This window comes from Herbiconiux gentiana, assembly GCF_024978135.1.
Taxonomy (GTDB): domain Bacteria; phylum Actinomycetota; class Actinomycetes; order Actinomycetales; family Microbacteriaceae; genus Herbiconiux; species Herbiconiux gentiana.
In genome coordinates, this window is record NZ_JANTEZ010000002.1 from 508935 (window position 1) to 565303 (window position 56369).

A 56369-nucleotide genomic window follows, 5' to 3' on the forward strand; every position below is an offset into this window, starting at 1 on the left:
GGGCATGACGGCCGTGATCGAGAAGTTCGAAGCCGACCACCCCGGGGTGACCGTGAAGATCCAGGACTCCCCCGAGAGCTACCAGCAGGTCACGGCCACCCAGCTCACCGGCGGCACCGCCCCCGACGTCATCCAAGTGTTCCCGGGAACCGGCAACAACGTCAGCGTCAAGATCGCCGGAGAGAAGGGCTTCTTCACCGATCTGAGCGACGAGAGCTGGGTCTCCGAGCTGCCCGACGCCTCCGTCGACCTGCTCTCGGCTCCCGACGGCGCGGTCGTGGCCGTGCCCATGACCTTCTCGTCGATCGGGGCCATCTACAACACGGCAGCCCTCGCCGAGGTGGGTCTGACCGCCCCGACGACCTGGAGCGAGGTGCTGCAGTTCTGCTCCGACGCCACGGCCAAGGGCAAGGTCGCCTACGGACTCGGCCTCTCCGACACCTGGACCACGCAGCTGATCCCCTACGCGCTGACCGCCACCCTGGTCTACGCCGACGACCCCGACTTCGTCGACCAGCAGGTCGACGGCTCGGCCAGCTTCTCCGACTCGAACTGGAAGCTCGCGCTGCAGAAGTACCAGGAGATGGACCAGGCCGGCTGCTTCAACCCCTCGCCGAACGGCACCGCCTACGCGCAGGTGCAGGAGGCGATCGCCGCGGGCACGACCCTCGGCACCGTCAGCGTCGCCGCCGAGACCCAGGGCATCGAGAGCGTCTCCGGTACCGACCTCGATCTGGAGTTCGATCCCTTCCCGGCCACCGACGACGCGGCGGAGACCTACCTCTCCGCGACCGTCGGTCCGTCGTTCGCCGTGAATGCCAAGGCGAAGGACCAGGACCTCGCGAAGCAGTTCGTCGCCTACCTCGCCGAACCGGCGACGCAGGTGGTTTATGCCACGGCCTACGGCGACACCGCCGCGCTGCCGGGTGACGAGAAGCAGGAGGGCCCGGTCGCCGGCGTCGTCGGGCAGTTCGTGAGCAGGAACACGATCTCGACCTGGCCCGACCAGCTCTGGCCGTCCACCACCGTGCAGCCCGCCCTCTTCGACGGCGTGCAGGCCCTGTTCACCGGACAGCAGACCGTCGACGACGTGCTGCAGAAGATGGATGCCGCCTTCGTCGACGGCGCGAAGTAGGAACCAGGACCGAACGCTCGCCGTGCCGCCGACCTCGACGGCACGGCGAGCGCCGTCCCTAGACTGATGACCACCATGACCTCCTCGCCGCCTGCGCCCGGTCGCCGACCCACGATCGACGACGTCGCCGCCGAGGCCGGTGTCTCCCGGGGCACCGTGTCGCGCGCGCTGAACGGCAACCACTGGGTGAGCCCGGATGCGCAGCGCGCCGTCGAGGCGGCAGTGAAGAAGACCGGCTACCGCGTGAACGCCTACGCCAGGGGGCTGCGCCGCCGTCGCGCGGGATCGGTCGCCTTCCTCCTCGGCGAGGACCTCGACCAGATGTTCGCCGACCCCAACTTCGCGACGCTCATGCGCGGAGCCTCGGAGAGCCTCGCCGCCAGCGGGCTGTCGATGGTGCTGCTCCTCGCCGGATCGGCCGAGGAGCAGGCGCGCGCCCTCGACTTCATCGGAACCGGCCAGATCGACGGCGTCATGTTCGTGTCGTGGCACCACGACCTGTCGGTGCTCGCCGACCTCAATCGCGCGGGTGTGCCCACCATCTTCTGCGGCACCCCGGAGGCCGGCACCTCCACCACCGGCTACGTCTCCGCCGACGACTTCGACGGCTCCGTGCAGATGGTGCAGCACCTGCTCTCGCGGGGCCGCACGCGCATCGCGATGATCGCCCCGCCGAGCGACGCCGTCGGCGGCAACCTCCGGCTGGAGGGCTACCTGAAGGCGCTCGGCCCGGGTGCCGACGAGTCGCTCGTCGTGCACGGCGACTACTCCCGGGAGAGCGGACGGCGGGCGATGCTCGAGCTGCTGTCCGCGCATCCGGAGATCGACGCCGTCTTCGCCGCGAACGACCTCATGGCGGCCGGGGCGATCGAGGCCGCGCAGTCGCTCGGCAAGGAGGTGCCCCGCGACATCGCTGTCGGCGGCTTCGACGACAGCGCCGCCGCCGTCTCGATCACCCCCGCGATCACGACCATGAGGCAGCCGTTCCGGCGCATCACCAACGAGATGACCCGCCTGCTGCTGCAGCAGATCGACGGCGAGCCGCCCGCCCATATGACGCTGCGCACCGAGCTCGTGGTGCGCGAGTCGACCTGACCCGGCCTGCCCGCGTAGCCTCGACGCATGCCCGCATCCGGAACCCCCCTGAAGCGCCTCGGCTTCCTCACCATCGGCCTGTTCGACCCCGCCGACCCGGCCGGCGGACACGAGACCATGCTGCGCATCATCGAGCGCGGCGAGCAGCTCGGCTTCGACAGCGCGTGGCTCCGGCAGCGGCACCTGCAGTACGGCATCTCCTCGCCCACCGCGGTGCTCGCCGCCGCCTCGCAGCGCACCAACCGCATCGAGCTCGGCACGGCGGTCATCCCGATCGGGGCCGAGAACCCGTTCCGGCTGGCCGAAGACCTGGCGACCGTCGACGTGCTCACCCGCGGCCGGCTGAACCCCGGCTTCTCGGCGGGCGTGCCGATGAACCTCGACCACTACCGCGACGCCATCTACCCGCACACGAGCGAGCACGAGGACTTCGGCTACGAGCGACTGCTGCGCTTCCGCGACTTCGTGCGGGGTGACGTCGTGAGCGGCTTCGCGGGCCGCCAGGGCATCGAGGAGTTCGCCGACACCGTTCAGCCGCACGCGTCCGGGCTCGTCGACCGGCTCTGGTACGGCGGGGGCAGCACGCGCTCGGCGGTCTGGGCGGGCGAGAACGGCTTCCACTTCCTCACCTCGAGCGTGGTTCAGGGCGAGGAGGGCGACGACTTCGCCACGAACCAGCGCTCGCAGATCCTCAGCTACCGGGCCGCGCATCCGCTCGCCGACGCCGCACGGGTGTCGCAGGGGCTCGTCGTCATCCCCACCGACTCGGCGAGCGCATCGCAACGGGCACGCTACGAGGCCTACGCCGCGAGCCGAGCCGGGCGAGTGGGCGTTCCGCACGGGCCCAAGCGGATGCTCTTCGCCGCCGATCTGGTCGGCACCTCCGCCGAGCTCGCCGACCGGCTGCACGCCGACCCGGCCTTCCAGCTGGTCGACGAGGTGGCGTTCGCCCTGCCGTTCTCGTTCGAGCCCGATGACTACGCCCAGATCCTGACCGACCTGGCGGAGCGTCTCGGGCCGGCGCTCGGCTGGGAGCCCGCGGCGCGGTAGCGTCTGAACAACGGCCCCGAGGAGGATCATGAGCGACAGCGGCAGCACCCCACCCCCGGTGCCCCCGACCGGCGGGTACGGCTCGACACCTCCGCCGCCGGGCCAGCCGCCCTACGGTGGCCCCCAGGGCCAGCCGCCTTCGCCTTATGGTGCGCCCCAGGGCCAGCCGCCCTACTACGGGCCGCCGCAGAGCACCGACTTCCCCGGGCGCACGCTCGGGATCGTCGGCCTCATCCTGTCCTTCTTCACCGCGGTCGTCGGCCTCATCATCTCGGCGATCGCCCTCAGCCAGTCCAAGAAGGCCGGCTACAAGAACGGCCCGGCGCTGGCGGGCGTGATCGTGGGCTCGGTGCTCTCCGGGCTCGCCGTGATCGTCATCGTGTTCTCGATCATCGTCAGCGTGACGACGAGCCTGGCCGTGATCGGTGTCGCGGCGGGGGCGGCCGGCGGAGCATCCGACGACCCCTCGGCGACTGCCGAGCCGCTACCGACCGCCGAGCCCTTCCCGACCACCGAGCCTTCCCCCGGCGACCCGGGCACGGGCGGCGGCACAGACGTGTTCGACCTCGTGGTGGGCGACTGCTTCGACGAGTGGGACGGCGACACCGTCTTCGAGGTGCCGGTCGTCGACTGCGCCTCCCCGCACGACTGGGAGGTCTACGACGACTTCGAGGTGCCCGACACCAGCGACGGCACCTTCCCCGGCGAGGACAAGCTCGACGTCGCCGCCGACGACGGCTGCCTCACCGCCTTCGAGACCTTCCTCGGCGTCTCCTACGCCGACACGATCTACGACTACAGCTACCTCGTGCCCACCGAGGACTCGTGGACCGAGTCGGACGACCGCCTGGTCACCTGCATCATCACCGACCCGGCGGGCCAGGTCACCGGGTCGCTGAAGGGGGCCGGCGCCGGCACCGGCGGAGGCGCCGACAGCAGCAGCTGGTCGCCCCGGTAGAATCGACGCGCATCCCTCCCCCGCAACTCAAGGAGTCCTGGCCGCGTGAGCAATGCCGATACCGTCGAGAACGCCATCGCGACCCCGGAGCGGGAGCAGCCCTACGAGGCTCTCGGCCTGAAGGCCGACGAGTACGCGAAGATCCGTGAGATCCTCGGCCGCCGCCCCACCTCGGGTGAGCTGGCCATGTACTCGGTGATGTGGAGCGAGCACTGCTCCTACAAGTCCTCGAAGATCTACCTGCGCCAGTTCGGGCAGAAGGTCTCGCCGGCGATGAAGAAGAACCTCATGGTCGGCATGGGCGAGAACGCCGGCGTCGTCGACGTGGGCGAGGGCTGGGCCGTGACCTTCAAGGTCGAGAGCCACAACCACCCCTCCTACATCGAGCCCTTCCAGGGCGCGGCCACCGGTGTCGGCGGCATCGTGCGCGACATCATCTCGATGGGCGCCCGGCCGGTCGCCGTGATGGACCAGCTGCGTTTCGGCAAGATCGACGACCCCGACACCGCGCGCGTCGTGCACGGCGTCACGAGCGGCATCTCGTTCTACGGCAACTGCCTCGGCCTGCCGAACATCGGCGGCGAGACATACTTCGACCCGGTGTACCAGGGCAACCCGCTGGTGAACGCCCTCTCGGTCGGTGTGCTGCGGCACGAAGACCTGCACCTCGCCAACGCCCGCGGCGTGGGCAACAAGGTCGTGCTCTTCGGGGCGCGCACCGGTGGCGACGGCATCGGCGGCGCGTCGATCCTCGCGTCCGACACCTTCTCGGCCGGCGGCCCCACCAAGCGCCCCGCGGTGCAGGTCGGCGACCCGTTCGCCGAGAAGGTGCTGATCGAGTGCTGCCTCGAGCTCTTCGCGGGCGACCTCGTCGAGGGCATCCAAGACCTGGGGGCCGCCGGCATCTCGTGCGCCACCTCGGAGCTCGCCTCGAACGGCGACGGCGGCATGTTCATCGAGCTCGAGAAGGTGCTGCTGCGCGACCCGTCGCTCACCGCCGAGGAGATCCTGATGAGCGAGAGCCAGGAGCGCATGATGGCGGTCGTGCAGCCCTCGAAGCTCGAGGGCTTCCTCGCCGTCACGTCGAAGTGGGACGTCGAGACCAGCGTGCTCGGCGAGGTCACCGACACCGGCCGCCTCGTCATCAACTGGCACGGCGAGGAGATCGTGAACGTCGAGCCGCGCACCGTCGCGGTCGACGGCCCGGTCTACGAGCGCCCCGTCGCCTACCCGTCCTGGCTGGATGCACTGCAGGCCGACTCCGCCTCGCGCCTGCTCCGCGCCACCACCGGCGACGAGCTGCGCGCCGAGTTCCTGCGCGTCGTCGCGTCGCCGAACATGGCGTCGAAGGAGTGGATCACCAACCAGTACGACCGCTACGTGCTCGGCAACACGGCGCTGTCCTTCCCCGACGACGGCGGAATGATCCGCGTCGACGAGGAGTCGGGGCTCGGCTTCGCCCTGGCTTCCGACGCCAACGGGCGCTACTGCCAGCTCGACCCCTACCGCGGCGCCCAGCTCGCCCTCGCCGAGGCGTTCCGCAACGTGGCCGTCACCGGAGCCACCCCGGTGGCCGTCTCCGACTGCCTGAACTTCGGCTCGCCCGAGAACCCCGAGGTCATGTGGCAGTTCTCGCGCGCGGTCGAGGGCCTGGCCGACGGCTGCCTCGAGCTCGAGATCCCCGTCACCGGCGGCAACGTCTCGTTCTACAACCAGACGGGCTCGCAGCCCATCCACCCGACGCCGGTCGTCGCCGTGCTCGGCGTGATCGACGACGTCGCCCGGCGCATCCCCTCGGGCTGGCAGGACGAGGGCTCGAACCTCTACCTCCTCGGCACCACCCGCTCCGAGCTCGACGGCTCGGCCTGGGCCGGCGTCATCCACGACCACCTCGGCGGACTGCCGCCTCTCGTCTCCCTCCCCGGCGAGGCAGCCCTGGCCGAGCTGCTGCGCGCGGGTGCCGTCGAGGGCCTGATCGACGCGGCGCACGACCTCTCCGACGGCGGGCTCGCGCAGACCGTCGCGGAGTCGGTGCTGCGCTTCGGCATCGGCGCCCGCATCTGGCTCGACGAGATCGTGTCGCGCGACGGCGTCTCGGCCTCCGACGCGCTGTTCAGCGAGTCGACCGGGCGCGTGCTCGTGTCGGTGCCGCGCGAAGACGACGTGAAGTTCCGGGGCCTCTGCGACGGCCGCGGCATCCCGGCGCTCCGCATCGGGGTGACGGATGCGCAGTCCGACTCACTCGAGGTGCAGGGCCTGTTCACCGTGCCGATCGCCGAGCTCTCGGGCGCGCACCGCTCGACCCTGCCGGAGCACTTCGGGGCGGTCGTCGGCGGCTGACCGCCGCCGCGCCGCGCCGCACCCGCCCGGCGGCTGACCTCCGCCGGCGGGCCGGCTAGGCGTCCTTCGCCGCGATGCGCTCGTGGTGGTGGATGACCTCGGCGACGATGAAGTTGAGGAACTTCTCGGCGAAGGCCGGGTCGAGGTGTGACTCCTCGGCGAGCCCGCGCAGTCTCGTGATCTGCCGCTGCTCCCGCTCGAGGTCGGCCGGCGGGAGCCCGTGGTCGGCCTTCAGCCGCCCCACCGTCTGCGTGAACTTGAACCGCTCGGCGAGCATGTGGATGAGGGCCGCGTCGATGTTGTCGATCGACTGACGGATGCTCTCCAGCTGCCCGTAGACCTCCGCCGTGCTGTTCTCGTGCTCGTTCACCATGCCACGACTCTAGCCAGCTTCGACGGGCGCGTTCTCGGCATCAGCCGCGACACGCCTGCGCGGCAGCCGCAGCCGCCCCTGCGCCAGCAGGATGCCTGCGAACACCACCACCGCGCCCACCGGCGCATTCCAGCTGAGCGTCTCGCCGAGCAGCAGGATGCCGAGCGCCACCCCCACCACCGGCGTCAGGTAGGTGACCGTCGAGGTGGCGGTCGGCCCCCAGGCGTTCAGGATGTTCATGTACCAGTAGTAGGCGAGACCGGTGCCGAGCACCCCCAGCAGCACGAGGCTCAGCACGATCGGCAGATCGAGCTCGACGGGCCCGAGCGCCACGAACGGCGTCAGCACCAGCAGGATCACCGCCCCCATCCCCACCTGCAGGAACGCGGCCGTCAGCCCCGACACCGGGTGCCGGTTGCTGATGAACCGCCGGATGTACCCGAACGTAAAGCCGTAGCAGACGGCCGACCCGATGCAGGCGAGCTGACCGGCGAGCTCCAGCAGCAGGTCGCCGTGCGCGGCCTCGTTCGCGACGAAGCTCCACGGCCCGATGATGACGATGACACCCAGGATGCCCGCCACGACCCCGAGCACCCGGGAGCGGTCGAGCTTCTCGACCCGGAACACCAGCGTGACCATGAGCGCCGTGGTGATGGGTGTGACCGCGTTGTAGATGCTCGCGAGGCCCGAGGTGACGTACTGCTCGGCCCAGGCGAAGAGCAGATAGGGGGTGGCGCAGCCGAACGCCCCGATGACCACGAAGTGCAGGTAGACGATCGGCTCGCGCGGCAGCCTCGTGCGCAGCACGAGCATGACGATGCCGAGCGTGAGGGCACCGAGAACCAGTCGCGTCCACGCGACCTGCCCGAAGGAGACCCCGCCGAGCGCCACCTTCATGAACAGGAAGCTCGCGCCCCAGAGCAGCCCGAGCGCCGAGAACTGCAGGGCGGTGGACAGGCGGTTGGAGCTCACTCTGCGACAGTAGCGCGAGGCTCCGACATCGGAGCCGGGTACGACGACGGGGTGCACGCTTTGGCAGTCGCGCACCCCGTCTTCGGCAGGATCGCCTCGGTGAGGCGAACGCCCAGGCGGCGGCCCGGGCATCCGTCGTCAGCTACTCGACGACGTTCACCGCGACGTCGATGTTGCCGCGCGTGGCGTTCGAGTACGGGCAGATGGTGTGGGCCTTGTCGGCGACCTGACGGGCCTCCTCGGGCGACACGTTCGGCACGTAGACGTCGAGCTCCACGGCGAGGCCGAAGCCGCCCTCACCGTTGGAGCCGATCGAGACGCTCGACGAGACCGCCGCGTCCTTCGTGTCGAGCTTCAGCTCGCGACCCGCGGCGTGCACGGCGCCGAGGAAACAGGCCGAGTAGCCGGCGGCGAAGAGCTGCTCGGGGTTCGTGCCGTCACCCGATCCACCCATCTCCTTGGGCGGGCGGGTGTCGAAGTCGAGCCGGTCGTCCTCGCTGCGGACGTGGCCGTCGCGGCCGCCACCTGAGGCATGGGCGATTGCAGTGTAGATAGCATCCATGACACCAGTTCACCACCTTTGAGGGGCTCGGTGCCACGGCTCGCCGTTTCCCAGGCTGCGTTCGTTCTCTGTACTACAGCTGCACAGCGACTACACCTGCACAGCTCGGCCGGCGCCCTGGTTCTCCACACGTTCGCGCAGACCGGCCTGCACGGCGGGCCAGTCGTCGATGATGACCGAGAAGACGGCGGAGTCGCGCCACGACCCGTCGGCCCGCGGCCGGTCGCGCCGCACGATGCCCTCGAAGGTGGCACCGAGCTTCGCGATCGCCGCCCGCGAGCGCAGGTTCAGAACATCCGCCTGAATCTTCACCCGACCGAAGCCGTGCTCGAACGCCGCACCCAGAAGGAGGAGCTTTGCCTCAGGATTCACGACTGTGCCCCAGACCCGCGGGTCGTACGCCGTCCAGCCGATGTGGGCCGCCTCGAACGCCGGCTCGAAGTCGCCGAGCGTCGTGGTGCCCACGACCCGCCCGTCGTCGGGCCCACCCACGAGTCGAATCACGTACGGGTTGCCCCGACCCCACTGGTAGTACCCCTCGGCGAACTCCACGAAGCCCTGCACGCTGTCGCGGTAGCCCTGCGGCCCGCCGCCGTAGCCTCCGGCGAAGACCTCAGGATGCCCGATCGCCTCGTACAGCTCGGGGAGCACCTCGCGCGTCAGACCCTCCAGCCGCACGTACCGACCCTCGAGGGTCTCGTCGGGATCGGGTCGCACTGCACTCATGGGCCAAGTCTGCCACCCGGTCGTCACCGGAGTCGTCGTCATGCCACGATGGGCAGATGGGCAGTGCCGCCGCGTTCCACCAGTCCGCCACCGCGTTCCACGCGCTCGTCTCGAGAATCCCCGACGACGCGTGGGAGATCGTCGCGCTCGGGGAATGGACGCTGCGGTCGCTCGTCGGTCACAGCACCCGGGCGATCCTGACGGTCGAGAGCTATCTGCGACTCGACGACCCCGGGTTCGAGAACGTGCCAGACGCCGAGCACTACTACTCGCGGGTGTATCGCGACCTCACCGATCCGGCCGCGGTCGCGGCGCGCGGGGTGGAGGCGGGCATCTGGCTGGGCGACGACCCGGCGCAGGCGGTGGCGGATGCACTGGGACGCGCCATGGCGCTGGTCGACTCGGCTCCGGCCGAGCGGATCGTCTCGATCGGCGGGCTCGGCATCGCGCTGCCCGAGTACCTACGCACGCGCATCTTCGAGCTCGTAGTGCACTCGATCGACATCACCCGGGCCACGGGCATCCCGCACGGGCAGCCGGCGGCGTGCGTCGCGGCGACGCTCACGCTGGCGGCCGGGGTCGCCGCCACCCGCGGCGACGGCGAGCAGCTGCTGATGGCGCTGACGGGTCGCGGCAGCCTGCCCGAGGGCTACACGGTCGTCTGACACCGCGCACCGCCCGACGTCAGCCAGGTCGTGGGCGCCCTAACCCCGAGTGCGAGCCCGACACGGCGCCCTCAGCCCGAGCGCCAGCCCGACACGGCGCCCTCAGCCCGAGCGCCAGCCCGACACGGCGCCCTCAGCCCGAGCGCCAGCCCGACACGGCGCCCTCAGCCCGAGCGCCAGCCCGACACGGCGCCCTCAGCCCGAGCGCCAGCCCGACACGGCGCCCTCAGCCCGAGCGCCAGCCCGACACGGCGCCCTCAACCCGAGCGCCAGCCCGACACGGCGCCCTCAACCCGAGCGCCAGCCCGAGGCGACGCCCTCAGGCGCGCTCGACGCTCGCGACCGTGAGGCGGAGTGCCGCGACGACGGCACCCAGCTCGGCAGGCGGGATCCCCGCGACGAGCTGCGCCTCCACGCCGAGGAGCTGCGGGAAGACCTCGTCGATCAGGCGCTCACCCTCGGGCGTGAGGGCGATCAGAGCGCCGCGGCCGTCGTGCGGGTTCGGGGTGCGCACGACGAGGCCCCGCGCCTCGAGCGCCTGCAGCCGCTTCGTCGTGGCCGGCCCGGTCGCGAGCGACACCGTGCGGAGCGCTCCCGGCGACCGCGGTGATCCCGCCCGGCGCAGCGCGGCGAGGATGTCGAACTCCCCCCGACCGAGCCCTGACAGGCCCAGCACCTCGTCGCCCCGGCGGGTGATCACGGCCGCGGCTCGGAGCACCCGGCCCACGACGTCGATCGCGGCGGTGTCGAGCTCCGGCCGCAGCCCGGCCCACCCCTCGCGGATCTCGTCGACCACATCGTGCGCATCCGTCATCGCACCAGTCTAAGATAGTTCACGAGTGAATTACTTTCGGTCGACGGAGACCTGCCCCTGCTGCTCGCTCCGTCACCGAAAGGTCGCCCCATCTCCACCGGTCTCCTGCCCCACCCCCGCCGACTCGTCGAGCTCGGTCCGCACGCCGGCGCCCACCGCGTCGCCCTTCGCGCGGGCATCGCGATGGCCGTCCCACTGCTCACGCTGTACGCCGTCGGCCGCATCGACCTCTCGCTCTACGCCGTCTTCGGCGCCTTCACCGCGCTCTACGGCCGCAGCCACACCCACTTCACGAGGCTCCGTATGCAGGCGGCCGCCGCTGTCGCCCTGATTGGCGTCGTCGTGCTGGGCACGGCCATCGCCGTGTCGCCCGAGCGCGAGTGGCTCGTCGTGCCGGTGGTCGCCGTCGTCGCGGCGGGGCTCGCCTTCGTGGCCGACGCGCTCGACTGGCACCCGCCCGGGGCGCTGTTCTTCGTCTTCGCGCTGGCCGCCTGCGCCTCGGTGCCGGCCGAGCCGTCCCGCGTGGTCGTCGCCCTGGGGCTCGCCACCGCCAGCGCGCTCTTCGCGATGGTGGTGTCGACGATCGGCGTGGTGCGCCCCTCGGCCCGGATGCGCCCGGCCACCGACCTGGCCGTGTCGTTCCGGGCGGTGGCCGCGAGGCCCGGCCAGGCTCGCAAGATCGTGACGATCGGGGCCGCCGTGCTGCTGGCGGGCGCGATCCCGACGGCGACGGGGCTCGGGCATCCGTACTGGGCGATGGTGGCCGCGGTGGCGGCCCTCGGCGCGGCCGACACGGCCGGTCACCTCGTGCGCGGTGTGCAGCGCGTGCTCGGCACCCTGCTCGGCGTCGGTGTGGCCGCCGTGCTGCTCGCGATCGCGTCGCCGCAGACGCTCGGGGCTGCGTCGACCCTCGCGCTCGTGCTGATCGTGGTGTTGCTGCAGGTCGCCGCCGAGCTGTTCATCGGCCGCAACTACGCGGTGACCGTGGTGTTCGTGACGCCGTTGGCGCTGATCATGGCGCAGCTCGCGCATCCGGTCGACGAGCTCGGCATGCTGCGCGACCGCACCGTCGAGACCCTGCTGGGTGCCGTGGTCGCCATCGCGCTCAGCCTCGCCGCCACCCTGGTGGCATGGCGGCGAAGCGCGGCCGGCTGACGCCGACCCGAGTCCCGCGAGCTAGACCCGCGACCGCGAACCCTCGACCCCGTGCCGCCACCAGGGCCCGCCGACGACCCCCAGCGCCCCGCGCAGACCTCAGCTCAGCAGATCGTGCCGCACGATGATCGCATCGCGATCCGGCCCGACGCCGATCGCCGAGATGCGCGACCCGCTCATCTCCTCCAGCGCCAGCACGTACCGCTGCGCCGCCGCGGGCAGCTCGTCGAAGCTGCGGGCGCCCGTGATGTCCTCCGACCAGCCCTCGAAGTCCTCGTAGATCGGCTTCGCGTGGTGGAAGTCGCTCTGCGATACCGGCACCTCGTCGACGCGCACGCCGTCGACGTCGTAGGCGACGCAGACCGGGATGCGGGTGAGACCGGTGAGCACGTCGAGCTTGGTCAGCACGAAGTCGGTGACGCCGTTGATGCGCGCGGTGTAGCGCGCGATCGGCGCGTCGTACCAGCCGGTGCGGCGCGGCCGCCCGGTGGTGGTGCCGAACTCGAAGCCGCGCGAGCGCAGGAACTCGCCCGACTCGTCGTGCAGCTCGGTGGGGAACGGCCCGGCGCCGACGCGGGTCGTGTAGGCCTTGACGACGGCGATCACGCGGTCGATGCGGTTCGGTGCGACGCCCGACCCGGTCGAGGCGCCGCCCGCCGTGGCGTTCGAAGAGGTGACGAACGGGTAGGTGCCGTGGTCGACGTCGAGCATGGTGGCCTGGCCGCCCTCGAAGAGCACGGTCTTGCCGTCGGTGAGCGCCCGGTCGAGCACCAGCGCGGTGTCGGCCACCATGGGCCGCAGCCGCTCGCGGTAGGAGAGCAGGTCGTCGACGACCTCCTCGGCCGCGATGGCGCGCCGGTTGTAGACCTTCACCAGGATGTGGTTCTTGAGGTCGAGCGCCCCTTCGACCTTCTGCCGCAGGATGCCCTCGTCGAAGAGGTCTTGAACGCGGATGCCGACGCGGTTGATCTTATCGGCGTAGGCCGGCCCGATGCCACGCCCGGTGGTGCCGATCTGCCGCTTGCCGAGGAAGCGCTCGGTGACCTTGTCGATGGTGCGGTGGTAGTGCGTGATGACGTGCGCGTTCGCGCTGACCAGCAGCTTCGACACGTCGACGCCGCGCGACCCGAGCGCCTCGAGCTCGTGGAAGAGCACCTCGACGTCGACGACGACGCCGTTGGCGATGACCGGCGTGACCCCCGGCGTCAGGATGCCCGACGGCAGCAGGTGCAGGGCGTACTTCTTGTCGCCGACGACCACGGTGTGGCCGGCGTTGTTGCCGCCGTTGAACTTCACGACGTAGTCGACACGGCTGCCGAGCAGGTCGGTGGCCTTGCCCTTGCCCTCGTCGCCCCACTGGGCGCCGATCAAGACGATCGCTGGCATGTGGATTCCCTCCAGTTGACAATCGATCCTATCGTTGGAGGCATGTCCGAACTGAGCCTCACGCTCTACTCCTCGAGCTTCTGCGGCGCCTGCGCCAGCACGCGCGAGGCACTCGAGCGGGTCGGCGAGCTGCTCGGCGACCGCATCGACTGGCACGAGGTCAACGTCGCGACGGCCCCCGACGAGAGCGAGCGGGCGGGCATCCTGGCCACCCCCACCGTCGTGATCGCGGGCCCCGACGGGGTCGAGCGGATGCGCGCCGCCGGCGTCCCGACGACGCCCCAGCTGCTCGCCGCCATCGCCGCGTCGCTCCCCGCGGCCCCAGACCCCGAGGCCTGTGGATCGCAGAGCTAAATGGCCATGTTCTGAGAGTGCTGTTTATCACCCTCGCAGCCCGTACGCCGATCGCGCACCGGTCAGTTGCGGTGCTGGTCCGTGGCGTCGACCGTGTGGTTGCCGGGTCGAGGCCGGTTATGGCTGGGCGGTCGCCGCAATCGTTGCTGCCAGGTTGGCGTTGATGGTGCGGAGGGACTGGATGGTCTGTAGGCCATCTGCTGCTCCGAGACCCGTCGCTGCGCCGACTTGGTAGGCGACCCCTGCGACGTCTTCTTCGAGCGCTTGACCCCGTTTGGTCAAGCTGACGGTCACGATGCGCTCGTCAGTGGATGACCTGGTCCGTGTCACGAGACCGTGGGTCTCCAGTCGGCGGACAAGGGGGGTCGTTGTACCGGAGTCCAGCATCAGGCACTTCGCGATCTCGCCGATCGTCGCGGTGTCACGTGCCCAGAGCAACCGCAGTACGAGGTACTGCGGGTAGGTGAGATTCCAGGGTGCGAGCAAGACGTTGTAGAGCCGGTTCGTGGCTCGCGCCGCGGCATACAAGTTGAAGCACGTTAATTCATCAAGCGGATTCGCTCGCGGCTCGCTCGTCTCTTTGCTCTCGACCATAGATGAAGTATTTCACAAATATATGATTGTGCACAAGCAACTGGACCAACATATGCTTGCCTGCATGACTCTTAGGCGCATGAGAATTTCGAGGAGAAACGTATGAAGACGACCACGCTAGGCTCGACCGGCCCGACCGTGTCCATCGAGGGCCTGGGCTGCATGGGCATGAGCCCGATCTACGGCGCCACGAACGATGACGACGGCCTCGTCAACATCCGCAGGGCAGTGGAGCTAGGCATCACGTTCTTCGACACCGCCGAGATCTACGGCGCGGACCGCCACAACGAGAAGCTCGTCGGCCGCGCCCTTGCACCGTTCCGCGACGATGTCGTCATCGCAACAAAGGTCGGATTCGCGACCGCTCCTGACCGCCAGGGCGACAACGCCGCCGCCCGTGTCGTCGACGGCCGACCTGAGAGTGTTCTCGCGGCCGCCGAGGGCTCGCTGCGGAGCTTGGACGTCGACCACATCGACGTCCTCTACCTGCACCGCATCGACAACAGTGTCCCGATCGAGGACACCGTCGGTGCCCTCGCCGGCCTCGTCCAGGCGGGCAAAGTCGGCCACATCGGCCTGTCCGAGGCTGCGCCGGAGACCATCCGACGCGCACATGCCACGCACCCGATCGCTGCCGTGCAGACCGAGTACTCCCTCTTCGAGCGCGGCGTAGAAGCCAACGGCGTTCTGAAGACCCTGACGGACCTCGGCATCGCTTTGGTGCCGTACTCACCTCTCGGCCGCGGGTTCCTCACCGGGCAGGTGAAGCTCGACGAACTCGACGCAGACGACTTCCGCCGCACCGACCCCCGCTTCCAAGGCGAGAACCTGAAAGCGAACCTCCGCATCGTCGACGCCGTCGCCCAGCTCGCAGCAGCGAAGAACGTCAAGCCGTCACAGCTCGCCTTGGCGTGGACGATGGCGCAGGGCGGTATCCCGATCCCCGGCACCAAGCGGGTGAAGTACCTCGAAGAGAACGCCGCCGCGGCAGACATCATCTTCACCGACGACGAACTGGCGGCCCTGAACGCTGCCGCACCGGTCGGCGCCGCGGTCGGCGACCGGTACGCCGGCGGCGGCATGGACCTCCTCACCCAGTAGAACCAACCCTCCTCCTTCACCGCAGCGGCCCTTGGGGTCGTTGCGGACGCACGACCTACAACGAAAAGAGCACAACCACATGACTCAGAGCACGTTCACCCTCGGTGGCGACCTCACCATCCACCGTGTCGGCTTCGGCGCGATGCGCCTCACCGGCCCCGAGCAGTGGGGCATGCCGGCAGATCCCGAAGCGGCCAAGAACGTCGTCCGCCGCGCAGTCGAACTCGGCGTCGACTTCATCGACACCGCCGACCAGTACGGCCCGTTCACCTCCGAGCAGATCGTCTCCGACGCGCTCGACCCGCGCAGCGAGAACGTCGTCGTCGCAACCAAGGGCGGCCTGGTGCGCTTCGGACCGAACCCACAGCTCAAGAACGACGCCACCCCGCAGCACCTCACCGATGCCCTCGACGGCAGCCTCCGCCGCCTCCGCACTGACCGTATCGACCTGTACCAGCTGCACCGCATCGACCCCGACATCCCCGTCGAGGCCACCTACGAGTTCCTCCGCAGCGCTCAGGACGCCGGCAAGGTCCGCCACCTCGGTCTCTCCGAAGTCTCCGTCGACGAGATCAAGAAGGCGCAGGAGTTCTTCGACGTCGCCTCCGTGCAGAACCAATACAGCATCGGCAACCGCGCAGCCGAACCCGTCCTCGAGTACTGCCAGGCCAACGGCATCGCGTTCATCCCCTGGTTCCCCATCGGAGGCGGCGACCTCGGCGACCACGACGCCCTCTCCGACATCGCCGCAGCACACGACACCGGCATCCGCCAGGTCGCCCTCGCGTGGCTCCTGCACCACGCCGACAACATCCTGCTCATCCCCGGCACCTCGAGCATCGGGCACCTCGAACAGAACATGACCGCAGGTGACCTGCAGCTCAATGCCGAAGAGCTCACCGCCCTCGACGCCCTCAGCAACGCCGAGAGCAAGTAACTGCAATTCGCTCGCTGGCGGCGGCCGCCCGACAGCGTGGCCGCCGCCAGCCCGGTTATCCCTACCTGACAGTGTCTCCGAATGAGGAGCCTCAGATAATGATGGATCCAGTCATCTTGAACAACCGATTCGTGATGCCCAGCATCGGAATCGGCGTGCTCCAGATGTCCCCGGAAGGCACGGTCGCCACCGTCGACTACGCGCTCCGCGCCGGCTACCGTCTCGTCGATGCCGCTGCTGTCTGGATGAACGAGCGGCAGGTCGGCGAGGGGCTTCGCGCCTCGGGCGTCAGCCGCGACGGGGTGTTCATCGAGACCAAGGTCTTTCCCACCCAGTACGGCTACGAGAAGACCCTCCATGCCTTTGACGTAGCGACGCGCAAGCTCGGGGTCGACACCATCGACGTCCTCATGCTCCACCAGTCCGCGCCCTGGATGTTCGATCAGACGCTCGAGGCATACCGGGCACTCGAGACGCTGCTCGATGACGGCAAGATCCGGGCGATCGGAGTGAGCAATTTGACCGGACAGCACCTCGACCGCCTGCGATTCACACCCGAGGCCCCAGACCCCGAGGCCTGAACCGACCTACCGGGGCAGCGACGTCACCCTGATCTCCTGCAGCGCCCACGTGTTCCCGTCGGGATCGGCGAAGAACGCGTAGAGCACACCGCCCATGTCCTGCACCTCGCCGACCTCGAGGCCGCGGGCGACGAGGGCCTCCCGTTCGGCCGCGACGTCGTCGACCACGAGGTGCAGGTTCGACACCGGCCCGCCGCTGCCCATCCCCACCCCGAAGGCGATCGAGCAGGCCGAGCCGGGAGGCGTGAGCTGCACGACCCGCATGCCGTTGCCCGGCGAGACGTCGTGGTCGAGCGCGAAGCCGACGACGTCGCGGTAGAAGGCGATGGCGGCGTCGACGTCGCTCACGGCGATGGGCACGAGTTCCAGGCGCATGGTCATGCCGGAACGCTAGCGCGGCGGGACCGTCACCACCAGCACGGTCACGTCGTCGTCGGTCCCGGCCACCTCGACCCGCGCGGCGACGCCGTCGAGGAAGCCGTCGACGTCGGATCGCGCGCGCAGATCCTCCGCGAGGCGCAGCAGCGAGTCGAGGGTGGAGTCGTCGAGCTCGAGCACCCCGTCGGTCACCGACAGGAGGGTGTCGCCGGGCTGCAACTGCAGCGAGCGCATTGCCCAGCCCGAGGCGGCGTCCTGCACACCGAGCGGCAGGTCGCGCGAGGCGAGGCGCTCGACCGGGGCGGTGGGGACGGCCGGCACGACGACGGTGAGCCCGTGCCCGGCATCGACGTAGTCGACCCGCCCGGAGTCGTCGACCCGCGCGTGGAAGAGCGTCACGAACGCGCCCAGCTCGGCCAGCCGCGGTTCGAGCTCGCGCGCGGCCCGGGCGAGGGCGGCGGCGGGGCCGGAGTCGGGGTCGGAGTCGGAGCCGGAAGCGGGACCGGCCGGCGAATCGAGGCTCGCCCGCAGCCGCTCGGCGAGCCCGCCGGCCACGACCCCCTTGCCCATCACGTCCCCCACGGTCACGGTCAGGCCGGAGCCGTCCCGCCGCCACGAGTGCAGGTCACCGCTGACCTCGCCGAACGGCACCGACAGCGCCGACACGACGCCGTCGACCCGCAGACCCCGCGACCGGTCGAGAGGAACCGACCGACCCGGCGCTCCCGCGCGCAGCTCCCCCTCGGCCCACCGCCCGAGCTCGGCCAGCCGCGCACGCTCCGCAGCACTCAGCGTCCGCGGGTCGGGCCGCATCACGCAGAGCGTGCCGACCGCCTCCCCGTCACCCGCCCGCAGCGGAACCCCGGCGTACGAGCGCACCCCGAACTCGGTCACCGCGGGGGTGTGCGCGAAGCGCGGGTCGGCCTGCGCATCCGGAACCTCGAACACACCCACCCCGTGCACCGTGTACTCGCAGAAGGCCGTGCCGTACGGGAACCGCGGAGCGGGTTCGCCCACGACCTGCGGCGACTTCACCACGAGCGAGACGTCGTCGACCAGGTTGAGGTACGACATGGGCGCGTCGAGCAGCTCCTGCGCGAGGCGGGTGATGCGATCGAACCGCTCCTCGGGACCGGTGCCGAGGAGCCCCGTGGCCGCGACCGAGGCGACCCGGCGATCCTCCGCGTCGGATGGACCGAAGGACGACGAAGACGACGACGAGCTCATACCGTCACCCCCACGAGCGCCCCGGTCTCCATCGCGACCCACACGGTCCCATCGAGCCCCACCGCGAGCCCGTGCGGCTCCTCGTGCCCGCTCTCGGCGAGCGACACGAACGAGAACGACCCGTCGAGCGTCACGTGCCCGAGCTCGTTCGACCCCCAGAGCGTGAACCACGAGCCCCCGTCGGGCCGCGCATCCCGCACGATCGCGTGCGGTTTCGACCCGCGGTCGGGCAGCGGATGCTCGACCACCCGCCCCGCGCGATCCACCCGCCCGATCTGCCCCGCGAGGATCTCGGTGAACCACGCCGCCCCGTCGTCACCCACGACGATGCCGACGGGCCCGGCCGCGGGCGTCGGCAGCGGGAACAGCGCGGGTGCCGCATCCGCCCCCCGCACGTAGCCCACGACGTTCGCCTGGTTCGCCGTGAACCAGAGCGAGTCGCCCGACGCGGCCACCATCGACACCACCCCGTCGACCGTGCCCGTGGCGTACTCGGCCACCCCGCCGAGGATGCCGATGCGGCCGAGCGAGTCATTGCCCATCTCGGTGAACCAGGCGGTTCCGTCGTGCAGGGCGGTCACCCCGTAGGGCTGCGCGGCGGGCGACGGGGCGTCGATACGCCGCAGCACTCCCGAGGGTGCGACGAGCACCACTGCGTTGGCGGCCATGTCGGCCACCCACACCGAGTCGTCGCCCGCCGCGGCCACCTGGGCCGGCTGCGACGAGCCGCGTGGGCCGAGCTCGATCAGCGAGGTCGAGCCGTCGGAGTCGCGCCGAAGCACCGCCCCACCGTGCACGAGCGAGCACCAGACGGCTCCGTCGGCGGTGACCGCGACCGAGTACGGGCCGCCGTCGGCCGGGTCGATCGGATGCACGGCCAAGGAGCTCATGGGCCGAGCCTACCCAGCGCCGGGTAGACTGGGGGTCCTGCCCTCTCCCCGACACGAGGAGTCCGCGTGATCCTGGTCCTGCTGCTGTTCGCGGGGCTCTCGGCGATCACTCCCTGGCTCACCCGCATCCTGTCGACGCGGGTGTTCTACCTCGTCGCACTGCTGCCGGCGGGCGCCTTCGTCTACACCCTGACCCAGAGCGGCCGGGTGCTGGCGGGCGACGAGGTCACCCAGTCGGTGCCGTGGATCCCGCAGCTCGGCATCGCCCTGAGCTTCCGCGTCGACACCCTCGGCTGGCTGCTCGCCCTCGTCGTCACCGGCATCGGCGCCCTCGTGCTGATCTACTGCGCGCGTTACTTCTCGCCCGACGAGCCGTCGCTCGGCCGCTTCGCCGCGCTGCTGCTCGCCTTCGCGGGCACGATGTACGGGCTCGTCACCGCCGACGACATCTACGTGATGTTCATGTTCTGGGAGATCACGAGCGTGCTCTCCTACCTCCTGATCGGCCACTACACCGAGCGCAAGGAGAGCCGCGGCGCCGCCCTGCAGGCCCTGCTCGTCACCACCTTCGGCGGGCTCGCGATGCTCGTCGGGGTCATCCTGCTCAGCACGGCGGCCGGCACCACCTCGATCGCGGCGATCGTCGCCGACCCGCCCGCGGCGAGCGCCCTCGTCACGACGTCGATCATGCTCATCCTGGCCGGCGCCCTGTCGAAGTCGGCGCTCGTTCCGTTCCACTTCTGGTTGCCGGCCGCGATGGCCGCACCCACGCCGGTGAGCGCGTACCTGCACGCCGCCGCGATGGTGAAGGCGGGCATCTATCTGATCGCCCGCTTCGCCCCCGGCTACGCCGACACCCCGGGCTTCACCGAGGTGCTCGTGGTGGTGGGCGTCTGGACGATGCTGCTCGGCGCCTGGCGGTCGCTCCGCCAGTACGATCTCAAGCTGCTCCTCGCCTACGGCACGGTCAGCCAGCTCGGTTTCCTCACCGTCGTGGTCGGCTTCGGCTCGCGCGACGCGGCCCTCGCCGGGGCCGCCCTGCTGCTCGCGCACGCCCTGTTCAAGTGCACGCTCTTCCTCGTGGTGGGCATCGTCGACCACGACGAGGGCACCCGCGACCTGCGCGAGATCTCCGGCCTGGGTCGGCGCCGCCCCGTGCTGGCGGCGGTGGGCATCATCGCCGCGGCGTCGATGGCGGGCATCCCACCCCTGCTCGGCTTCGTCTCGAAGGAGGCCGTGCTGAGCGCCTTCCTCGAGGCCGGCGAGCACGGCGAGCCCTGGGGCTGGGTCGCGCTCGTGGGCGTCACCCTCGGCTCCATCCTCACCGTGGCCTACAGCGCCCGCTTCGTCTGGGGTGCCTTCGCGAGAAAGAGCGGGGCGGATGCGCGAGCCGCCGCAGCCCCGCACGCCTCCCACTCGCCCGACCCGCTCATCCTGATCGCCCCCGTCGTGCTGACGGTCGCCACCCTCGCCGGAGGCTTCCTGTCCGCGCCCATCGGCCACGCCCTGGAGGGCTACGCCGACACCGTCCCGGGCGAGGGCGACTACCACCTCGCGCTCTGGCACGGATTCGAGCCGGCCCTCGGCATCTCGGCCCTCGTGATCGCGCTCGGCCTCGGCCTGTTCGCCGTGCGGGCCCGCTTCAGCCGACTGCAGAAGAAGGTGCCGGTCGTCGTCGACGCCTCGCGCAGCTACTGGGCGATCGTGCGGGCCGTCGACGCGGCAGCGGCGCGGGTCACCCTGTTCGCCCAGAAGGGCGGCCTGCCGCAGTACCTCAGCACGATCCTGCTCGTGTTCGTGCTCTGCCTCGGTGCCACCACCGCGCTCAACCGCACCTGGCCCACCGAGTTCGTGCTGTTCGACTACCCGGCGCAGGTCTTCGTGGCCGCGGCCATGGGTGCGGCGGCGATCATGGCCGCCCGGGCCACCCACCGTCTGGCGGCGGTGCTGCTGGTCGGCGCCACCGGGTTCGGGCTCGTGGTGCTGTTCTCCTTCCACGGCGCCCCCGACCTGGCCCTCACCCAGGCCCTGGTCGAGACGGTGACCATCGTCGTGTTCGTGCTGGTGCTGCGGCGCCTGCCCCCGCGCATCGCCCAGCACAACAAGCCGATGAAGCGCGGCCGCCGCATCGCGATCGGCGCCCTCGTCGGCGTCACGATGGGCCTCGCCGGACTGATCGCGCTCGGCGCCCGCCAGGCCGGCACCCTCACCGACGAGCTCGCCCGGCTCTCGGTCGAGGAGGGCCACGGCAAGAACATCGTCAACGTGATGCTCGTCGACATCCGCGCCTGGGACACGATGAACGAGCTCTCGGTGCTGATCGTCGTCGCCACGGGTGTCGCCAGCCTGCTCTTCGTCACCGGCCGGAACGTCAGCATGCCGAGGCTCCGCGAATCGCGGAAGCGCCGCCAGACCACGCAGCGCGTGAAGCTCGTGAACGACCCGCACACCTCCTCCGAGGCTCCGGATGACCGGCAGCACTCCTGGCTCCTCGGCGGTCGCACCCTCGCCCCCGAGAACCGCTCGCTCATCCTCGAGGTGCTCGTGCGGCTGATCTTCCACCCCGCCATCGTGGTGTCGGTCTACCTGCTCTTCGCCGGACACAACGCCCCGGGCGGCGGTTTCGCCGGCGGACTCGTGGCCGGGCTCGCGCTGATCGCGCGCTACCTCGCCGGCGGCCGATACGAGATCGGCGAGACGCTCCCGATCGGCCCCGGAGCCCTGCTCGGCACCGGCATGCTGCTGGCCACCGGCACCGCGGTCGGCAGCCTGTTCCTCGGCGCTGACGTGCTGACCTCGGCGTACTTCGAGACCGACCTGCCGCTGCTCGGCCACGTCTCGTTCGGCACCAGCACGATCTTCGACATCGGCGTCTACCTCGTGGTGATCGGTGTCGTGCTCGACGTGCTGCGCGCGCTCGGCGGCGAGGTCGACCGGCAGCAGGCCGAGGCCGACGGCGACGAGCTCTCCGACGACCACACCGTGATGGCGGAAGAGGCTCGATGAGCGCGTCGATCACCCTCGTGGTGCTGATGGCCGTGATGTACGGCGCCGGGGTCTACGTGATGCTCGAGAAGAGCCTCACGCGCATCCTGATCGGTTTTCTGCTGGTGGGCAACGCCACCAACCTGCTGATCTTCATCATGTCGGGGCGGGCGGGCGACTCCCCGATCGTCGACGGGAACGGGGCCGACACGGTCGACCCCATCCCGCAGGTGCTGATGCTCACGGCGATCGTGATCAACTTCGGCGTGACCGCGTTCATCCTGGCCCTGATCTACCGGTCGTGGTGGCTGTCGAACCTCGGCGACGAGGGCGACGACGTGGCGGCCGACGACGACGAGGACGAGGCGATGGAGATCGATCAGGCCGGCGTGTTCCACGCCTCGCTCGAGGACGACGACGCGGCGGTGCGGTCGATCCTCGACGAGGGCAGCGACCTCGGCGATCCCGACGACGATGACGAGAGCGGTGCCGGTGCCGGCGAACAGCCCAGCGAGCAGGACAGGGACGTGATGCGATGAGCGACATCCTCGTTCCCCTGCTCGTGATCATCCCCCTCGTCGGGGCGGCGATCACCCTCATCCTCGGCCGGCACCCTCGGCTGCAGATCCTGATCAGCGTGCTCGCGCTGACCGCGGTGACCGCGGCGGCAGCGGTGCTGCTCGCGATCGTCGACAGCACGGGAAAGCCCGCCGTCGTGAAGGTGGGCGGCTGGGAGCCGCCGTTCGGCATCGTGCTGGTGGTCGACCGGCTGTCGGCGATCATGGTCGTGGTCTCGGCCCTGGTGCTGCTCGGCGTGCTCGTGTTCGCGGTGGGGCAGGGCTACGCCGACCGCGACCGCGACACCCCGGTCTCGATCTTCCATCCCACCTACCTGATTCTCTCGGCCGGCCTCTTCGATGCCTTCATCGCGGGCGACCTGTTCAACATGTACGTCGGCTTCGAGATGCTGCTCGCGGCCAGCTATGTGCTACTGACGCTCGGGGGCACCGGGTCGCGCATCCGGGCCGGGGTGACCTATGTGGTGGTGAGCCTGGTCTCGTCGCTGCTCTTCCTCGGCGCGATCGCCCTGATCTACGGCGCCACGGGCACGGTCACCATGGCGCTGCTCAGCGACCGCATCCGGGAGCTGCCGCTGGACGTGCAGATGATCCTCTGCGCCGCCCTGCTGATCGGCTTCGCGGTGAAGGCGGCGGTGTTCCCGCTGTCGTTCTGGCTGCCCGATTCCTACCCCACGGCTCCCGCGCCCGTCACGGCGGTGTTCGCCGGACTGCTCACCAAGGTGGGCGTCTACGCGATCATCCGCACCGACAAGCTGCTGTTCTTCGACGTGCCGCTGCAGGTGCCGCTGCTGATCGTGGGCGGGCTGACCATGCTGATCGGCATCCTCGGCGCGCTCGCCCAGGCCGACGTGAAGCGACTGCTGTCGTTCACGCTGGTCAGCCACATCGGCTACATGATCTTCGGTGTCGCAATCGGCACCGAACTGGCCTCGGGCGCCACGATCTACTACATCGTCCACCACATCCTGGTTCAGACCGCGCTGTTCCTGGTCGTGGGCCTGATCGAGCGGAAGGGCGGCTCGACGTCGATCACGCAGCTCGGCGGGCTGCTCAAAGCGGCGCCGTTCGTGGCGGTGCTGTTCTTCATCGGGGCGCTGAATCTCGGCGGCATCCCGCCGTTCTCCGGCTTCCTCGGCAAGGTGGGCCTGTTCGAGGCGGGCGCAGCGAGCCCCAACCCGCTCGTCTACGTGATGATCGGCGCCGGCATCGTCACGTCGCTGCTCACCCTCTACGCGCTCATGCGGGTCTGGAACATGGCGTTCTGGCGCCCCAAGAAAGACGTGGAGGGCTACGAATCGCCCCTGATCGAGTCGCTGCAGGAGGGTCCCACCGGCTCCGTCGGCACGATGACGGGCACGGCGACCGCGACCGACACCGAGACGCGCACCTCCCCGCTCATGATCGGGGCGGCCACCGGCCTGATGGCCCTGACCCTCGGCCTCACGATCTTCGCCGGGCCGCTGTTCGACCTCGCCCAGCGCGCGGCCGGCAACGTCTCGACCCCCGAGCCCTACATCGACTCGGTCTTCCCCGAGGGCGCGCTGGTGCCGGTCTCGGTCGATGAAGGGGGCGTCGGATGATCGCCCGCATCGTCAGCGGCCTCGTGCCGTTCCTCGGCCTCGTGCTGATCTGGGTGCTGATCTGGGGCCAGGTCACCTGGCTCGCCCTGGTGACCGGAGTCGCGCTCGCCCTGATCGTCTCGGCCACCTTTTATCTCCCGGCCGTGCGGCTGAGCGGGCGCATCAACCTCTGGTTCGGTCTGCTGTTCGTGCTGCGACTGCTCGGCGACATCGTCGTCGCCTCGCTGCAGATCGCCTGGATCGCGCTCGCGCCGGGCTACCGGCCTTCCAACGCGGTGATCGCGGTGCCGCTCCGAACCCGCTCCGACCTGGTCATGACGTTCACGGCCGAGGCGGTGTCGCTCGTGCCCGGCTCGATCGTGCTCGACATCGACCGGGAGACGTCGACGCTCTACCTGCACGCGCTGAACGTGAAGTCGGTCGACGAGATCCCCGAACTCAAGCGCAAGGTGCTCGACACGGAACGGCGGCTGATCCGCGCGGCGGGTTCGGCCGACGACCTGGCGCGGCTCTCGTCGGGACGCACCGCCGCAGCAGAGGAGGGGGCGCCGTGATCGTCGTCGTCGTCATCGCCGGGCTCCTGATGGGCGCGGGGGCCATCGGGGCGCTCGTGCGCATCATCCGCGGGCCGTCGGCCCTCGACCGCATCATCGCCTCCGACGTGCTCGTGGCCACGGCCATCTGCGCCATCGGGGCCGAGATGGCGATCAATCGCCACACCGACACCATGCCGGTGCTGCTCGGGCTCGCCCTGTTCGGCATCGTCGGCTCGGTGTCGGTCGCCCGCTTCCTCTCGGCGAGGGACGACACGTGAGCGCGCCGGAGTGGGGCTTCGACAGCATCCGCGACGTCGTGACCGCGGTGCTGGTGCTCGTCGCGGCGCTGATGTGCTTCGCCGCCGGAGTCGGCCTGCTGCGCTTCCCCGACGTGCTCTCGCGTCTGCACGCCGCGACGAAGCCGCAGATCCTCGGTGTGATCGCGATCGTGGCCGACGTGGCGGTGTCGAACCCCTCGCTCGTCACGATCACGCTCGCCGTGGCGATCATCTTCTTCCAGAGCCTGACGGCCCCGGTCTCGGCCCACATGGTCGGTCGGGCCGCGTATCGCACGGGCCACTTCCGCCGGGACATCCTCGTGGCCGACGAGTTCCGGGGCCACGACTGAGCCGTTCCTGAGTGCTCGGTGTGCGGGGGTTGGCAGGGCGTCGCGTGCGTCGTTGGGTAGGGGGTACACCCAGAGACGAACGAAGAAGGAGTACCGCCATGGCTCAGATCATCGAAACCGTCGACGTCGACGTCCCCGTGCGCACTGCGTACAACCAGTGGACCCAGTTCGAGTCGTTCCCGAAGTTCCTCGACTTCATCGAGACCATCGAGCAGCGCGACGACACCCACACCCACTGGAAGGTGAACATCGCCGGCCAGGAGCGCGAGTTCGACACCGTCATCAGCGAGCAGCACCCCGACGAGCGGGTGGCCTGGACCAGCACGAACGGCGACGTCGACCACGCCGGCGTCGTGACCTTCCACAAGCTCAGCGACACCACGTCCCGCGTCGCCGTGCAGATCGACTGGGAGCCCGAGGGCATCGTCGAGAAGATCGGCTCGGCCGTCGGCGTGCCCACGCACGCCGTGAAGAAGGACCTCGAGAAGTTCAAGGAGTTCATCGAGTCGCAGGGAGCCGAGACCGGCGCCTGGCGCGGCGACGTCGAAGCCTGACACCGAGCCACCCCCGGAATCGGGTCCGCCCCTGGATCGGGCGTCACCCGTCCGGGGGTGGACTGTACTCGAATGTGAACGAAATCAACAGACTTCACTTCGGCTGAAATTCTCGGCATGATCAACGGACACTCACATCGTTCTGTGATGTTCATCGATTACCCCTCGAGAAAGCCGCCCTACGTGCCCCCTGCCTCCGCGAGTCCCCTGTTCAGATCGTCATCCGGGGGGCCACGAGGTCGCCGATCCCGTCGGGCCGCCGCGCTCGTCGTGATCGCCGGTGTCGTCGCCTCCGGCGCGTTCGCCTTCTCGGCGGCGTCGGCCGCACCCACCGGTTCGGCCGTCAAGCCACCGGTCGGCCCGTCGGTGCCGGTGAGCTACGCCGACGGCACCTACATCGTGACGCTCGTCGACGATCCTGCCGCCACCTACTCCGGTTCCGACCAGCGGTTCGCGCAGACGGCACCCGAGGGCGGGCAGCAGCTCGAGGCCACGGCGCCCGCCGTCGAGGCCTACTCGGCGCACCTGCAGAACCAGCAGGAGGCCGTGGCATCGTCGGTCGGCGCATCCGTCGACTACAGCTACACGCTGACCCTGAACGGATTCTCGGCGAACCTCAGCGCCGACCAGGCCGCCGAACTCGCGAACCGTCGCGACGTCGCGGCCGTCACCAAGTCAGAGGTCAAGCACCTCGACCGCGCCCCCGCCGCGACCCCCGCGGCTCCGGTGGCGGCGGCCGACCTCACGCCGTTCCCCCAGACCGGGCAGCAGTCGTCCACCGACTTCCTCGGCCTTAGTGGCGACGACGGCCTCTGGGCCGAGCTGGGCGGGCAGTCCCAGGCCGGTGCGGGCATCGTGGTCGGTGACATCGACAGCGGCATCGCGCCCGAGAACCCCTCGTTCGCCGGTGACCCGCTGGGCTCGGCGGAGGGTGCGGACCCGTACCTCGCCGACGGACGCATCGTCTTCGCGAAGTCCGACGGCCAGAGCTACTCGGGCATCTGCCAGCCGGCCTTCGACGCGAACCAGCAGTGGACCGGCGACGAGTGCAACACCAAGCTCGTCGGCGCCAGCTGGTTCCTGCCGACCTCGCTCTACGACCTCGTGGGCACCGACGACCGCCCCGAGTTCCTCTCTCCCCGCGACGGTGACGGCCACGGCTCGCACACCACCTCGACCGCGGCGGGCAACGCCGACGTCGACGCGACCATCGGCGACTACGACTTCGGAGACATCTCCGGCGTGGCCCCGGCCGCCAAGGTCGCGGAGTACAAGGTCTGCTGGAACGGCAACGGCGTCGAGACCGACGACGGCTGCTACACCGAGTCGATCCTCGCGGCCATCGAGCAGGCGGTCTCCGACGGTGTCGACGTGATCAACTACTCGATCGGCGGCGGCGCGGCCACCTCGACCTTCGCGCTGGAGGACCAGGCGTTCTTCGGTGCCGCGGCCGCGGGTGTCTTCGTCTCGGCCTCGGCCGGCAACTCGGGCCCCGGTGACAGCACCCTCGACCACGCCTCGCCCTGGTACGCCACCGTGGCGGCGTCGTCGATCCCGACGTACACCGCGACCGCGGAGCTCGGCAACGGCGAGAAGTTCGCCGGAGCCTCCATCACCGTGCACGAGCCCGTCACGGCGCCCCTGGTGCTGGGCGACGACGCGGCCGGCACCGACGGCGACCTGAACCCCACGATCTGCGAGCCCGGCTCGCTCTCGCCCGCCCTCACGGCCGGAAAGATCGTCGTCTGCGAGGCCGGTGTCACGGCACGGGTCTCCAAGTCGGCCGAGGTCGCCCGCGCGGGCGGTGTCGGAATGCTGCTGGTGAACCCGTTCCCGAACGCGAACCACGCCGACGACCACTCGGTGCCGTCGATCCAGATCGACTCCGACCACTACGACGCGATCTACGCCTACGCGGCCACCGCCGGTGCCACCGCGACCCTCGTCGAGGGCAACACCTCCGGTGAGGAGCGCCCCGTGCCCCAGGTCGCCGGCTTCTCGTCGCGCGGCCCGGCCGAGGCCGACGGCGCCGACGTGCTGAAGCCCGACATCACCGCCCCCGGTGTGTCGATCCTGGCCGACGGTGCGAACCAGCAGGGCGACGACCCGAACTTCCAGTTCGAGTCGGGCACCTCGATGTCGGCGCCCCACGTGGCCGGCCTCGCGGCGCTCTACCTGACGAAGTTCCCGAACGCCTCGGTCTCGACCATCAAGTCGTCGATGATGACCTCAGCGTACGACTCGGTGAACCAGGACGGCACGCCCTCGAGCGACGTGTTCGCCCAGGGCGCGGGTCACGTCGACCCGAGCCGCATGCTCGACCCGGGGCTCGTCTACGACAGCGGTGTGCCCGAGTGGATCGCCTTCCTGGAGGGTGAGGGCTACGTCTTCGCCGAACCGACCGGTGTCGACCCGATCGACCCGAGCGACCTGAACCAGCCGTCGATCGCCATCGGCTCGCTGGCCGGCCTGCAGACGGTCACCCGCACGGTCACCTCGACCGCCGCGGGCACCTACACCGCGTCGCTCGACATCCCGGGGGTCGAGACCACGGTCACGCCCTCGACGCTGTCGTTCGACGCAGCGGGTGAGACCGCCAGCTACACCGTCACCTTCGACGTGGCCGACGCCCCCCTCGACGAGTTCGCCACCGGCTACCTCGTCTGGTCGGGCGACACCGGTGAGGTGCGCAGCCCCGTGGCCGTTCGACCGGTCGCGCTGGCCGTGCCGTACGAGGTCTCGGGCGAGGGCAACTCGGGCACCGTCTCGGTGCCGCTGACGCCCGGCGTCGACGGGCAGCTGCCCCTCGCCGTCACCGGCCTGGCCGAGGGCGACCTCGTGAAGGACGCGAGCGCCACCGACGGACACTCCGGATCGCTGCCGAAGGGCAAGTCGTTCGTCTCGACCGTCACGGTCGAGGAGGGCACGACGTTCGCTCGGTTCGACCTCGACGCCCTCGCCGACACGGACGACCTGGATCTCTACGTCGACCGGATCGGCGAGGACGGCAAGCCCGTCACCTCGTACACCTCGGCGACGGGATCGGCCGACGAGCGCGTGGACATCGAGAACCCCGAGCCCGGCACCTACGAGGTGACGGTCGACATCTACTCGGTCACCGAGGGATCGGACACCTCGGTGTTCGACCTGGTCGAGTACCTGCTCGGAGTCGGCGAGACCCCCGGTGCGCTCACCGCCCCGGCCTCGCTCGACCTGGTGTCGGGTCAGCCCACGAGCTACGACGTGAGCTGGACCGACCTCGACGGGCCGGCCCGCTTCCTCGGATCGGTCGCCTACGGTGACACCGGTCTCAGCACCCTGGTCTCGGTGACCACGACGCAGGCGCTCCCGACGCCGACGCCCACCCCGACCGACACCGCGACGCCCACCCCGGCGCCCACCGGCGCTCCGGCGCCGAGCGACCCGGGTGCCACCAACGCCCCGGCGCCTGGCGGCGGCGGCGGTTCGGGCAACCTTGCCAACACCGGCTTCGCCGGGCTGGGCATCGGCATGGCCGCGCTGATCCTGCTGGCCGGAGGCATGGCCGTGGTGCTGGTGATGCGTCGCCGCGCCTCGCGCAGCTGATCGCCCAATAGATGAAGGGGGGCGGGCCTGACGGCTCGCCCCCCTTTCATTTGTTCCCGATCAGGCGGGCAGCGTCAGCACCCCGTCGACCCGGCGCGGGATGCCGATGAAGCCGTCGCGCAGCTCCTCGGGCAGCACCGCCTCGGGGGCGTTCTGCCAGGCGAGCGGCCGCAGGAACCGGCGCACCGCGGTGACCCCCACCGAGGTGTGCTGCGAATTCGTCGAGGGCCACGGGCCGCCGTGCTGCTGCGCCCAGGCCACCCGCACCCCGGTCGGGTAGCCGTTGAACACGACCCGCCCCGAGCTGGCCTCCAGGGTCGAGGCGAGCGAGGAGACGACGTCGGCCTCCTCGTCCTCGACGTGGAGCGTCGCGGTCAGCGAGCGCGGGATGCGGCCGAACGCCTCGCGCACCTCGTCGAGCGAGTCGTACCGGGCCACGACCACCAGCGGCCCGAAGGCCTCCTCGGCGAGCTCGGCGCCGAGACCGGCCGCCGTGGTCTCGAGCAGCTGCGGCGACACGGCGAAGCCGTCGTCGCCCGTGGGCGCCGAACCCGACGCCCCGACGACCGCTCCGGCCGCCACCAGCCGGTCGGCGATCTCGCCGAACGAGCTCTGGATGCGGTCGTTCAGAAGCACCTGCGGCGCGGCCGCCGCGGTGAGCGACTCGAGGGCGTCGACGACCGCCTGTCCCTCGGCTCCCGACGGCACGAAGGCGATGCCCGGCTTCGTGCAGAGCTGCCCCGCCGATCCCGTGTACGACGCGAACAGCCCGTCGGCGATGGCCGCACCACGGGCCGCGGCCGCCCCGGGCGACACGACGAGCGGGTTGATGCTCGACAGCTCGCCGAAGAACGGGATGGGGTCGGGCCGCTGGTCGATGGCCCGCTGCAGCGCCTCGGCGGCACCGAGCGATCCGGTGAAGCCGGCCGCCTTGATGGCGGGCTCCTGCACGAGGGTCACCCCGGCCTGCTGACCGTAGACGATGCCGAAGGTGCCGCGCGGGGCGCCCACCGACTCGGCGGCGCGCTGCAGCACCTCGAACGAGAGCTTCGAGGTGAGCGGGTGCGAGCCGTGCGCCTTGACGACCACCGGCGACCCGGCGGCGATCGCCGACGCCACGTCGCCCCCGAGCACCGAGAAGGCGAACGGGAAGTTGCTCGAGCCGAACACGGCCACCGGACCGATCGACACCAGCATGCGCCGCACGTCGGGTGCCGGGCCGAGCGGGGTGTCGCCCGCGTGGTCGATGGCCGCCTCCACGAAGGACCCTTCGCGCACGGCCTCGGCGAAGAGCGAGAACTGGAAGGCGCTGCGGCCGGCCTCCCCGGTCAGGCGTGCCGTGCCGAGCCCGGTCTCCGCGTCGGCGGTGGCCACGAGCTCGTCGCGGGCGGCCAGCACACCGGCGGCCATCGCGTCGAGCAGTCGCGCGCGGAACTCCCGGCCGCGCGACTGCAGCTCCTGGGCGGCGGCCTCGGCGCGCAGGGCGATCTCGTGCACCGCCTCGGGCGAGGTCGGTGCCAACGAGGTGGCAGCGCTAACACCTGTTCGGGGATCTGTCGTGGTGAGCATCCGTACTCCTTCAGAGGGGGGTGAGGGGAGGTCAGGCGCTCTCGCGCGCCATGACCGAGAATCCGAGGTCGATCTCGGCGGTCTCGCGGGTGCTGCCGGTCATCCGGGCGAGCAGCAGTTCACCGGCGGCCGTGCCGATGCGGCGGTTGGGCACGGCGACGGTGGTGAGGGTCGGCACGAGGTGCCGGCTGATCTCGAAGTCGCCGAAGCCGGTGATGGCGATGTCGCCGGGCACCGAGACGCCGGCGCGGGCGCACTCGAGCACGGCTCCCGCGGCGAAGACGTCGCTGGCGAACATCAGCACGTCGGTCTCCGGATGCGCGGCCCGCGTCTCGGCCAGCAGCCGCTGCCCGGTCGCGTAGTCGACGGTCGCGGTGCCGGAGTCGACGACCCGCACGGGCTCGCCCGGGAACAGCTCCCGCACCGACTCCTCGAAGCTCGCCCGCCGGGCGAGCGCGCGGAAGTCACCGGTCTGGAACGACCCCGCGAAGCTCGGGTGGCGATAGCCGCGCGAGCGCGCGAACTCCACCAGGGCCCGGATCGCGGCGCTGTTCGAGAACCCCACGACACTGTCGATGGGGGTGTCGGTGAGGTCCCAGGCCTCGACCACGGGCACCTTCGACTCCCGGAGCAGATGGCCCGTGTTGGGCGAGTGGTCGGTTCCGACGATGAAGATGCCGTCGGGGCGGCGGCCGAGGAAGGCCCGCACGAGCTCCTCCTCGTGGCCGGGCCGGTACGAGGTCGAGCCGATGAAGAGCTGATACCCCTCGGGGGCGAGCACCTCCTCGAGGCCCTGCAGGGCATCCGCGAACACCGAGGCCGAGACCGTCGGCACGATGGCCGCCACCGTCATGCTGCGGTTGGAGGCCAGGTTGGACGCCGCGAGGTTCGGCACGTAGCCGGTCTCGCTGATGGAGTTGCGCACACGCTCGAGCGTGAATTCGGAGACCAGCTGCGGGCTGCGGATGGAGCGGGAGACGGTCTGCGGCGACACCTGCGCGTGCCGCGCGACGTCTTCGAGGGTGACCGAGTGCGTCGAGCGGCGCGTGGGGCGCGTGACCAGTGCGGCGACGGCCCCGTCGCTCACAGCAGCGCCCGGCTCGCGAGGTTCCTCATCAGCGAGCCGATCCCGAACTCCCACGGTTCGCACCTCTCGCTCGCCTCGACCTGGTTGACCAGACTACCGAGTCCGCTCGCCGAGATCCGCACGATGTCGCCGCGTTTGTGGGTGAAGCCCCGGTCGATGTCGTCGCGGTCGACGATGGGCGCGAACATCGTGCCGAGCATCAGAACGGCGCCGTCGGGGTAGCGGTGCTGAGGGCCCTCGAGCTGCGCCACGAGGTCGAGCGGGTCGCGGCTGATCTGGCTCATCTCCGAGGTGCCGTCGAGGTGGAAGCCGTCCTCGCCGTCGATCTCGAGCGTCACGCTCATGCTCCGCACGGCGTCCAGGTCGAACGACTCGTCGAACAGGCGGATCAGGGGCCCGAGAGCGCAGGAGGCGTTGTTGTCCTTCGCCTTGGGCAGCAGCAGGGCCGAGCGGCCCTCGACGTCGCGCAGGTTCACGTCGTTGCCGAGGGTGGCGCCGACGATGCGGCCCGCGCGGTCGACGATCAGGGCGACCTCGGGCTCGGGGTTGTTCCAGAGCGAGGTCGAGAGCACCCCGACCCGGTCGGCCGTGCCCACCGCCGAGAGCGTCGGTCCCTTGGTGAAGATCTCGGCGTCGGGGCCGATGCCGACCTCGAGGTATTGGCTCCAGAGACCCTCGCCCACGAGGTACTCCTTCAGCGCCACGGCGGCCGGGGAGCCGGGTACGATCTCGTGCAGGTCGGCTCCGATCTGCTCCAGGATGCCCGCCCGCATCCGCGCGGCCGCCTCGACGTCGCCCCGCACCCGTTCCTCGATCACCCGCTCGATCATCGACACCGCGAACGTCACCCCCGCCGCCTTCAGGGTCTGCAGGTCGACCGGAGCGAGCAGCCAGGGCCGGTCGCGGTCCCGGTCGCCCGGAGCGGTGTTCGCGTAGATCTCCTCGAACGAGCCGAGCCGTGCGCCGCCCTCGCCCGCGGACCGCGCCGCCGCCGCCGGATCGGCCTCGTCGGCGAGGGCGCTGACCGTCGGGAACGTGGCGCTCAGGTCGACCACCCCGTCGGCCGTGACGAGTACGGGCGAGGGGCCGTTCGCGGCCGGGTCCCAGACGCGGCCGACGAGCGTGCCGGCGGTGCCGTCGGCGGGGAGGGCCCGCGCGGCGGCGCCCGCCCAGTCGGTGCGCGGGTCGAGGGGGGTGGTGTCGGTGAGGCTCATGGGTTCTCCGTCGTGAGAGGTCGGTGCAGGCGGGGGGCGGCGCGTCGCGCGGGGGGCGGGGGCGGATTCAGCGCCGGTGGAAGACGCCGGCGCGCTTCTCGGCGAAGGCCGCGCGACCTTCCGCGGCGTCGTCGGTGGCGAAGGTCACGGTCTGCAGGTCGCGCTCGTAGGCGATCGCCGCATCCTGGGGCAGGTTGTAGGCGGCCCGCAGGTTGGCCTTCGCGGTCTCGGCCGCGATCGGCGGGCGCGAGGCGATGGTGCGGCCGAGCTCGACGGCACGCTCGAGCAGGGCCTCCGGCGCCACGAGCTCCGAGACGAGTCCCCAGGCGAGCGCCCGCTCGGCGTCGATCGGATCACCCGTCATCAGCATCAGCGCCGCGTTCGAGGCGCCGATCGAATGGGCGAGGAAGGTGCTCATACCCCCGCCGCCGATCCAGCCGAGCTTGATCTCGGGCGCGGCGAACGACGCCGTGGTCGACGCCAGCCGAATGTCGCAGGTCATCGCCGTCTCGAGCCCGCCCCCGAAGGCGTACCCGTTCACGGCCGCGATCACGGGCTTCCGCAGCAGCCGCAGGGCGTCGCAGTAATCCTCACGGTTGCGGAAGTCCCACGGCGTGGCGTACTTGTCGAGCGAGCGGATGTCCGAGCCGGCGCAGAAGGCGCGGTCCCCGGCCCCGGTCAGCACCAGCACGCGCACGTCGTCGCTCTCGTTCGCCCAGCCGGCGACCTCGACGAGCGCATCCGACATCTCCTGGGTGACGGAGTTGAGCTTCTGCGGGCGGTTCAGCGTGACGACGGCCACCTGGTCGACGAGCGCGACGACGATCTCGTCGGTGGCGGGCTTCGGAACGGTCATGAGGCGACCCCTTCGGTTCGGCGGACGGAGCTGCGGAACGCGGAGCGCAGCCGCTCGAGCCCCTCGGCGACGGGCAGAGAGCCGGCCACGACCTCTCGCACGAGCGCCGACGCCGCCGTCTGGAACTCGATGTACCCGGCATAGCGCGGCCGCACCCAGGAGCCCTCGATTGTCGCGAGCGTCGAGCGGTAGAAGCCGGCCGCGGCGCGGTCGACGTCGGCGTCGGTCCAGGCCGAGCGGGCCGAGGGCTGGCCCGCGTGCCGGGGGATGAAATCGCGCTGGGTCTCCTCCGACAGAAGCCCCGCGATGTGCGCCACGAGCTCGGGGGTGACCTGCGCGCGGCGGCTGACCGCGAGGCCCGTGCCACCGATGGTCGAGCCGCGTCGGCCGCCGGGGAGGGCGGCGGGAGCATCCGCGAATCTCAGCACGGGCGAGGAGTAGGTGACGTAGCCATAGACGAGGGGGATGTAGGCGATCTCGTCGCTCGCCGTCATGCGTTCGAGCAGCGTGATGGGGTTCTGGGCCGCGCTGCCGGCGGGGGCGCGGTCGCCGATCGAGCGCAGGATGTTGAGGGCGAGCGAGCCGGTGATCTCGGAGACGAACGGCAGCGCGGGGTCGTCGGCGATCGGATCGCCCAGCGCGGCGCAGATCGACGCGAAGCTGAGGAAGGCGTGCGGGCCGGCGAGCGACAGCGCGACCGGCACCTCGGCCGCGAGGCGCTCCACCTCGGCCCAGGTCTCGGGTGCGGTGCCGCCCGGCACGAGGTCGCTGCGGAGCGCTGCGACCTGGGTGGCGGCGTCGAGGGGCAGCGCCCACTGCCGCCCGTTCAGGCGGTACGACTCGAACGAGGGCCCGACGGAGGCGCCCGCCCATCGCTCGAGCAGCTCGGGTCCGACGACGTCCTCCATCGGCTGCAGCGAGCCGAGCTCGAGGGCCTCGCCGAGGTGCGGGTGGTCGAGCACGATCAGGTCGTAGTCGCGGGCGAGCTCGTCGATCGGATGCGACTCGAAGTGCTCGAGCGAGTGCGCGTGCCAGTCGATCTCGACCGAGGCATCGGCCGCCGCGGCCGCCCGCAGCGCGTCGCGTCCGCGCGGGTGGTCCCAGGTGATGCCGCGGTAGGCGGGCGCCGCGCCGGTCATGCCGGTTCCGCGACCGCGAGCGGTTCCGCGACCCCGACCGCCGCGGCCTCCGGCTCGGCCGCCACCACACCCGCGTCGAGCAGCGCGTCGACCCGGTCGGCCGGCAGCCCCAGCTCGCTCAAGATCTCGCGCGTGTGCTCCCCCGTGAGCGGCGCCCCGCGGTCGATCCGGGCGGGGGTCTCCGACAGCTTGTAGGGGAAGCCGGGGGTCTTCACGAGCCCCTCGGTCGGGTGCTCGTACTCGATGAAGGTGCCGTTGTGCTTGATCTGTTCGTCGTCGACGAGGTCCTGATAGCCGTAGACCGGGCCCGCCCAGATGCCGGCCGCCGAGAGCGCCTCGAGCCACTCGGCCGTCGAGCGCGTCGCCAGCCGCTCCGCCGTCTTGGCGTAGATCTCGTCGCGGTGGGTCCAGCTGTCGACCTCGGTGTCCATGCCGAGGAACCACTCCTCCTCGAGCACCTCACCGAGGGTGTGCAGATCCGGCATCGCGAGCGCGAGGTAGCCGTCGGTGGTGGAGAAGGTGCCGTAGGGCGCCCGGATGTAGACGTGCGCGTGCGGCTGCTCACTGCGGTGCTGCTCCACGCCGCCGACCGTGAAGACCGAGAGCTCCTGCATTTGCAGGGTGGTGATCGCGTCGAGCATGTTCACCGAGACGAGCTGCCCCTGCCCGGTGCGCTCGCGGTGGAACAGTGCGGCCAGCACGCCCTCGAACGCGGTCGAGGCGGTGACCGCGTCGACGAGGTACTGGCCGGCCGGGGTCGGCGGATGCCCGGCGGACCCCGAGGAGAGCATGGCCCCGCTCATCGCCTGCAGCAGCAGGTCCTGACCGGGGCGGTTGCGGTAGGGCCCGTCCTCGCCGTAGCCCGAGATCGAGACGTAGACGATCGAAGGGTTGATCTTCCGCAGCGTCTCGTAGTCGACGCCGAGCCGGGCGGCGACGCCGGGGCGGTAGTTCTGCAGGAAGACGTCGGCGGTCTTCACGAGCTCGTAGAGGATCTCGCGCCCCTCGTCGGCCTTCAGGTCGACCCCGATCGAGCGCTTGTTGCGGTTCAGCGACAGGAACGAGACGTTGATGCGGTTGCCGGTGGCTCCACCCGCCGCCGCGTGCCGCTGCCACTCCCCGCGGGTCGGCTCGACCTTGATCACGTCGGCTCCGAGGTCGCCGAGGCGCTGCGCCGCGAAGGGCCCCGCCATGGCGATCGAGCAGTCGAGCACCCGGATGCCCGAGAGCACCTCGGGGGCCGAAGCGGTCGCCGGTGCGGGAGCGGGGGGCGTGGTGTCGGTCATCGGTGACTCCTCGGTTCACGGGGGCCGCGCATCCGCTCGTCACGGACTGGCAGCGCTAACATAAGACTATTGCGGGATGCAGGGACGGGCACGGTGCGGCCTACTCGGGCTGACCGGCGATCGCGCGGATCGCCTCGACCGAGGCCCGCGTCTCGGCCTCACCGTCGAGCACCCGCACGATGGTGGAGTACTCGCGCCGCTCGCCGTGCTCCAGCCAGACCATCGACCCGTTCTCGCGGGCGGCCGCGTCGCCGTCGACGTGATGGGTCGAGGGCTCGAGGCCCACGGCGTACTGACCGCTGCGCAGGTTCTGCCACTCGAAGAAGTGCGGCATGCCCTCGCTCGACCAGCTCACCTCGACCCCGCGGGAGTCGTCGGCGGCGATCAGCGCCACGCGGTGCCGACCGTCGGCACCCGCCACGAGCTCGTGCTCGAAGACCTGCTCGACGAAGCCCGGCTGCGGCGCCGGCAGCGTGCGGTACGACACACCCTGCTCGGCCACGGAGTCGGAGGACCAGAGCGTCTTGGCGATCGGGGCCACGAGCCGGGTGCCCTCGTCGACGAAGGGCCAGCCGATGTTGAGGTGGTAGAGGAACATGTGCGGCGTGCGCTCGAAGCCGAGGTTCTCGACCACGTCGTGCCAGCGGATCTCTCGCCCCGTGAAGTCGAGCTCGACCGTGCGGGTGAGCTTGAGGTGCTCGCCGAAGGAGGTCGCCTGCACCACCTCGCCGACCACCCGCAGCACCGAGTCGCCGGTCTCGGGGTCGACGATCTCGCGCGCCTCCAGCAGTCGGGCCGGGATGGCGGTGAGCCGGCCGTGCAGGCCGTGCGAGACGCTCTGCTTGGGCGGGTAGGCGTAGTGCTCGGCGCCGACCTCGCCGCCGAAGAGCGTGTGGTCGAGGCCGCCCGTGACGAGCAGCCCGTCGAGCGCCCGGAGCCACGACAGCCCGCCCTCGTCACTGTGCTCGTGCAGGCCGGGGTGCCGGAAGCCGTTGCCCGAGCGCCACCCGAACGGCGTGCCGCGCAGGCGCGCCGAGCCGAAGTCGAAGGCCCGGTCAACAAGTACCTCCAGCTCGAGGCCCGCGGCGGTGCGCAGCTGCAGGGCACGCACCCCGCGTTCGACGCCGTCGTCGAGCACCACCGAGCGGATGCCCGCCACCGCCGACAGGTCACCCGTGCGCTCCTCCAGCTCACGCCGGCTCAGCTGCTGCCCGAAGATCTCCACCGTGTTCCTCATTCCATGATCCAGCCGCCGTCGACGTTGATGGTCTGACCCGTGACGAACGACGAGTCGGGGCCCACCAGGAACGAGATGACGGCCGCCAGCTCGGCGTCGCTCCCCCGGCGCTTCAGCGCCTGATGCGCGATGACGTGCGCCGAGTATTCTGCGGCGTCGCCCTGGATCTCCTCGGCCTTCGTCGGGAAGGCCCCCGGCGAGACCGCGTTGACCCGCACGCCGTGCTCGCCGAGTTCGCGGGCGAGCGCCCGGGTGAGGGCGACCGCGGCCCCCTTCGTCGAGATGTAGCTCGCGAGGTTCGACCAGCCGCCGTGCCAGGTGATGCTGCCGACGTTCACGATCGCGCCGGAGCGCCGGGCGACCATCCCCCGGGCGGCGACCTGCGCCGCGTAGAAGTAGCCGCGCTGGTTCACCGTCACGACGTCGTCGTACTCGGCGAGCGGGATGTCGAGAAAGGGCGTGCTCGGGTAGATGGCCGCGTTGTTGATCAGAGCCTCGACGGGGCCGAAGTCCCGTTCGGTGTCGGCGACGGCCGCCTCGATGGCGCCGGAGTCGCGCAAGTCGACCTCGAGCATCCGCACCGCGACCCCCTCGGCCTCGAGCTGCGCCGCGGTCTCGGCCAGCTCGCCGCTCGCCCGGCCGAGCGCGCCGATGGCGAAGCCGTCGGCTCCCAGCCTCAGCGCCGTCGCCCGGCCGAGCGCGCCGCCCGCGCCCGTGATGATCGCTACCTTCTCCTGCACGTGCATCCCTCTCGTGTCACCCGTCTCGCCGTCTGCCCCGCCGCCGTGCTCAGATGTTGTACTTCTTGAGCGTATCGACGACGAACTGCTTGGCCCGCGGGATGTCGCTCTCGTCGAGGTGCTCGATGATCAGCGGCGCGTTCGGGTTCTGCTCGCTGAGGCGTTGCAGGTACAGGTCGTAGTCGAGCGAGCCGAGGCCGGCGGCCGGCAGCTCGATCTCGCCGACACCGCGGAAGGTGTGCGACGCGAGAGCGTCGTCGTCGCCGATGTCGGCGTGCTTCTCGCTCTTGTCGTCGCCCGCTCGCTTGACGTCCTTGGCGTGCGCGACACGCACCCGGTCGCCGAGCACGTCGAAGACCTCGTTCAGCACGCCGGCCTGGTCGTCGATGTTCGACGCGTCGAAGTAGTTCGTCGGGTCCATCAGCAGCTCGAGGCCCGGGGTGCGGATGTCGTTGAACACGCGGGCGGTCTCGCGCACCGATCCGATCACGTTGTTCACGTAGGTCTCCAACAGGAAGGTCGCGCCGTGGTCGTAGGCGGTCTGGGCCAGTTCGGCGAGCACCGTGCGCACCTGCTCGTAGGCGTCCTCGGAGCGGTTGTGCGGGTCGTGGTCCCACTCGCTCTCGGCGTTGAAGGTGCCCGACTCGGAGATGACGTACTTCGAGCCGAAGTTGCGCGCGTTGCGGATGATCTCCTTCAGGTACTCGACGTTCGCCTTCCGGTGCTCGGGGTCGGGATGCACGATGTTCGTGTAGCCCGAGATGGCCGAGATCGGCAGGTCGTGGTCGCGGAAGGTGTCGCTGACGAGCTTCGCCTTCTCCTTGGTGATCTGGCCCGCGCTCAGGTCGAGGTCCTTGAAGTGCAGGTCGAGCTGCACGGTGTTGAAGCCGTGCGCGCGGATCTTCTCCGCGGTGGTCTTGAGGTCGTAGGGGTAGTAGGCGGTGAAGATGCCGAGCTGGATCATGGGCGTCGTTGCTCCTTGTTCGTTTCGAGTGGGGTGGGTGGGGTCTTCGTCAGAGGGAGAACTCGTCGAGGCGCACCGGGCGCTTCTCGGCGATCGAGCGGTAGCCGGCCTCGATCAGCGCCATGGTGCGCACGTTGTCGGCGACGCTGAGCTCGGGGTCGGTGTCGGTGTCGACGGCGTGCTGCACCTGCTCCATCACGCCGATGAAGGCGTGCGGGAACCAGTGCGTGTCCCAGCTCGGCTCCACCCACTGGCCGCCGGTGGCGTGGGTAGAGGCGTAGCGGATGCTCGACGGCACCCCGTGCGGCCAGCCGATGGTGCCCTGCGCGATGCCCGCGGTGCCCTCCACCCGCCAGCGGATGAAGAAGTCGTCGTCGAAGCCCTCCTCGCGGGGGCCGCCCCAGACGTCCTCGACGCTGAGCGCCAGCACGTCGCCCGGGAAGCGCAGCGTCGACACGACGATGCCGTCCTCGTGCTCGAAGGTCGTACGCGGGTCGCGCCGGGTCACGGTGGAGATCTCGGACGGGTCGCCGAACAGGAAGCGCAGCGCGTCGAGGTGGTGCACGCTCATGTTCGCCAGGGTCAGCCGGTCGTAGCCCGCGAGGAAGCCCTGCCAGTGCGGCACGGCGTGCATGTCGATCTGGGCGAAGACCGGGTCGCCGAGCACACCGTCGTCGAGCAGCTGCTTCAGCACCCGGATCGACTGGTCGTAGCGCATGTTCTGGTTGACGCTCAGGATCGTGCCCGCCGCGGCGGCCTCGTCGCGCAGGGCGATCGCCTCCTCGAGGTCGAGGGCCAGCGGCTTCTGCGCGAGCACCGCCTTGATGTGCGGCTGCGCCAGGGCGGCCCGGATGATCGCCGGCTGCTGGTCGGGCGGGTACGCGATGTCGAGGATCTCGACGTCGGTGTCGGCGAGCAGCTGCTCGACCGTGTCGTGCACGGTGGGGATGCCGTAGCGCTCCGCCACCGCCCGGGCGTTCGCGGCGGTGCGGGAGGCGATGGCGACCACGGGGAAGCCGGCCTGGCGGTAGGCCTCCAGGTGCTGATCGGCCATGATCGCGCCGGCTCCCACGCAGCCGATGCGGTGGCTGCGGCTGCGGATGTCGACATCCGGTTGCAGAGCTGTCACGGTTCGTTCTCCTATCGCGTCGTTGCGACCGTTCGGTGCACCATCACACCACAGATTGAAATGCTAGCGCTACTGGCAGCGCTGCCATTTATCGGCTAGTGTGCCGACCACACCTTGCACCACCGGCGATTTCAAAGGAGAAATCATGCAGCGATCCATACACGCCCACCGTCTCGCGAGAGGCGCCGCCGTTCTCGCGGCCGCCTCGTCGCTCGCTCTCGTCGCCGGCTGCACCAGTGCACCGGCCGAGGGCGGCGGCACCGATTCCGCCGGCGGCGACGGAAAATTCGTCATCGGCTTCGAGCAGCCGCTCGGCGGCCAGGCCTGGCGAGAGATGGGCCTGGCCTCCCTGCAGGCCCTCGCCAACTCGCCCGAGTACAAGGACAAGGTCGAGGTCAAGATCGTCCGCACCAACGACAACGACGCGGCCCAGCAGAACGCGGCGATGCAGAACCTGATCGCCGACGGCGTCGACCTGATCCTGTTCGACCCGGCCTCCTCCTCGGGCGCCGACGCCGCGATCACCCAGGCGACGGCCCAGGGCATCCCGGTCATCGCCAACGGCGGACCGTACGACAGCGACGACGTCTACGTCGTGTCGACCGACTGGGCGAACGCCGGCACGATCGGCGCCGACTGGCTGCTGAAGAACCTCGGCACCGACAAGAACATCGCGGTGCTCGAGGGCCTCGCGGGTGTTCCGCTGAACGAGGGCACGATGCCCGGCGTGCTCGAGACGCTCGAGGGCGGCGGCGCGACCGTCGTGGCCCAGGACACCAACGGCTGGAACGAGGCGACCGCCCAGGAGGCGATGTCGAACATCCTGCGCTCCAACCCCGACGTCGGCGGCGTCTACTCCTTCCTCACCGGAGGCCAGGGCGTGCCCGAGGCGTTCAAGGCCGCAGGCCTGCCGTTCGTGCCGGTCGTCGGCGGCTCCGGCTACAACGGCGAGGCGTGCACCCTCGCGGAGTACGCCCCCGAGGGGCTCAAGGGGAACATGGTCTTCGGCCAGCCCGCGATCTACGCGAAGGGCCTCGAGCAGGCCGTCGCGCTGCTCGAGGGCCAGGAGATCGAGAAGGAGCAGTACTTCCCGCCGCTGGAGATCACCGAGGACAACGCGGCCGACTACTGCCTCGCCGACAAGCCGAACAACTTCCAGCTCGGCTACGACTTCCCGGGCCTCGACCTGACGCTCGACGACGTCATGACCTACTACTCGGGCTCGTAGGAGGGCATCCGTGACCGACTCCGGCACTCCCCTGCTCGTCGCCACCGACCTGGTGAAGAGCTACGGCCCGGTCAAGGCCGTGCAGGGGGTCACCTTCCACTGCAACCCCGGCGAGGTGCTGGCCCTGGTCGGCGAGAACGGCGCGGGCAAGAGCACCGTCGCCAAGATGCTCGCCGGAGCGGTCACCCCCACCTCCGGCAGCATCATCGTCGGCGGCGAGCCGCTCGCGTCGGGCAGCGTGAAGCAGTCGCGCCTCTCCGGCGTCCGCTGCGCCTTCCAGGAGCTCGCCCTCGTGCCCGACTGGACCGTGGCCGAGAACCTCTCCCTTCCCGACGGCGCTCCGCTGCGCGGGTTCTCGCAGAAGAGGTCGATGGCGGCAGCATCCGCTCTGCTGACGGCCTTCGACCTCCCGCACATCGACCCGCGCGCCGCCGTGGGCACCCTGTCGCTCGCCGACCGGCAGCTGGTGGAGATCGCCCGCGCCCTCGCCGGCGAGCCCCGCCTGCTCATCCTCGACGAAGCCTCCTCCGCCCTCACTCCGCCCGGCGTGCAGTGGCTGTTCACGCGCATCCGGGAGCTCACCGCCGCCGGCGGCAGCGTGATCTACGTCTCGCACCGCCTGGGCGAGATCGCCGAGATCGCCGACCGGGGCACTGTGCTGCGCGACGGCCAGGTGGCCGGGGAGTTCGTGCGCGGCGGCTGGACCGACGACGAACTCATTTCGCTGATGGCCGGTCGCGAAGCCGAGCGCTTCTTCCCCGACCCGCCCGAGCGAGCCACGGATGCGGTGGCCCTGTCGGTCACCGAGCTCCGTTCCGAGGGCCTCGACGGCGTCAGCCTCACGCTCGGTGCCGGCGAGATCCTCGGCATCGGCGGGCTGCAGGGCCACGGCCAGGCCGAGCTGCTGCGCGCCCTGTTCGGCGCCGCCCCCGCGGCGGCCGAGGAGTGGACGGTCGCGGGTCGACGCATCAAGACCACCACCCCCGTGCGCTCCGTGCGCCACGGCCTCGGCTACGTTCCCGAGGACCGCAAACGCGAGGGCCTGGCCCTCGAGATGAGCGTCGGCGAGAACCTGCTCGCCCCCTGGTTGAAGGGCTACCAGCTCGGTGGGCGACCCCGCCTGGCGATGGAGCGAGGCTGGATCGACGGCATCCTGAGCGCCCTCTCGGTTCGCACCCGCGGCTCGAACGAGCTGGCCGGGTCGCTCTCGGGCGGCAACCAGCAGAAGCTCGTGTTCGGTCGCTGGATGGACCGCTCGCGCACGGTCATCCTGCTGCACGACCCCACCCGCGGCATCGACGTGCGGGCGAAGCAAGAGCTCTACGGGGCGATCGTCGACCTCGCGAAGCAGGGGGTCGGCATCCTGTGGTTCTCCACCGAGGTGGAGGAACTCGTGCACGTCTGCCACCGGGTGATCGTGCTCTACCAGGGCACGGTGGCCGACGAGCTCACCGGCTCGCGTCTGACCGCGGACGCGATCGTCGGCGCCGCGGTCGGCTCCACGGGCTCCATCACCCTCACCACCGACTAGGAGGATCTCCGATGACCGCCATCTCCCCACCGAGCACGCCGGCCGTGCCGGGCACACCGCCTCAGTCTCCGCCTCCGCCCCCGTCTTCGCGGCGATCGCGGCTCCGCGGCTGGAACAGCACCGGGGTCACCCGCCTGCGCCGCGAGGGCGCCATCGCGCCGATCGCCGCCTTCGTGGTGTTCTTCGTGGTCTACGTCATCATCAACCCCGAGCTGCTCACGCGGTTCCAGCTGCAGACGGCGTCGAACCTCGTGGTGCCGCTCGCGCTGGTGGCCCTCGGGCAGCTGGTGGTGGTGCTCGTGGGCGGCATCGACATCTCGATCGGCGCCATCATGAGCCTCTGCAACGTGGTGTTCGCCACGCAGCTGCTCACCCTGCCGGTGCCCGTGGCGATCCTGCTCGCGGTGCTGGTGGGGCTCGGATGCGGACTGTTCAACGGGTTCCTCGTCGCGTACGCCGGGTTGCCGGCCATCGCGGTCACCCTGGCGAGCGCCTTCATCTTCGGGTCGCTCGCCCGCGAGGTGCTCGACCGGCCGGGCGGCGGCGTGACGAAGGAGATCTACCTCGCCACCAGCGGCGAGCTGCTCCCCTTCGTGCCGGTGGCGCTGGTATGGCTCGCCGCGATCGCCGTCGGGCTGTGGCTGCTGCTGCAGCGCACGGCGCTCGGCCGGCACATCTACGGGGTGGGATCGAACATGGAGAGCGTGCGGGCCGCGGGCATCAACGCCCGGCTCACCAAGCTGCTCGCCTTCGGACTGGCCGGCGTGCTCACCTCGTTCGGCGCCATGATGCTCGCCTCCTCGACCGTCACGGGCGACCCGCGCTCGGGCGACCCGTACCTCCTGTCGTCGATCGCCGCCGTGGCCCTCGCGGGCGCCGCCTTCACCGGTGGGCGCGGCAGCATCATCGGCACCATCCTGGCGGCCTGCACCCTGGGGCTGATCGGCAACCTGCTGTTCTTCGCCGGGGTCAACTCGTACTGGCAGTACGTCATCAGCGCACTGATCATCGTGGCGGTCGTGGGGCTGCCCGTCGTGTGGCGCAGAGTCGCGTTCCGCGTGAAGGGAATCCGTTCATGACCGCCGTCGCTCCTCAGGGGTCGCCTTCTCCTGCTCCGTCTCCTTCTGGCCGTCCTGCTCCGGATGCGGGCACGTCGACCACGGGGGCCGTCGGACGGCCGTCGTTCGCTTCGATCCTGGGCCGGGTCCCCCGCGCCGTGTGGCCGCTCGTCGCCTTCCTGGTGCTGTTCGCGATCGGCGGGCTGATCCGGCCCAACCTGGTGACCGTGGAGTCGCTGATCGGCACGGCGACCTTCGCGATCATCCTGGCCATCGCCTCGTTCGGGCAGACGATCGCGGTCATCCAGGCGGGCATCGACCTGTCGGTGCCGAACACGATCGGGCTGTCGGCGCTGGCCTTCCTGGCGCTGGTCGGTCCGCTCGGCCCGCTCGGCGCGTTCGTCGCCGCCTTGGCCGCGGGCGCGGTGATCGGCTTCTTCAACGGCGCCGTGATCGCCAAGCTCGGCCTCACGCCGATCGTCACGACGATCGCGATGAACGGGCTCCTGTTCGGGGTCATCCTGCTGGCGTTCAACTTCTCGGAGCTCACCGTCACGCCCGACTTCGTGATCGCCATCACCTCGGCGAAGCTCTCCGTCCTCGGCATCTCGATGCCGGCGGTGCTCCCGCTCGGCCTCGCGCTGATGGTCGTGCTGCAGCTGGTGCTCTCGTTCACCGGCTGGGGTCGCTCGCTGTTCGTGGTGGGAGCCGCGGCCGAGACCGCGCGCCTGGCGGGACTGCCGGTCGACCGCATCCGCATCACCGGCTACATGCTGAGCGGCGCCCTCGCGGCCTTCGCCGGCATCGTGATCGTGGGCTACTACCAGCAGGCCTCGGCCACCATGGGCGCTTCGTACCTGCTGTCCTCGGTTGCGGCAGTCGTGGTGGGTGGCGCGTCGATCTTCGGCGGCCGCGGCTCGGTCGTGGGCACCGTCGGCGGGGCGCTCGTGCTGGCGCAGGTCGCCACACTGGTGACCGTCCTCAACCTCGGCTCGAACATCCAGCAGCTCATCTACGGGGCGATCATCCTCGTGGTGATTTCGCTGTACGGGAGGCGCCGGGCGGCCTGACGACCACTCCCGCGAGCGCCACCGTCGCGAGTGCAGCCTCAGCCAAGAAGCGGTCGCCTACGACGCCGGCATCGCGGCATCGAGCTATCCGCCGGCGATATCACTGCCCCGCGGGTCGACTTCCAGCCGGTCGATCTCTGCGAGATGGGCCGCAACAGCCGCTTCGTCTCCGTCGAGTGCCCAGCGCTTCTGGAATGAGAGACGGGCGGCGTCGGAGAGCTGCGCACTGTTCCATCCGAGCCGGCGCATCATGAGCTCGTAGGAGTGCGTGAGATCGGTGTGGTGCAAGGCGGGGTCGTCCGTACCGATGACGAGTGGGACCCCGGCTTCGCTGAGAATGCGATGCGCCTGCTCCCAGGAGATGCTTGAGCGGTGGCCTCCGAGGGTGTATGCCATGGGGGTGAACGTGAGGGTGGTGCCGGCGTCCACGATTCGCGAGACGATCTGCGGATGGTTCGCGATGGCCCATCCGTGATCAATGCGGTCGAATCCGATGTCGAGGGCGAACAGCACGTCGTCAGGGCTCATGGCATGGCCTGTGAGCCGGAGGCCGGCCTCCTTCGCTCGCCGGTACGCTGGGGCCAGGGGTTCGAGCGGCGCTAGCCGGTGGTTGCCGTCGTTGCCGACGCCGAGGATGCCCAGACCTCGGTCGCGCAGGACAATGGCGGCTTCGACGACCTCGAGTGCCCCCTCCGCGCCGTCTGGACGGTGCAGCTCCACCACGACGCCTCCGGTGAGTCCGAGTCGGCCACGTGCCGACTCGAAAGCGGCTTCGACCGCTTTGAGCGAGGTCAGGATGGGGATGCCGGCCTGTTGACGGCTGAGCGAGGGTGTGCAGAGCAGTTCGAGGTGGCGAGCGCCGTGGTCGAATGCAGAGTCAATGACCCGCGTTGCGGCTTCGGCGAGGCGAGCCGGGTCGCTCCATAGCCGAGCGGCGCGGTCAAGGTCTGTGAAGAATTTCTCGGGGCCCCGGTTATCGTAGGCGCGCGCGACGTCCGCGTGCGATGGGTCGCGGCCTTCGTCGAGAGTGGTGAAGCGGATGAACTCGGCGGGAGAGAGCGACCCGGTAAGGTGCATATGCAGTTCGGCTTTGGGAAGGCGCCGCGCAAGGAGAACGAGCCTGTCGTCAGCGCTCGCTGCGCCCGCACCGTGTTCGGACACGTCTTTGTTCCTCACTGCACCCATCCGGAAGGCTCCATATTGAGCGAGGGTATCCTGCCAGCGACGCCCTGGCCTGATCTCGACGAGACAGACCTTGAGGTCATCGGCGCCCTGCAGCGGGACGGGCGGGCGTCGATCGCGAAGCTCGCCCGTGACACAGGGCTCCCTGCGGCACGCGTGAAGCTTCGCTACGAGCGCCTCGTCGAGCGCGGGCTCCTCCGAACCGTCGCCCTGATCGACCCAGCCGTGCTCGGCCGGCCGATTGTGGCGCACATCGAGATCGTGGCCCGGCGGGGCAACGCGGAACTGGCCGACCGTGTGGCGCGCGTGCCCGGGGTGGCCTGGATCGGCATCGCCGACGACTATGAGCGGCTGCTCGTGCAGGTGAGCACCTCGTCCAACGCGGAGCTCGTGGCCCTCGTCAACTCGGCCGTGCAGTCCGCACCTGAGGTCGAGTCATTCTCCACCTCGATCGTGCTGCGCAGCTGGGCGCCGGTATTCGCCTTCGCCGCGCCCGTAGGCGCTCCGCCGGCGCTCGACGACGTCGTCTGGCGCACAGGCCTCGACACCGGTCGCATGCTGGACGATGTCGACGGGGTGCTTCTGACCCATCTTGAACGCAACGCCCGGATGTCGTTGACGGCGATGAGTGCCGTCTCCGGCCTGTCGGTCCCGGCCACCCGCCAGCGCCTGATGCGCCTGATGGGTGAACACGTCATCCAGCTCCGCACACGGCCCGACTCGCGGGCCCAGGGGGTGACCGCCGTGCGCATCCTGATGGAGATCCGCGGCGACTCCACCCATATCGCCGGTGAGTTGGCCGCCATGCCCAACGTCAACTACGTCAGCGAATCGACCGGTGAGCGGCCTCTCAGCGTCGAACTCCTGTGCGCCAGCGAAGCGCAGATCGGCGAAGGCTTCGATCGCATCGGGCGCATCGCCGGCGTGCGCTCAGCTCGCATGGTGCGGTTCCGCACCGCTCTGTTCCAGACCGGCAATTGGTGATCCCGTTGTTTCAGGCGGGTTACCAAAATGGAGCGTTTGTAAACAGTATGTTGCATTGCGCCCCAAAACATGCGTAATTGCTCGTGAAGCGGTCGTATAGCTCTAGTTAATGTTGCAGAATGGGCCTCGCACTTAAAACTGTGAGGACAAGATGGCATTATTGGAGATCGGCGGTGACGTCGCCGAGGAGACCTCCGAGGTCGTGACGCCGCTGGAGCGCTCGACCCGGATCGACACGCGAAGACTGGTCGGCCCCCTCGCCACTCTCACCGTCGTCGTACTACTGATGGTGGCCTGGGAGATCGCCGCCCGCACCGTGCTGGCCCAGAGCTACGTTTTCCCAGCACCGTCGGCCATCGCCGGCCAAATGGCTGACGACGCCGAGCTGCTGCTCGTGAACTCGGCCGCGACGGCGCGAACCGCGGCGATCGGGTTCCTAGTCGGCCAGGCGATGGCCATCCTGCTCGCCGTAGCGCTGTCGTTCTCCGTGGCGGCCGAACTCGTCGTCACCAAGCTGGCCCTGGTGGTGTACTCCCTTCCGACGCTCGCAATCGCGCCGATCCTCGGCACCATGTTCGGTCTTGAGGGGACGCGGGTTGCGGTGGTCGCGATCGTCGTGTTCTTCCCAACCCTTCTCGCCACGGTCTCGGGCCTCAGTGCCGCGGGGGAGAATCCCTATCTCCTGGTGCGGTCGCTCGGCGGCACCCGCTGGACCGTGCTGACGAAGATCTCCTTTCGCACCGCATTGCCGGAGATCTTCGCCGGTCTCAAACTCGGTGTGCCCGGCGCTGTGCTCGGAGCGATCGCGAGCGAGTGGCTGGGTGCCAGCGAAGGGCTGGGCATCTTCATGGTGAACGCTCTCGCCTACCTACAGCCCGCCCGGGTGTGGGCCACCTGCGTCGTGATCGTGTTCGGCACCATCCTCGTCTACGGCGTCATCGCCCTCCTCGATCGGGTCTGCAACGGATGGGCGATCGACGCGCGGGGGGACCGCTGATGAACATCTACCCTCTGCTTTTCGTCGGCGGACGCCGCGTGCTCGTCACCGTCGCGTTCCTCGTGCTGGCGCTCATCCTGATCGGCGTGCTCTGGACCGTGAGCGTGCACGCGATGGCTCTGGATTCCTTTGGCACACCGACTCCGCTCGACGTGTGGGACTACTGGGTGGCGCAGCCGGACTCACCGGCGCACCGCGAACTGGTGCTCGGGGCGATGTGGACCACGCTCGGTCACGCCCTCACCGGCTACGCCGTCGGCACGGTGGTGGGGGTGCTGCTCGCGATGCTCTTCGTCACGGTGCCCGCCGTCGAGCGGGCCACCTTGCCCACCGTCCTGCTCATCCAGACCGTGCCCATCCTCGCGATCCTGCCCCTCTTCATCCTGCTCTTCGGTCGCGGCCTCCTCGTCACGACGATCATCACTGGTCTGACGGTGTTCTTCCCGACGCTGGTCTGGGTCTCCCAGGGTCTGCGATCGCCGAAGCCGACCACGCTCGACTTCTTCGAGAGCGTCGCCGCCACCCCGTGGACCGTCATGACCCGCCTGCGCTTCCCGAGCGCCGTCGCGGGTGTCTTCGTGGCGGCCCGGCTCGCCGTGCCAGGTGCGGTGTTCGGCGCCTTCGTCTCCGAGTGGCTTGCCACCGGTGACGGGCTCGGCTACCTCGTCGTCATCTCGATGCAGGGCGTCGGGGGCTACGAGCCGCTCTGGGCGACCGTCGCCGTGACGACGCTGATGACCATGGCCCTCTACGTGATCGTCGAGACAGCCGAGTCGATTGCCCTGGTCTACTACGCGCCCGAACGGCTGATCCGCCGCTGACCCCCTCCGCCCGACCACCTGCATCGCGCCCTCCACCACCGGCACCCACACGAAGGAGAAGACCCATGAACACGCGCCTCGCTCTGCCCCTCCCGCCCGCCGGCCTCTCCCGCCGCTCCCTCCTGCTCGGAGGGCTCGGCGTGATCGGCGGTGCCACACTGCTCGCCGCCTGCGGTAGCCCATCTCCCTCCGGCTCAGGGACCGGCGCGGCCGGATCGCCCATCGGCTGGCAGCTGTCCTGGACGGAGGACTACGAGTTCGCCGGCAGCTACCTGGCCGACACCAACGGGTACTGGAAGAATCAGGGCCTCACGGTCGACATGCTCGCGGGCGGACCGAACACGAACCCGCAACAGCTGGTCGCCTCGGGTCAGGCATTCGTGTCGTCGAGTAAGGCCGTGTCGGCCGCCAACCTCCTCATCTCCGACGGCATTCCGCTCAAGATCATCGGCGCTCTGTGGCAGAAGTACGGCGTCACCGTCATCTCGCGCTCGGACAACCCGATTACGACGCCGAAGGATCTCGAGGGCAAGACGGTCGGTGTCTTCGCCTCCAACGACAGCGACTGGGCCGCCTTCCTGGAGATCAACGGCGTCGACCGTTCGCGCATCACCGAGGTGCCCGGAAGCTACGACATCACCCCCGTGGCCAGTGGCACCGTCGACGCCGTACAGGGCTACGGTTCCACCCGCATCGCACAGCTGGCGAGCGACGTGACCTTGGAGACCATGCTCCTCGCCGACTTCGGCTACAACCCCATCTCGGCGGCCTACGCGGTGAAGGAGGAGACGCTGCAGAACGAGGCCAAGCGTGCCCAGCTCGTGAAATTCCTGCGCGGGGAGATCCAGGGCTGGCAGGATGTCGCCTTCGGCGGTCAGCTCGACCAGGCGATCGACCTCACCGTCAACACCTACGGCAAGAGTCTCGGCCTGAACCCCGACGAGCAGCGCGCCGGGCTCGAGGGCCAGCTCGACTTCGTGGTCACCGACGAGAGCACCGCGAACGGTCTCTGCACGATGTCCGACTCCCTGATCGCGGGCACCCAGCAGGTGTTCGACCAGCTGAAGCTCGACGTCGACGTGAACGACATCGTCACGACCGAGATCCTCGACGAGGTCTACGCCGGAAGCAACCGGGCATGACCGCCACGACACCGCTGGCGGCCACGGAACTCGGCCTGTCCTTCGAGCACGTCGAGAAGCGGTTCACTATCGGACGACAGGAGGTCATCGCCCTGCACGATGTCGACCTCTCCATCCCTCGGGGCGCGCTGGTGTCGCTCGTCGGGCCGTCCGGATGCGGCAAGTCGACGGCTCTGCGCATCCTGGGCGGCCTTGAAAGGCCGACCAGCGGCACCGTGCTTGTGCACGGGGAGGACCCCGACACCGCTCGGCGGAGCCGTCACCTCTCGATCGCCTTCCAAGACCCGTCGCTGCTGCCGTGGCGCTCGGTGCGCAAGAACATCGAGCTGGCGCTCGAGATCACGGGCAAGGCGGTGTCGCGCTCCGAAGTCGCCGACGTCATCGGTCTCGTCGGCCTCAAGGGCTTCGAGAACGCGCGGCCCGCACAGCTTTCGGGAGGAATGCGGCAACGCGCCGCTATCGCTCGAGCGCTCGTGACCGAACCGCGCGTGCTGCTGATGGACGAGCCGTTCGGCGCCCTCGACGAGCTGACCCGCCGCAACCTCAACCTCGAGCTGATGCGCATCTGGAGCGAGCGGGAGATCACCACGCTGCTCGTGACGCACTCCATCAGCGAGGCCGTCTTCCTCTCCGACGTCGTGGTCGTCATGACCCCACGACCCGGCAAGGTGACGGCCACCATCGACATCGAGATCGAGCGGCCGAGATCGCCCGACGTGATGCGCAGTCACGAATTCCACGACTACGAAGACCAGATCAGCAGCATCCTGTTCGACGACGATCGGACGGCCAAGGCAAGGACGAACCACCAGTGACCACCCCGACATCCGCCCCCTTCGAGTACGACAGCAACCCGGCGCTATCCGCCACCGGACTCAAGGGGTTCACCCTCCCGCTCTCGCCTTCGGGCAAGACGGCGCTTTTCCCACCGCCACCCTGGGATTACTCGGCCGAGATGCTCGTCGTCGACTTCACAGCCGACCGCGACACTCTGGCGAGGTATCTTCCGGCCGGACTCGTGCCGACCGCGGAGGGCTCGGCGAGCTTCGGCTTCGGTCGATGGAATGCAGGTGCCGAGGCGGACCCTCGCATGAAGGCCGATCCGGCCCGCGGCCAGCACGACGAGGCCTACCTCCTCATCCACGCCATGATGGGCGACAAGAAGGTGGGCTTCCTCGCCTTCTCGTGGGTCAGCACCGAGCTGTCGCAGATCCGCGGGCTCGTGCAGGGCTTCCCGAAGAAGCTGGGGTCGGCCTTCATCTCGCGGCCCGTCGAGGTCGGCACGGGTGGTCCGCGCCGCGAACCCGGCCACACCTTCCACGCGCACGTCAACAGCATGAACCGCCGACTGGCGACGGCGTCGGTCACGCTCGACACGGCCGAGGAGGCCGGGTACGTGCCGCCGCCTGCAAGCATCCCGCACCTGTACCTGCGGATGTTCCCCAGCCTGGCGCAGGCGGAAGCCTCCGTGCTGGAGTTGTCGACGCTGTCGCTCCGCGACATGGAGGTGGGGAGCACCTACTCCGGTGACGCGACACTCGAGTTCGGTGAGTCCGAGTACGAAGAACTCCACGAACTCGGGCCGATCACTGCCGGTCGCGGCTACCACTACTGGTACGCCATGACCATCCTCAGCGGTTCGGTGACGCCGCTCAGCGCGTGAGTGCGACTCTCGACGTCGCGCCCGTGACGATCGCGGCCTGGCGTGCGCGGGAGGCCTGCGTCGCCGCGCTCGAGCGTGCCGGCACTCCGGCGGAGAAGGCCGAGATTCAGGCCCGCAACCTGGTCGAGGCAGATCTCCGGGGGCATGCGTCGCACGGAATAGTGAGGCTTCCTGTCCTCCTCGAGCGCGTGGGCAACGGCAGAATCGACGTCCATGCGCAGCCGGTCGTGCATCGGCACGGTGTGGCGGCTGCGACTATCGACGCGAACGCTGATTTCGGCCCGTGTGCCGCCTGGCTGGCGCTGTCCGTCGCCGCCGAGTCAGCGCGTTCCCATGGCGTCGGCGTCGTGGCGATCCGGCGCGCGAACCATCTGGGGCTTCTCGCGACCTACGTCGAGCGGATGGCACTCGACGGAATGATCGGCATCGTCACCTCGACCACCGAGGCGATGGTGCACGCACCGAACTCGATCGAGCCGCTCCTCGGCACGAACCCCCTGGCCATCGGCATCCCGGTCGACGGAGCCGACGGTCCGGTCGTCCTCGACATGGCCACCAGCACCGTGTCGATGGGTGAAGTCCTCCGGCTTGCGGCGACCGGGTCCCCCGTCCCCGCCGGATGGGGGATCGACGAGGACGGGCATCCGGCGACGGAGGCGGCCCGTCTCAGCACCCTCTCGACGTTCGGCGGCAGCAAAGGATACGGCCTGTCGCTCTGCCTGGGTGTGGTCACCGCCCTCCTCGCCGGCACCCCGCACGGCGAGGAGGTGCGCGGCACCCTCGACACCACCTCTCCGTCGACCAAGGCCGACCTCGTGATCTGCATCTCCCCTGGCGTGTTCGGGGTCGAAACGGCTCCCGTGGCCGCGTACCTCGAGCGCATCCGGAATTCGCACAGCGATGGAGCGGGGTTCCCGTTCATTCCCGGTGACCGATCGCGCCGCCTTCGCGCGGAACGGCTCGAGAACGGCATCCCGGTCGATCGAGACGTTCTGCGGAGCGTCTTCGCCGCGGCCGGTGACCCGTTCGACACCTCACCCTGAAAGGAGTGCCATGGACCGCGCATTCATCGACGCGATTCCCAAGGCGGAACTGCATCTCCACATCGAAGGCACGATCGAACCCGACCACGCTTTCCGGATGGCGGACCGAAATGGCGTGGAGCTCCCTTGGGCGGGTGCACGCGAACTCGCAGAGGCGTACGCCTTCGACGACCTCCAGTCGTTCCTCGACGTCTATTACGCAGTGACCGCCGTTCTGCAGACACGCGATGACTTCACCGAGATCGCTGAGTCCTACTTCGCCCGCGCCGCGCGCCAGGGAGTGCGGCACGCGGAGATCTTCTTCGATCCGCAGTCGCACACGAGTCGCGGCGTCGACATCGCCGTCGCCATCGAAGGATTATGGGCCGCGGTGTCGGCCAGCTCTGAACGTCACGGACTGACCAGCTCCCTCATCCTCTGCTTTCTGCGCGACAGAGGAGCTGCGGAGGCCTCGACCATCCTCGAGAGCGCGGTCCCCTTCCTGGACCTGCTGTCGGGTGTCGGGCTGGACTCCGCCGAGGTTGGGCATCCACCGGCCGAGTTCGAGGGGGTTTTCGCACGAGCTGCCGAGCTGGGCCTGCGCCGCGTGGCTCATGCCGGCGAAGAGGGGCCACCCGAGTACGTGTGGCAGGCGCTCGACGCGCTGGGCGCGGAACGCATCGACCACGGCGTGCGTTCGCTGGAGGATCCCCGCCTCCTCGAACGACTCGTGCGCGAGCAGGTGCCGCTCACGGTGTGCCCGTTCTCGAATGTGCGGTTGAAAGTCGTGTCGGACCTCGTGGAGCATCCGATCGAGCGGATGCTCCACGCGGGTCTCCTGGTCTCCATCAACTCAGACGACCCCGCCTACTTCGGTGGCTACGTGGGCGACAACTTCGCCGGACTGGCCCAGGAGGCGGGTCTCGATGCCGGCGCGCTCCGCGTTCTCGCCGAGAACTCCTTCCACTCGTCGTTCCTCGACGAGGACACCCGTGCGCGGCACCTTGCGGCCGTGCGTGATCATTTCGAGTCGAACGGACACCACGAATGACCATCCCTCTGATCATCGACACCGACACCGCACAGGACGACGCCATCGCGCTGTTATTCGGCCTTCTCGACCCCGCGGCCGACCTCCGGGCGATCACGATCGTGGCGGGCAACGTCGGCTTCGAGCAGCAGGTGGCGAATGCTCTGCTGACCGTGGCCGCTGCCGGCCGCTCCGATGAGCGCCTCGTGCATCGGGGATGCGTGCGGCCGATGATGCGCGAATGGACGTCGGCGGAAGGCGTGCACGGCGACGGGATCGGCGGCCTCGTCGGACCAGAGGACGCGGTCAATGGCCGGGTGGGCGAGGTTTCAGACGAGCACGCAGTCGACGCGCTCATCCGACTCTGTGCCGAGGCGCCGGGTGAAGTCACGGTCGTGGCCATCGGGCCGCTCACCAACATCGCAACGGCGGTTGTGAAGGACAGATCCTTCCCCGCGACGGTGAAAAGCCTGGTGATCATGGGCGGGTCGAACAACGGCCGCGGCAACACGACCCCGAGCGCGGAGTTCAACTTCTACGCCGACCCCGAGGCCGCGCGGATCGTGTTCGAGGCGGGTTTCGACGACGTCCTGGTACTCCCCTGGGAGCCGGTGACGGTGCGCGACGGGATCCTCACCCGAACCGAGTACGAGAGCATCACGTCGACCGGCGCCCCGCTGCAGGCCTTCTTCCGGGCCGCCTGCGACAAGACGCTCGAGGTGTGCGAGGCGGTCGGGCTCGCAGGGTCGACACATCCCGACTCCATGACGGTCGCAGCCGTGCTGCACGAGGACCTTATGCGCAGGACGGGCCGCTACCGGGTGGAGATAGAGACCGCCTCCGCGCTCACCCTGGGGCACTCCGTCATGGCGTGGCCGAAGTTCGGCCTCGCCGCGAACGCGAGGGTGATCGAGGAAGTGGATCACGGTCGCTACCTCGACCTGCTCGGTGACCTGCTCGCCACACCAGGTCTCCCGACTCTGGAGGAGATCTCAAACAACGCGTCCAGAGGGGGCTGACCAAAAGCCATACCGCCCGCACAATCGGGCTAGCTGTGCCGCGCTCTTCTGCACAGCAGTAATGCGGCGAAGAGTATAGCGGCACCGAGCATGAACACGGATAAGAGATGGAGCTGCTCGGATGAGTGCCCGCCTGCGAACGCGATCCCTCCTAGAGCCGAGGACGCTATGGCGCCGAGATACATGAACGCTCTGAGCAGGCCTGCAGCTGAACCGAGCTTCTTCTGGTCAGCCATGAGGTAGACCGCGCTTTGCGTTCCGACGTTGATGAGTCCTTGCGGAACTCCCATCACGATCGAGATGAGGACGAGGTACCAGAGTTCGGCGTTGTCGGTGATGAAGAGCATGAGAGTCAGCCCGACGAGTTGCGCGATTCCCGATGCGACAAGCTTGCCGGTGAAGCGTTTGTTGCGTCCCGTGATGGCGGCGATTAGAAGACCAGAAGCGAAGGATGGGAGGAGGACGAGACCCGTGACGGCTGGTGTGAGCCCCCTTCCTCCCTCCAACCATTGCGTGAAGCCGAAGATGAAGGAGTACGTCACGATCGCCGAGAGAAACATCTGTAGGTAGATCACGAGCAATGGCCCGCTTGTAGCGATAACCCGGATATCGATGAACGGATCCGGAGCCCGGAGTTCACGCAGAACGAAGCAGACGGC

54 protein-coding genes (2 of these 54 cut by a window edge) are annotated in these 56369 nt (G+C 69.8%); 32 read left to right on the forward strand and 22 right to left on the reverse strand.

The window, feature by feature from the left end; genetic code table 11:
- The 5 genes from NVV95_RS06065 to purL form a co-directional block, all read left to right on the forward strand.
- A protein-coding gene (locus NVV95_RS06065) for an ABC transporter substrate-binding protein (protein ID WP_259485644.1) crosses the window boundary here: on the forward strand, nt 1-1135 show its 3' portion. Its footprint begins 146 nt before the window's first position; only the last 1135 of its 1281 coding nucleotides appear in the window; its start codon lies off the left edge, out of view; it ends in the stop codon at nt 1133-1135.
- Between the two features lie 75 nt (nt 1136-1210).
- A complete protein-coding gene (locus tag NVV95_RS06070; RefSeq protein ID WP_259485645.1) occupies nt 1211-2230 on the forward strand; it encodes a LacI family DNA-binding transcriptional regulator in 1020 nt (339 codons plus the stop codon).
- Nucleotides 2231-2257: 27 nt separating this feature from the next.
- Nucleotides 2258-3280, forward strand: coding sequence for an LLM class flavin-dependent oxidoreductase (locus NVV95_RS06075; protein WP_259485646.1), 1023 nt, complete (start codon nt 2258-2260; stop codon nt 3278-3280).
- 28 nt (nt 3281-3308) lie between these two features.
- Nucleotides 3309-4238 (forward strand): DUF4190 domain-containing protein, encoded by a 930-nt coding sequence (locus NVV95_RS06080; protein ID WP_259485647.1) that lies wholly within the window; start codon nt 3309-3311, stop codon nt 4236-4238.
- A 45-nt stretch (nt 4239-4283) separates the two neighbouring features.
- Nucleotides 4284-6578 carry a phosphoribosylformylglycinamidine synthase subunit PurL gene (gene purL, locus NVV95_RS06085; RefSeq protein ID WP_259485648.1) on the forward strand — a complete coding sequence of 765 codons (2295 nt, stop codon included), beginning with the start codon at nt 4284-4286 and terminating at the stop codon, nt 6576-6578.
- 55 nt (nt 6579-6633) lie between these two features.
- On the opposite strand, the gene NVV95_RS06090 is transcribed toward purL, so the two are convergent.
- The 4 genes from NVV95_RS06090 to NVV95_RS06105 all read right to left on the reverse strand — a co-directional run bounded on the left by NVV95_RS06090 (nt 6634) and on the right by NVV95_RS06105 (nt 9211).
- Nucleotides 6634-6951, reverse strand: a complete 318-nt coding sequence (locus NVV95_RS06090) for a chorismate mutase (RefSeq protein ID WP_259485649.1) — start codon at nt 6949-6951, stop codon at nt 6634-6636.
- 9 nt (nt 6952-6960) lie between these two features.
- On the reverse strand, nt 6961-7923 hold the full coding sequence (locus NVV95_RS06095; RefSeq protein WP_259485650.1) for a DMT family transporter: 963 nt from the start codon (nt 7921-7923) through the stop codon (nt 6961-6963).
- 142 nt (nt 7924-8065) lie between these two features.
- Nucleotides 8066-8485 carry an organic hydroperoxide resistance protein gene (locus NVV95_RS06100; RefSeq protein WP_259485651.1) on the reverse strand — a complete coding sequence of 140 codons (420 nt, stop codon included), beginning with the start codon at nt 8483-8485 and terminating at the stop codon, nt 8066-8068.
- A gap of 90 nt (nt 8486-8575) precedes the next feature.
- Nucleotides 8576-9211, reverse strand: a complete 636-nt coding sequence (locus NVV95_RS06105; RefSeq protein ID WP_259485652.1) for a GNAT family N-acetyltransferase — start codon at nt 9209-9211, stop codon at nt 8576-8578.
- A gap of 56 nt (nt 9212-9267) precedes the next feature.
- Here NVV95_RS06105 and NVV95_RS06110 point away from each other — a divergent pair, with 56 nt between their 5' ends.
- Entirely contained in the window at nt 9268-9876 is a 609-nt protein-coding gene (locus tag NVV95_RS06110; RefSeq protein WP_259485653.1) for a maleylpyruvate isomerase N-terminal domain-containing protein, read from the forward strand.
- Nucleotides 9877-10195: 319 nt separating this feature from the next.
- Here NVV95_RS06110 and NVV95_RS06115 read toward each other — a convergent pair whose 3' ends face one another.
- Nucleotides 10196-10690: a MarR family winged helix-turn-helix transcriptional regulator gene (locus NVV95_RS06115; RefSeq protein WP_259485654.1), complete on the reverse strand. Its 495-nt coding sequence runs from the start codon at nt 10688-10690 to the stop codon at nt 10196-10198.
- A 183-nt stretch (nt 10691-10873) separates the two neighbouring features.
- Between NVV95_RS06115 and NVV95_RS06120 the strand changes: the two genes are divergently transcribed.
- Nucleotides 10874-11845 (forward strand): FUSC family protein, encoded by a 972-nt coding sequence (locus NVV95_RS06120; RefSeq protein WP_259485655.1) that lies wholly within the window; start codon nt 10874-10876, stop codon nt 11843-11845.
- 99 nt (nt 11846-11944) lie between these two features.
- Here the strand turns inward: NVV95_RS06120 and NVV95_RS06125 are convergent, their stop codons facing one another.
- Nucleotides 11945-13231, reverse strand: coding sequence for an adenylosuccinate synthase (locus NVV95_RS06125; protein WP_259485656.1), 1287 nt, complete (start codon nt 13229-13231; stop codon nt 11945-11947).
- A gap of 42 nt (nt 13232-13273) precedes the next feature.
- Between NVV95_RS06125 and NVV95_RS06130 the strand changes: the two genes are divergently transcribed.
- The gene (locus NVV95_RS06130) at nt 13274-13585 is read left to right on the forward strand and encodes a glutaredoxin family protein (RefSeq protein WP_259485657.1); all 312 of its coding nucleotides are present in this window, start codon (nt 13274-13276) and stop codon (nt 13583-13585) included.
- 117 nt (nt 13586-13702) lie between these two features.
- Here the strand turns inward: NVV95_RS06130 and NVV95_RS06135 are convergent, their stop codons facing one another.
- Nucleotides 13703-14179 (reverse strand): MarR family winged helix-turn-helix transcriptional regulator, encoded by a 477-nt coding sequence (locus tag NVV95_RS06135; protein WP_259485658.1) that lies wholly within the window; start codon nt 14177-14179, stop codon nt 13703-13705.
- A 102-nt stretch (nt 14180-14281) separates the two neighbouring features.
- Between NVV95_RS06135 and NVV95_RS06140 the strand changes: the two genes are divergently transcribed.
- The 3 genes from NVV95_RS06140 (at nt 14282) to NVV95_RS06150 (ending at nt 16798) form a co-directional block, all read left to right on the forward strand.
- Nucleotides 14282-15280, forward strand: coding sequence for an aldo/keto reductase (locus NVV95_RS06140; protein ID WP_259485659.1), 999 nt, complete (start codon nt 14282-14284; stop codon nt 15278-15280).
- Nucleotides 15281-15359: 79 nt separating this feature from the next.
- Nucleotides 15360-16217, forward strand: coding sequence for an aldo/keto reductase (locus NVV95_RS06145; protein WP_259485660.1), 858 nt, complete (start codon nt 15360-15362; stop codon nt 16215-16217).
- Between the two features lie 134 nt (nt 16218-16351).
- Complete coding sequence (locus NVV95_RS06150; protein WP_259485661.1) at nt 16352-16798, forward strand: aldo/keto reductase; 447 nt, start codon at nt 16352-16354, stop codon at nt 16796-16798.
- A gap of 6 nt (nt 16799-16804) precedes the next feature.
- Here the strand turns inward: NVV95_RS06150 and NVV95_RS06155 are convergent, their stop codons facing one another.
- The 3 genes from NVV95_RS06155 to NVV95_RS06165 are packed head-to-tail and all read right to left on the reverse strand — an operon-like array spanning nt 16805 to nt 19293.
- Nucleotides 16805-17179, reverse strand: coding sequence for a VOC family protein (locus NVV95_RS06155; RefSeq protein ID WP_259485662.1), 375 nt, complete (start codon nt 17177-17179; stop codon nt 16805-16807).
- 9 nt (nt 17180-17188) lie between these two features.
- On the reverse strand, nt 17189-18403 hold the full coding sequence (locus NVV95_RS06160) for a GAF domain-containing SpoIIE family protein phosphatase (protein ID WP_259485663.1): 1215 nt from the start codon (nt 18401-18403) through the stop codon (nt 17189-17191).
- Nucleotides 18400-19293 (reverse strand): Vgb family protein, encoded by an 894-nt coding sequence (locus NVV95_RS06165; protein WP_259485664.1) that lies wholly within the window; start codon nt 19291-19293, stop codon nt 18400-18402. The genes NVV95_RS06160 and NVV95_RS06165 overlap by 4 nt, the downstream gene beginning before the upstream one ends.
- A 66-nt stretch (nt 19294-19359) precedes the next feature.
- On the opposite strand from NVV95_RS06165, the gene NVV95_RS06170 reads away from it, so the two are divergent.
- From NVV95_RS06170 to NVV95_RS06205, 8 genes are all read left to right on the forward strand, one after another.
- The gene (locus tag NVV95_RS06170; protein ID WP_259485665.1) at nt 19360-22299 is read left to right on the forward strand and encodes a Na+/H+ antiporter subunit A; all 2940 of its coding nucleotides are present in this window, start codon (nt 19360-19362) and stop codon (nt 22297-22299) included.
- Nucleotides 22296-22817: an NADH-quinone oxidoreductase subunit K gene (locus tag NVV95_RS06175; protein WP_259485666.1), complete on the forward strand. Its 522-nt coding sequence runs from the start codon at nt 22296-22298 to the stop codon at nt 22815-22817. Before NVV95_RS06170 ends, NVV95_RS06175 begins: the two co-directional genes overlap by 4 nt.
- The gene (locus NVV95_RS06180) at nt 22814-24439 is read left to right on the forward strand and encodes a Na+/H+ antiporter subunit D (RefSeq protein WP_259485667.1); all 1626 of its coding nucleotides are present in this window, start codon (nt 22814-22816) and stop codon (nt 24437-24439) included. Before NVV95_RS06175 ends, NVV95_RS06180 begins: the two co-directional genes overlap by 4 nt.
- Entirely contained in the window at nt 24436-24993 is a 558-nt protein-coding gene (locus NVV95_RS06185; protein ID WP_259485668.1) for a Na+/H+ antiporter subunit E, read from the forward strand. The genes NVV95_RS06180 and NVV95_RS06185 overlap by 4 nt, the downstream gene beginning before the upstream one ends.
- Nucleotides 24990-25253, forward strand: a complete 264-nt coding sequence (locus NVV95_RS06190; protein ID WP_259485669.1) for an MrpF/PhaF family protein — start codon at nt 24990-24992, stop codon at nt 25251-25253. The genes NVV95_RS06185 and NVV95_RS06190 overlap by 4 nt, the downstream gene beginning before the upstream one ends.
- Nucleotides 25250-25603 (forward strand): monovalent cation/H(+) antiporter subunit G, encoded by a 354-nt coding sequence (gene mnhG / locus NVV95_RS06195; protein ID WP_259485670.1) that lies wholly within the window; start codon nt 25250-25252, stop codon nt 25601-25603. Before NVV95_RS06190 ends, mnhG begins: the two co-directional genes overlap by 4 nt.
- A gap of 98 nt (nt 25604-25701) precedes the next feature.
- Nucleotides 25702-26157, forward strand: a complete 456-nt coding sequence (locus NVV95_RS06200; RefSeq protein ID WP_259485671.1) for an SRPBCC family protein — start codon at nt 25702-25704, stop codon at nt 26155-26157.
- A 270-nt stretch (nt 26158-26427) separates the two neighbouring features.
- Nucleotides 26428-29742: a S8 family serine peptidase gene (locus NVV95_RS06205; RefSeq protein ID WP_269909034.1), complete on the forward strand. Its 3315-nt coding sequence runs from the start codon at nt 26428-26430 to the stop codon at nt 29740-29742.
- Between the two features lie 60 nt (nt 29743-29802).
- On the opposite strand, the gene NVV95_RS06215 is transcribed toward NVV95_RS06205, so the two are convergent.
- From NVV95_RS06215 to NVV95_RS06260, 10 genes are all read right to left on the reverse strand, one after another.
- Nucleotides 29803-31311: an aldehyde dehydrogenase family protein gene (locus tag NVV95_RS06215; RefSeq protein WP_259485672.1), complete on the reverse strand. Its 1509-nt coding sequence runs from the start codon at nt 31309-31311 to the stop codon at nt 29803-29805.
- A gap of 31 nt (nt 31312-31342) precedes the next feature.
- Nucleotides 31343-32398: a LacI family DNA-binding transcriptional regulator gene (locus tag NVV95_RS06220; RefSeq protein ID WP_259485673.1), complete on the reverse strand. Its 1056-nt coding sequence runs from the start codon at nt 32396-32398 to the stop codon at nt 31343-31345.
- Nucleotides 32395-33612 carry a fumarylacetoacetate hydrolase family protein gene (locus NVV95_RS06225; RefSeq protein ID WP_259485674.1) on the reverse strand — a complete coding sequence of 406 codons (1218 nt, stop codon included), beginning with the start codon at nt 33610-33612 and terminating at the stop codon, nt 32395-32397. The genes NVV95_RS06220 and NVV95_RS06225 overlap by 4 nt, the downstream gene beginning before the upstream one ends.
- Before the next feature lie 67 nt (nt 33613-33679).
- A complete protein-coding gene (locus NVV95_RS06230; protein ID WP_259485675.1) occupies nt 33680-34468 on the reverse strand; it encodes an enoyl-CoA hydratase/isomerase family protein in 789 nt (262 codons plus the stop codon).
- The gene (locus NVV95_RS06235; RefSeq protein WP_259485676.1) at nt 34465-35607 is read right to left on the reverse strand and encodes a type 2 periplasmic-binding domain-containing protein; all 1143 of its coding nucleotides are present in this window, start codon (nt 35605-35607) and stop codon (nt 34465-34467) included. The genes NVV95_RS06230 and NVV95_RS06235 overlap by 4 nt, the downstream gene beginning before the upstream one ends.
- Nucleotides 35604-36893, reverse strand: coding sequence for a CaiB/BaiF CoA transferase family protein (locus tag NVV95_RS06240; RefSeq protein WP_259485677.1), 1290 nt, complete (start codon nt 36891-36893; stop codon nt 35604-35606). The genes NVV95_RS06235 and NVV95_RS06240 overlap by 4 nt, the downstream gene beginning before the upstream one ends.
- Before the next feature lie 100 nt (nt 36894-36993).
- Nucleotides 36994-38130: an aldose 1-epimerase family protein gene (locus tag NVV95_RS06245; RefSeq protein WP_259485678.1), complete on the reverse strand. Its 1137-nt coding sequence runs from the start codon at nt 38128-38130 to the stop codon at nt 36994-36996.
- Nucleotides 38127-38870: an SDR family NAD(P)-dependent oxidoreductase gene (locus tag NVV95_RS06250; protein ID WP_259485679.1), complete on the reverse strand. Its 744-nt coding sequence runs from the start codon at nt 38868-38870 to the stop codon at nt 38127-38129. The genes NVV95_RS06245 and NVV95_RS06250 overlap by 4 nt, the downstream gene beginning before the upstream one ends.
- Before the next feature lie 49 nt (nt 38871-38919).
- A complete protein-coding gene (locus tag NVV95_RS06255) occupies nt 38920-39834 on the reverse strand; it encodes a sugar phosphate isomerase/epimerase family protein (protein WP_259485680.1) in 915 nt (304 codons plus the stop codon).
- Nucleotides 39835-39883: 49 nt separating this feature from the next.
- Complete coding sequence (locus tag NVV95_RS06260; protein ID WP_259485681.1) at nt 39884-40963, reverse strand: Gfo/Idh/MocA family protein; 1080 nt, start codon at nt 40961-40963, stop codon at nt 39884-39886.
- A 145-nt stretch (nt 40964-41108) separates the two neighbouring features.
- Here NVV95_RS06260 and NVV95_RS06265 point away from each other — a divergent pair, with 145 nt between their 5' ends.
- The 4 genes from NVV95_RS06265 to NVV95_RS06280 are packed head-to-tail and all read left to right on the forward strand — an operon-like array spanning nt 41109 to nt 45850.
- Entirely contained in the window at nt 41109-42191 is a 1083-nt protein-coding gene (locus tag NVV95_RS06265; RefSeq protein ID WP_259485682.1) for an ABC transporter substrate-binding protein, read from the forward strand.
- A 10-nt stretch (nt 42192-42201) separates the two neighbouring features.
- Nucleotides 42202-43722 (forward strand): sugar ABC transporter ATP-binding protein, encoded by a 1521-nt coding sequence (locus NVV95_RS06270; protein ID WP_259485683.1) that lies wholly within the window; start codon nt 42202-42204, stop codon nt 43720-43722.
- 11 nt (nt 43723-43733) lie between these two features.
- Entirely contained in the window at nt 43734-44801 is a 1068-nt protein-coding gene (locus tag NVV95_RS06275) for an ABC transporter permease (protein WP_259485684.1), read from the forward strand.
- Complete coding sequence (locus NVV95_RS06280; RefSeq protein WP_259485685.1) at nt 44798-45850, forward strand: ABC transporter permease; 1053 nt, start codon at nt 44798-44800, stop codon at nt 45848-45850. The genes NVV95_RS06275 and NVV95_RS06280 overlap by 4 nt, the downstream gene beginning before the upstream one ends.
- Nucleotides 45851-45934: 84 nt before the next feature.
- Here the strand turns inward: NVV95_RS06280 and NVV95_RS06285 are convergent, their stop codons facing one another.
- Entirely contained in the window at nt 45935-47011 is a 1077-nt protein-coding gene (locus tag NVV95_RS06285) for an adenosine deaminase family protein (RefSeq protein ID WP_259485686.1), read from the reverse strand.
- Between the two features lie 39 nt (nt 47012-47050).
- Here NVV95_RS06285 and NVV95_RS06290 point away from each other — a divergent pair, with 39 nt between their 5' ends.
- The 9 genes from NVV95_RS06290 (at nt 47051) to NVV95_RS06330 (ending at nt 55710) form a co-directional block, all read left to right on the forward strand.
- A complete protein-coding gene (locus NVV95_RS06290) occupies nt 47051-48016 on the forward strand; it encodes an Lrp/AsnC family transcriptional regulator (protein WP_259485687.1) in 966 nt (321 codons plus the stop codon).
- A gap of 151 nt (nt 48017-48167) precedes the next feature.
- On the forward strand, nt 48168-49013 hold the full coding sequence (locus NVV95_RS06295) for an ABC transporter permease (protein WP_259485688.1): 846 nt from the start codon (nt 48168-48170) through the stop codon (nt 49011-49013).
- Nucleotides 49013-49834 carry an ABC transporter permease gene (locus NVV95_RS06300; RefSeq protein ID WP_259485689.1) on the forward strand — a complete coding sequence of 274 codons (822 nt, stop codon included), beginning with the start codon at nt 49013-49015 and terminating at the stop codon, nt 49832-49834. The genes NVV95_RS06295 and NVV95_RS06300 overlap by 1 nt, the downstream gene beginning before the upstream one ends.
- A gap of 65 nt (nt 49835-49899) precedes the next feature.
- The gene (locus NVV95_RS06305; protein WP_259485690.1) at nt 49900-50976 is read left to right on the forward strand and encodes an ABC transporter substrate-binding protein; all 1077 of its coding nucleotides are present in this window, start codon (nt 49900-49902) and stop codon (nt 50974-50976) included.
- Nucleotides 50973-51791 (forward strand): ABC transporter ATP-binding protein, encoded by an 819-nt coding sequence (locus NVV95_RS06310; RefSeq protein WP_259485691.1) that lies wholly within the window; start codon nt 50973-50975, stop codon nt 51789-51791. The genes NVV95_RS06305 and NVV95_RS06310 overlap by 4 nt, the downstream gene beginning before the upstream one ends.
- Nucleotides 51788-52639, forward strand: coding sequence for an acetoacetate decarboxylase family protein (locus NVV95_RS06315; RefSeq protein ID WP_259485692.1), 852 nt, complete (start codon nt 51788-51790; stop codon nt 52637-52639). Before NVV95_RS06310 ends, NVV95_RS06315 begins: the two co-directional genes overlap by 4 nt.
- Nucleotides 52636-53682, forward strand: coding sequence for an Ldh family oxidoreductase (locus NVV95_RS06320; protein ID WP_259485693.1), 1047 nt, complete (start codon nt 52636-52638; stop codon nt 53680-53682). Before NVV95_RS06315 ends, NVV95_RS06320 begins: the two co-directional genes overlap by 4 nt.
- A gap of 10 nt (nt 53683-53692) precedes the next feature.
- The gene (locus tag NVV95_RS06325; RefSeq protein ID WP_259485694.1) at nt 53693-54712 is read left to right on the forward strand and encodes an adenosine deaminase; all 1020 of its coding nucleotides are present in this window, start codon (nt 53693-53695) and stop codon (nt 54710-54712) included.
- Complete coding sequence (locus NVV95_RS06330; RefSeq protein WP_259485695.1) at nt 54709-55710, forward strand: nucleoside hydrolase; 1002 nt, start codon at nt 54709-54711, stop codon at nt 55708-55710. Before NVV95_RS06325 ends, NVV95_RS06330 begins: the two co-directional genes overlap by 4 nt.
- 29 nt (nt 55711-55739) lie before the next feature.
- Here the strand turns inward: NVV95_RS06330 and NVV95_RS06335 are convergent, their stop codons facing one another.
- Nucleotides 55740-56369 carry the end of an MFS transporter gene (locus NVV95_RS06335; protein WP_259485696.1) on the reverse strand. 732 nt of this gene lie beyond the right edge of the window, so the window shows 630 of its 1362 coding nt (coding positions 733-1362); its start codon lies off the right edge, out of view; it ends in the stop codon at nt 55740-55742.

Excerpts from the sequence above, each read along its gene's own strand:
- NVV95_RS06155 (WP_259485662.1), bottom strand. The coding sequence starts at position 17,179 with ATGACCATGCGCCTGGAACTCGTGCCCATCGCCGTGAGCGACGTCGAC.
- NVV95_RS06245 (WP_259485678.1), bottom strand. The coding sequence starts at position 38,130 with ATGAGGAACACGGTGGAGATCTTCGGGCAGCAGCTGAGCCGGCGTGAG.
- NVV95_RS06175 (WP_259485666.1), top strand. The coding sequence starts at position 22,296 with ATGAGCGCGTCGATCACCCTCGTGGTGCTGATGGCCGTGATGTACGGC.
- NVV95_RS06135 (WP_259485658.1), bottom strand. The coding sequence starts at position 14,179 with ATGGTCGAGAGCAAAGAGACGAGCGAGCCGCGAGCGAATCCGCTTGAT.
- NVV95_RS06080 (WP_259485647.1), top strand. The coding sequence starts at position 3,309 with ATGAGCGACAGCGGCAGCACCCCACCCCCGGTGCCCCCGACCGGCGGG.
- NVV95_RS06115 (WP_259485654.1), bottom strand. The coding sequence starts at position 10,690 with ATGACGGATGCGCACGATGTGGTCGACGAGATCCGCGAGGGGTGGGCC.
- NVV95_RS06325 (WP_259485694.1), top strand. The coding sequence starts at position 53,693 with ATGGACCGCGCATTCATCGACGCGATTCCCAAGGCGGAACTGCATCTC.
- NVV95_RS06330 (WP_259485695.1), top strand. The coding sequence starts at position 54,709 with ATGACCATCCCTCTGATCATCGACACCGACACCGCACAGGACGACGCC.
- NVV95_RS06310 (WP_259485691.1), top strand. The coding sequence starts at position 50,973 with ATGACCGCCACGACACCGCTGGCGGCCACGGAACTCGGCCTGTCCTTC.
- NVV95_RS06165 (WP_259485664.1), bottom strand. The coding sequence starts at position 19,293 with ATGAGCTCCTTGGCCGTGCATCCGATCGACCCGGCCGACGGCGGCCCG.
- NVV95_RS06075 (WP_259485646.1), top strand. The coding sequence starts at position 2,258 with ATGCCCGCATCCGGAACCCCCCTGAAGCGCCTCGGCTTCCTCACCATC.
- NVV95_RS06110 (WP_259485653.1), top strand. The coding sequence starts at position 9,268 with ATGGGCAGTGCCGCCGCGTTCCACCAGTCCGCCACCGCGTTCCACGCG.
- NVV95_RS06180 (WP_259485667.1), top strand. The coding sequence starts at position 22,814 with ATGAGCGACATCCTCGTTCCCCTGCTCGTGATCATCCCCCTCGTCGGG.
- NVV95_RS06240 (WP_259485677.1), bottom strand. The coding sequence starts at position 36,893 with ATGACCGACACCACGCCCCCCGCTCCCGCACCGGCGACCGCTTCGGCC.
- NVV95_RS06265 (WP_259485682.1), top strand. The coding sequence starts at position 41,109 with ATGCAGCGATCCATACACGCCCACCGTCTCGCGAGAGGCGCCGCCGTT.
- NVV95_RS06100 (WP_259485651.1), bottom strand. The coding sequence starts at position 8,485 with ATGGATGCTATCTACACTGCAATCGCCCATGCCTCAGGTGGCGGCCGC.
- NVV95_RS06125 (WP_259485656.1), bottom strand. The coding sequence starts at position 13,231 with ATGCCAGCGATCGTCTTGATCGGCGCCCAGTGGGGCGACGAGGGCAAG.
- NVV95_RS06225 (WP_259485674.1), bottom strand. The coding sequence starts at position 33,612 with ATGAGCCTCACCGACACCACCCCCCTCGACCCGCGCACCGACTGGGCG.
- NVV95_RS06185 (WP_259485668.1), top strand. The coding sequence starts at position 24,436 with ATGATCGCCCGCATCGTCAGCGGCCTCGTGCCGTTCCTCGGCCTCGTG.
- NVV95_RS06140 (WP_259485659.1), top strand. The coding sequence starts at position 14,282 with ATGAAGACGACCACGCTAGGCTCGACCGGCCCGACCGTGTCCATCGAG.
- NVV95_RS06200 (WP_259485671.1), top strand. The coding sequence starts at position 25,702 with ATGGCTCAGATCATCGAAACCGTCGACGTCGACGTCCCCGTGCGCACT.
- NVV95_RS06230 (WP_259485675.1), bottom strand. The coding sequence starts at position 34,468 with ATGACCGTTCCGAAGCCCGCCACCGACGAGATCGTCGTCGCGCTCGTC.
- NVV95_RS06295 (WP_259485688.1), top strand. The coding sequence starts at position 48,168 with ATGGCATTATTGGAGATCGGCGGTGACGTCGCCGAGGAGACCTCCGAG.
- NVV95_RS06300 (WP_259485689.1), top strand. The coding sequence starts at position 49,013 with ATGAACATCTACCCTCTGCTTTTCGTCGGCGGACGCCGCGTGCTCGTC.
- NVV95_RS06280 (WP_259485685.1), top strand. The coding sequence starts at position 44,798 with ATGACCGCCGTCGCTCCTCAGGGGTCGCCTTCTCCTGCTCCGTCTCCT.
- NVV95_RS06070 (WP_259485645.1), top strand. The coding sequence starts at position 1,211 with ATGACCTCCTCGCCGCCTGCGCCCGGTCGCCGACCCACGATCGACGAC.
- NVV95_RS06215 (WP_259485672.1), bottom strand. The coding sequence starts at position 31,311 with ATGCTCACCACGACAGATCCCCGAACAGGTGTTAGCGCTGCCACCTCG.
- NVV95_RS06150 (WP_259485661.1), top strand. The coding sequence starts at position 16,352 with ATGCCCAGCATCGGAATCGGCGTGCTCCAGATGTCCCCGGAAGGCACG.
- NVV95_RS06160 (WP_259485663.1), bottom strand. The coding sequence starts at position 18,403 with ATGAGCTCGTCGTCGTCTTCGTCGTCCTTCGGTCCATCCGACGCGGAG.
- NVV95_RS06305 (WP_259485690.1), top strand. The coding sequence starts at position 49,900 with ATGAACACGCGCCTCGCTCTGCCCCTCCCGCCCGCCGGCCTCTCCCGC.
- NVV95_RS06255 (WP_259485680.1), bottom strand. The coding sequence starts at position 39,834 with ATGATCCAGCTCGGCATCTTCACCGCCTACTACCCCTACGACCTCAAG.
- NVV95_RS06130 (WP_259485657.1), top strand. The coding sequence starts at position 13,274 with ATGTCCGAACTGAGCCTCACGCTCTACTCCTCGAGCTTCTGCGGCGCC.
- NVV95_RS06145 (WP_259485660.1), top strand. The coding sequence starts at position 15,360 with ATGACTCAGAGCACGTTCACCCTCGGTGGCGACCTCACCATCCACCGT.
- NVV95_RS06120 (WP_259485655.1), top strand. The coding sequence starts at position 10,874 with ATGGCCGTCCCACTGCTCACGCTGTACGCCGTCGGCCGCATCGACCTC.
- NVV95_RS06090 (WP_259485649.1), bottom strand. The coding sequence starts at position 6,951 with ATGGTGAACGAGCACGAGAACAGCACGGCGGAGGTCTACGGGCAGCTG.
- NVV95_RS06105 (WP_259485652.1), bottom strand. The coding sequence starts at position 9,211 with ATGAGTGCAGTGCGACCCGATCCCGACGAGACCCTCGAGGGTCGGTAC.
- NVV95_RS06275 (WP_259485684.1), top strand. The coding sequence starts at position 43,734 with ATGACCGCCATCTCCCCACCGAGCACGCCGGCCGTGCCGGGCACACCG.
- NVV95_RS06235 (WP_259485676.1), bottom strand. The coding sequence starts at position 35,607 with ATGACCGGCGCGGCGCCCGCCTACCGCGGCATCACCTGGGACCACCCG.